Source organism: Endobacter medicaginis (assembly GCF_014192375.1).
GTDB classification, from domain to species: Bacteria; Pseudomonadota; Alphaproteobacteria; order Acetobacterales; family Acetobacteraceae; genus Endobacter; species Endobacter medicaginis.
Genome location: NZ_JACHXV010000009.1, coordinates 54,336 through 111,447 on the forward strand (window position 1 = coordinate 54,336; position 57,112 = coordinate 111,447).

At 69.3% G+C, this 57,112-nt stretch carries 49 protein-coding genes (2 of these 49 only partly in view); 23 read left to right on the plus strand and 26 right to left on the minus strand.

What is annotated here, in order from left to right:
- Window positions 1-122, minus strand: the 5' portion of a protein-coding gene (locus FHR90_RS12100; RefSeq protein ID WP_176625424.1) for an SDR family NAD(P)-dependent oxidoreductase. Its footprint begins 739 nt before the window's first position; only the first 122 of its 861 coding nucleotides appear in the window; it begins with the start codon at window positions 120-122; its stop codon lies beyond the left edge, outside the window.
- 153 nt (window positions 123-275) lie between these two features.
- Here FHR90_RS12100 and FHR90_RS12105 point away from each other — a divergent pair, with 153 nt between their 5' ends.
- Entirely contained in the window at window positions 276-677 is a 402-nt protein-coding gene (locus FHR90_RS12105; protein ID WP_176625425.1) for an MAPEG family protein, read from the plus strand.
- 146 nt (window positions 678-823) lie between these two features.
- On the opposite strand, the gene cynS is transcribed toward FHR90_RS12105, so the two are convergent.
- Window positions 824-1,279, minus strand: a complete 456-nt coding sequence (gene cynS, locus FHR90_RS12110; protein WP_218062122.1) for a cyanase — start codon at window positions 1,277-1,279, stop codon at window positions 824-826.
- A gap of 64 nt (window positions 1,280-1,343) precedes the next feature.
- Complete coding sequence (locus FHR90_RS12115) at window positions 1,344-3,593, minus strand: primosomal protein N' (RefSeq protein WP_183275328.1); 2,250 nt, start codon at window positions 3,591-3,593, stop codon at window positions 1,344-1,346.
- On the opposite strand from FHR90_RS12115, the gene FHR90_RS12120 reads away from it, so the two are divergent.
- Genes FHR90_RS12120 through FHR90_RS12135 form a run of 4 tightly spaced genes read left to right on the plus strand, consistent with a single transcriptional unit; the run spans window position 3,592 to window position 7,074 of the window.
- Complete coding sequence (locus tag FHR90_RS12120) at window positions 3,592-4,245, plus strand: hypothetical protein (RefSeq protein ID WP_183275316.1); 654 nt, start codon at window positions 3,592-3,594, stop codon at window positions 4,243-4,245. The genes FHR90_RS12115 and FHR90_RS12120 overlap by 2 nt on opposite strands.
- Complete coding sequence (locus FHR90_RS12125) at window positions 4,242-5,210, plus strand: tyrosine recombinase XerC (protein WP_183275317.1); 969 nt, start codon at window positions 4,242-4,244, stop codon at window positions 5,208-5,210. Before FHR90_RS12120 ends, FHR90_RS12125 begins: the two co-directional genes overlap by 4 nt.
- On the plus strand, window positions 5,207-6,163 hold the full coding sequence (gene pip, locus FHR90_RS12130; protein ID WP_176626559.1) for a prolyl aminopeptidase: 957 nt from the start codon (window positions 5,207-5,209) through the stop codon (window positions 6,161-6,163). The genes FHR90_RS12125 and pip overlap by 4 nt, the downstream gene beginning before the upstream one ends.
- Window positions 6,164-6,174: 11 nt before the next feature.
- Window positions 6,175-7,074, plus strand: a complete 900-nt coding sequence (locus tag FHR90_RS12135) for a retroviral-like aspartic protease family protein (RefSeq protein ID WP_183275318.1) — start codon at window positions 6,175-6,177, stop codon at window positions 7,072-7,074.
- Window positions 7,075-7,084: 10 nt separating this feature from the next.
- Here FHR90_RS12135 and FHR90_RS12140 read toward each other — a convergent pair whose 3' ends face one another.
- Window positions 7,085-7,546, minus strand: a complete 462-nt coding sequence (locus FHR90_RS12140) for a Fur family transcriptional regulator (RefSeq protein WP_176626760.1) — start codon at window positions 7,544-7,546, stop codon at window positions 7,085-7,087.
- A gap of 115 nt (window positions 7,547-7,661) precedes the next feature.
- On the opposite strand from FHR90_RS12140, the gene FHR90_RS12145 reads away from it, so the two are divergent.
- The gene (locus FHR90_RS12145; RefSeq protein WP_183275319.1) at window positions 7,662-9,026 is read left to right on the plus strand and encodes a hypothetical protein; all 1,365 of its coding nucleotides are present in this window, start codon (window positions 7,662-7,664) and stop codon (window positions 9,024-9,026) included.
- Here FHR90_RS12145 and FHR90_RS12150 read toward each other — a convergent pair.
- Genes FHR90_RS12150 through FHR90_RS12180 form a run of 7 tightly spaced genes read right to left on the minus strand, consistent with a single transcriptional unit; the run spans window position 9,008 to window position 17,323 of the window.
- Window positions 9,008-9,559 (minus strand): hypothetical protein, encoded by a 552-nt coding sequence (locus FHR90_RS12150; protein WP_183275320.1) that lies wholly within the window; start codon window positions 9,557-9,559, stop codon window positions 9,008-9,010. The two genes, FHR90_RS12145 and FHR90_RS12150, sit on opposite strands and share 19 nt — an antisense overlap.
- A 7-nt stretch (window positions 9,560-9,566) precedes the next feature.
- Window positions 9,567-11,276, minus strand: a complete 1,710-nt coding sequence (ade, locus tag FHR90_RS12155) for an adenine deaminase (protein WP_176624924.1) — start codon at window positions 11,274-11,276, stop codon at window positions 9,567-9,569.
- Window positions 11,273-13,936, minus strand: a complete 2,664-nt coding sequence (locus tag FHR90_RS12160) for a molybdopterin-dependent oxidoreductase (protein WP_221188268.1) — start codon at window positions 13,934-13,936, stop codon at window positions 11,273-11,275. Before FHR90_RS12160 ends, ade begins: the two co-directional genes overlap by 4 nt.
- Window positions 13,933-14,739: an FAD binding domain-containing protein gene (locus tag FHR90_RS12165; RefSeq protein WP_176624041.1), complete on the minus strand. Its 807-nt coding sequence runs from the start codon at window positions 14,737-14,739 to the stop codon at window positions 13,933-13,935. The genes FHR90_RS12160 and FHR90_RS12165 overlap by 4 nt, the downstream gene beginning before the upstream one ends.
- 3 nt (window positions 14,740-14,742) lie before the next feature.
- On the minus strand, window positions 14,743-15,849 hold the full coding sequence (locus FHR90_RS12170) for an S-(hydroxymethyl)glutathione dehydrogenase/class III alcohol dehydrogenase (protein WP_176624039.1): 1,107 nt from the start codon (window positions 15,847-15,849) through the stop codon (window positions 14,743-14,745).
- Window positions 15,849-16,220 carry an FKBP-type peptidyl-prolyl cis-trans isomerase gene (locus FHR90_RS12175; protein ID WP_176624037.1) on the minus strand — a complete coding sequence of 124 codons (372 nt, stop codon included), beginning with the start codon at window positions 16,218-16,220 and terminating at the stop codon, window positions 15,849-15,851. Before FHR90_RS12175 ends, FHR90_RS12170 begins: the two co-directional genes overlap by 1 nt.
- A gap of 29 nt (window positions 16,221-16,249) precedes the next feature.
- Window positions 16,250-17,323 carry a threonine aldolase family protein gene (locus FHR90_RS12180; protein WP_176624035.1) on the minus strand — a complete coding sequence of 358 codons (1,074 nt, stop codon included), beginning with the start codon at window positions 17,321-17,323 and terminating at the stop codon, window positions 16,250-16,252.
- Between the two features lie 264 nt (window positions 17,324-17,587).
- On the opposite strand from FHR90_RS12180, the gene FHR90_RS12185 reads away from it, so the two are divergent.
- The 4 genes from FHR90_RS12185 to FHR90_RS12200 all read left to right on the plus strand — a co-directional run bounded on the left by FHR90_RS12185 (window position 17,588) and on the right by FHR90_RS12200 (window position 23,464).
- A complete protein-coding gene (locus tag FHR90_RS12185) occupies window positions 17,588-20,224 on the plus strand; it encodes an MMPL family transporter (RefSeq protein ID WP_183275321.1) in 2,637 nt (878 codons plus the stop codon).
- A gap of 37 nt (window positions 20,225-20,261) precedes the next feature.
- On the plus strand, window positions 20,262-21,920 hold the full coding sequence (locus FHR90_RS12190; RefSeq protein ID WP_176624781.1) for a histidine kinase famiy protein: 1,659 nt from the start codon (window positions 20,262-20,264) through the stop codon (window positions 21,918-21,920).
- A 125-nt stretch (window positions 21,921-22,045) separates the two neighbouring features.
- Window positions 22,046-22,351, plus strand: a complete 306-nt coding sequence (locus FHR90_RS12195) for a hypothetical protein (RefSeq protein ID WP_176624783.1) — start codon at window positions 22,046-22,048, stop codon at window positions 22,349-22,351.
- A gap of 81 nt (window positions 22,352-22,432) precedes the next feature.
- Window positions 22,433-23,464, plus strand: coding sequence for a DUF3667 domain-containing protein (locus tag FHR90_RS12200; RefSeq protein WP_176624785.1), 1,032 nt, complete (start codon window positions 22,433-22,435; stop codon window positions 23,462-23,464).
- 4 nt (window positions 23,465-23,468) lie between these two features.
- Here the strand turns inward: FHR90_RS12200 and FHR90_RS12205 are convergent, their stop codons facing one another.
- Genes FHR90_RS12205 through FHR90_RS12220 form a run of 4 tightly spaced genes read right to left on the minus strand, consistent with a single transcriptional unit; the run spans window position 23,469 to window position 28,727 of the window.
- Window positions 23,469-25,247 (minus strand): dipeptide ABC transporter ATP-binding protein, encoded by a 1,779-nt coding sequence (locus tag FHR90_RS12205; RefSeq protein WP_266152688.1) that lies wholly within the window; start codon window positions 25,245-25,247, stop codon window positions 23,469-23,471.
- Entirely contained in the window at window positions 25,244-26,053 is an 810-nt protein-coding gene (locus FHR90_RS12210) for an ABC transporter permease (protein WP_176622711.1), read from the minus strand. Before FHR90_RS12210 ends, FHR90_RS12205 begins: the two co-directional genes overlap by 4 nt.
- Entirely contained in the window at window positions 26,050-27,021 is a 972-nt protein-coding gene (locus FHR90_RS12215; RefSeq protein ID WP_176622714.1) for an ABC transporter permease, read from the minus strand. Before FHR90_RS12215 ends, FHR90_RS12210 begins: the two co-directional genes overlap by 4 nt.
- A gap of 5 nt (window positions 27,022-27,026) precedes the next feature.
- Window positions 27,027-28,727, minus strand: coding sequence for a peptide ABC transporter substrate-binding protein (locus FHR90_RS12220; protein ID WP_176622716.1), 1,701 nt, complete (start codon window positions 28,725-28,727; stop codon window positions 27,027-27,029).
- Window positions 28,728-28,906: 179 nt separating this feature from the next.
- Here FHR90_RS12220 and FHR90_RS12225 point away from each other — a divergent pair, with 179 nt between their 5' ends.
- From FHR90_RS12225 to FHR90_RS12250, 6 genes are all read left to right on the plus strand, one after another.
- Window positions 28,907-31,012 (plus strand): TonB-dependent siderophore receptor, encoded by a 2,106-nt coding sequence (locus FHR90_RS12225; RefSeq protein WP_176622718.1) that lies wholly within the window; start codon window positions 28,907-28,909, stop codon window positions 31,010-31,012.
- 155 nt (window positions 31,013-31,167) lie between these two features.
- A complete protein-coding gene (purU, locus tag FHR90_RS12230) occupies window positions 31,168-32,046 on the plus strand; it encodes a formyltetrahydrofolate deformylase (protein WP_176622720.1) in 879 nt (292 codons plus the stop codon).
- A 279-nt stretch (window positions 32,047-32,325) separates the two neighbouring features.
- Window positions 32,326-33,501 (plus strand): glycosyltransferase, encoded by a 1,176-nt coding sequence (locus FHR90_RS12235; protein WP_176622722.1) that lies wholly within the window; start codon window positions 32,326-32,328, stop codon window positions 33,499-33,501.
- A gap of 11 nt (window positions 33,502-33,512) precedes the next feature.
- The gene (locus FHR90_RS12240) at window positions 33,513-34,637 is read left to right on the plus strand and encodes an acyltransferase family protein (protein WP_183275322.1); all 1,125 of its coding nucleotides are present in this window, start codon (window positions 33,513-33,515) and stop codon (window positions 34,635-34,637) included.
- Window positions 34,634-36,274 carry an FAD-dependent oxidoreductase gene (locus tag FHR90_RS12245; protein WP_183275323.1) on the plus strand — a complete coding sequence of 547 codons (1,641 nt, stop codon included), beginning with the start codon at window positions 34,634-34,636 and terminating at the stop codon, window positions 36,272-36,274. Before FHR90_RS12240 ends, FHR90_RS12245 begins: the two co-directional genes overlap by 4 nt.
- Window positions 36,275-36,459: 185 nt before the next feature.
- Complete coding sequence (locus FHR90_RS12250) at window positions 36,460-37,176, plus strand: hypothetical protein (RefSeq protein WP_176623789.1); 717 nt, start codon at window positions 36,460-36,462, stop codon at window positions 37,174-37,176.
- Between the two features lie 14 nt (window positions 37,177-37,190).
- Here the strand turns inward: FHR90_RS12250 and FHR90_RS12255 are convergent, their stop codons facing one another.
- Window positions 37,191-38,072 carry a glycosyltransferase family 2 protein gene (locus FHR90_RS12255; protein ID WP_218062027.1) on the minus strand — a complete coding sequence of 294 codons (882 nt, stop codon included), beginning with the start codon at window positions 38,070-38,072 and terminating at the stop codon, window positions 37,191-37,193.
- A gap of 146 nt (window positions 38,073-38,218) precedes the next feature.
- Window positions 38,219-39,052 (minus strand): glycoside hydrolase family 16 protein, encoded by an 834-nt coding sequence (locus FHR90_RS12260; RefSeq protein WP_176623791.1) that lies wholly within the window; start codon window positions 39,050-39,052, stop codon window positions 38,219-38,221.
- Between the two features lie 169 nt (window positions 39,053-39,221).
- Between FHR90_RS12260 and FHR90_RS12265 the strand changes: the two genes are divergently transcribed.
- Complete coding sequence (locus FHR90_RS12265; RefSeq protein ID WP_176623793.1) at window positions 39,222-40,700, plus strand: hypothetical protein; 1,479 nt, start codon at window positions 39,222-39,224, stop codon at window positions 40,698-40,700.
- On the opposite strand, the gene FHR90_RS12270 is transcribed toward FHR90_RS12265, so the two are convergent.
- The 4 genes from FHR90_RS12270 to FHR90_RS12285 form a co-directional block, all read right to left on the minus strand.
- Entirely contained in the window at window positions 40,592-41,800 is a 1,209-nt protein-coding gene (locus FHR90_RS12270; RefSeq protein ID WP_176623795.1) for a UDP-galactopyranose mutase, read from the minus strand. The two genes, FHR90_RS12265 and FHR90_RS12270, sit on opposite strands and share 109 nt — an antisense overlap.
- A 56-nt stretch (window positions 41,801-41,856) precedes the next feature.
- On the minus strand, window positions 41,857-42,810 hold the full coding sequence (locus FHR90_RS12275; RefSeq protein ID WP_183275324.1) for a glycosyltransferase family 8 protein: 954 nt from the start codon (window positions 42,808-42,810) through the stop codon (window positions 41,857-41,859).
- 47 nt (window positions 42,811-42,857) lie between these two features.
- Window positions 42,858-43,739 (minus strand): DUF707 domain-containing protein, encoded by an 882-nt coding sequence (locus FHR90_RS12280; RefSeq protein ID WP_183275325.1) that lies wholly within the window; start codon window positions 43,737-43,739, stop codon window positions 42,858-42,860.
- A 281-nt stretch (window positions 43,740-44,020) separates the two neighbouring features.
- On the minus strand, window positions 44,021-45,523 hold the full coding sequence (locus FHR90_RS12285) for a lipopolysaccharide biosynthesis protein (RefSeq protein WP_183275326.1): 1,503 nt from the start codon (window positions 45,521-45,523) through the stop codon (window positions 44,021-44,023).
- Window positions 45,524-45,716: 193 nt separating this feature from the next.
- Here FHR90_RS12285 and FHR90_RS12290 point away from each other — a divergent pair, with 193 nt between their 5' ends.
- On the plus strand, window positions 45,717-46,286 hold the full coding sequence (locus FHR90_RS12290; protein WP_176625868.1) for an acyltransferase: 570 nt from the start codon (window positions 45,717-45,719) through the stop codon (window positions 46,284-46,286).
- Window positions 46,287-46,292: 6 nt separating this feature from the next.
- Here FHR90_RS12290 and FHR90_RS12295 read toward each other — a convergent pair whose 3' ends face one another.
- The 4 genes from FHR90_RS12295 to FHR90_RS12310 are packed head-to-tail and all read right to left on the minus strand — an operon-like array spanning window position 46,293 to window position 51,529.
- A complete protein-coding gene (locus FHR90_RS12295; protein ID WP_176625866.1) occupies window positions 46,293-46,715 on the minus strand; it encodes a hypothetical protein in 423 nt (140 codons plus the stop codon).
- The gene (locus FHR90_RS12300; protein WP_183275327.1) at window positions 46,705-47,817 is read right to left on the minus strand and encodes a glycosyltransferase family 4 protein; all 1,113 of its coding nucleotides are present in this window, start codon (window positions 47,815-47,817) and stop codon (window positions 46,705-46,707) included. Before FHR90_RS12300 ends, FHR90_RS12295 begins: the two co-directional genes overlap by 11 nt.
- Complete coding sequence (locus tag FHR90_RS12305) at window positions 47,814-50,042, minus strand: GumC family protein (protein WP_221188269.1); 2,229 nt, start codon at window positions 50,040-50,042, stop codon at window positions 47,814-47,816. Before FHR90_RS12305 ends, FHR90_RS12300 begins: the two co-directional genes overlap by 4 nt.
- Entirely contained in the window at window positions 50,039-51,529 is a 1,491-nt protein-coding gene (locus tag FHR90_RS12310) for an exopolysaccharide biosynthesis polyprenyl glycosylphosphotransferase (protein ID WP_176623415.1), read from the minus strand. Before FHR90_RS12310 ends, FHR90_RS12305 begins: the two co-directional genes overlap by 4 nt.
- 331 nt (window positions 51,530-51,860) lie before the next feature.
- On the opposite strand from FHR90_RS12310, the gene FHR90_RS12315 reads away from it, so the two are divergent.
- Together FHR90_RS12315 and FHR90_RS12320 are read left to right on the plus strand one after the other, a co-directional pair.
- Window positions 51,861-53,228 carry an outer membrane beta-barrel protein gene (locus tag FHR90_RS12315; RefSeq protein ID WP_176623413.1) on the plus strand — a complete coding sequence of 456 codons (1,368 nt, stop codon included), beginning with the start codon at window positions 51,861-51,863 and terminating at the stop codon, window positions 53,226-53,228.
- Between the two features lie 43 nt (window positions 53,229-53,271).
- Window positions 53,272-53,889 (plus strand): polysaccharide biosynthesis/export family protein, encoded by a 618-nt coding sequence (locus FHR90_RS12320; RefSeq protein WP_246330237.1) that lies wholly within the window; start codon window positions 53,272-53,274, stop codon window positions 53,887-53,889.
- 13 nt (window positions 53,890-53,902) lie between these two features.
- Here FHR90_RS12320 and FHR90_RS12325 read toward each other — a convergent pair whose 3' ends face one another.
- On the minus strand, window positions 53,903-54,052 hold the full coding sequence (locus FHR90_RS12325; RefSeq protein ID WP_183275332.1) for a hypothetical protein: 150 nt from the start codon (window positions 54,050-54,052) through the stop codon (window positions 53,903-53,905).
- A gap of 171 nt (window positions 54,053-54,223) precedes the next feature.
- On the opposite strand from FHR90_RS12325, the gene FHR90_RS12330 reads away from it, so the two are divergent.
- The 3 genes from FHR90_RS12330 to FHR90_RS12340 all read left to right on the plus strand — a co-directional run.
- Window positions 54,224-55,450 (plus strand): glycosyltransferase, encoded by a 1,227-nt coding sequence (locus tag FHR90_RS12330; RefSeq protein ID WP_176623411.1) that lies wholly within the window; start codon window positions 54,224-54,226, stop codon window positions 55,448-55,450.
- Window positions 55,450-56,472, plus strand: coding sequence for a UDP-glucose 4-epimerase GalE (gene galE, locus FHR90_RS12335; RefSeq protein ID WP_176623409.1), 1,023 nt, complete (start codon window positions 55,450-55,452; stop codon window positions 56,470-56,472). Before FHR90_RS12330 ends, galE begins: the two co-directional genes overlap by 1 nt.
- A 536-nt stretch (window positions 56,473-57,008) precedes the next feature.
- Window positions 57,009-57,112, plus strand: partial view of a GNAT family N-acetyltransferase gene (locus FHR90_RS12340; protein ID WP_176626817.1) — the start only. Its footprint extends 406 nt past the window's final position; 104 of the gene's 510 nt are visible here — the first part of the coding sequence; it begins with the start codon at window positions 57,009-57,011; its stop codon lies off the right edge, out of view.

Sequence of the window (57,112 nt, forward strand, 5' to 3'; positions counted from 1 at the left end):
CCGGCGAGCAGAAGGTCGAAGTTTGCCTGCGCCAGTCCACGCGCGATGAACCGGCCGATGCCGCTACCTGCGCCGGTGATGAGGGCGAGGCGCGAGGGGTGGGCTGCGGGTTCGGCGGTCATGTGGGGCACTCCGGTCGTTCTCCACGGCAGATGGCGCCGACCCGGCGGCCCCTGCAACCACCGCCCGGTCGAACCCGGGCTGCGCCCTGTGGTTTACGCTTCTGCAACGATACGCGGCGCCTGCTGGTCGCGTGAGCCCTGGAGGTCCAAGAAATGCCGGTGATTTCGCCCCTGCTGTCGATCGTGAGCTGGTCGGTCGTGCTCTTCTTCATCCACCTGATCGTCCAGGACCTGACGATGACGCGCGAGCGGGGGCTGGAGTGGAATGTCGGCGCGCGTGACGGCACCGCCCGCGCGCTGAGCGATGTCGCAGCACGCGCCGACCGCGCGTTCGCCAATTTCCGCGAGACCTATGTGGTGTTCATCGGTCTCGCCGTGCTGTGCCTGATCACCGCGCCGCTGAGCGACGTGGCGATCATCGGCGGCTGGGTGTGGTTCGTCGCCCGCATCGCCTACCTGCCGCTGTACCTGAGCGGGGTGAAGCGCATTCGCACGTTGGCCTGGCTGGTCTCGATCGGCGGTCTGGTGGCGATGCTGATCGCCGGTTTCGTATAGGCTCGGAGCGTGTCTGGAAAATCCGGCACCGGCCCACACCCCCACCCGGCCACCCATTTCAGCATACTGTCGTGGGTGGCCGGGTGGGGGTGTGGGCCGGTGCCGGACCCGGGAATGCGCCGTACGGCGCATTCCCGGACAAGCGCTCAGAACACCTTGTAGGGCAGGAACTTCCCCGACAGCAGGATCCTCACCCGGTCGCCCTTGGGATCAGGCTCGCGCTGCAGGTCCATCGAGAAGTCGATCGCACTCATGATGCCGTCACCGAACTCCTCGGCGATCAGCTCCTTGATCGCCGGACCATAGACACTGAGCATTTCGTAGAACCGGTACAGCAGCGGATCGTCGGGCGGCCGTCCGTTGAAGGTCCCCTTCATCGGCGGACGGGTCAGGAAGGGCTTTGCCGCCGGGTCGAGCTGGAGGATGCCGCACAGCGCATCCGCCTGTTCCGCGCTGAACGTCATCTGCCCCAGACAGGCGGCGGTGACCCATTCCTTGCTCAGGCCCAGACGACTGGCGACCTCCGCCCAGCTCAGCCCGGCATGGATCCGGGCGAGCACGATCGCCTCGGTGACCTCGTCGCGATTTCGAAACATCCCCATTTCTCCGTCCCGGGTGGTGTGATCGAACTCTGCTTTGTTTGGCTGCGATGTTGAAGCCCGTCCCTCACAGGAAGGACACGGGATCCACATCGATATCCACCCGTGCCGCTCCCCTGATCGCGGCCTCGGCAAGCCAGGCACGCAGGATCGGCTGCACCGCGATGTCGCGCCGCGTGCGCAGCAGCAGGCGGCGTCGGTGACGGCCACGCAGCAGGGCGAGCGGTGCGGGTGCGGGGCCGAGCACCTCGATGCCGTCACCCTTCGGCGCGGTCTGGCCGAGGCGACGCGCTGCGGCATCGGCATCCGTGGCCGCGTCCGCGCTGACGATGAGAGCGGCCAGCCGGCCGTAAGGAGGCCAGTGGCCAGGGCGACGCTGTGCGGCCTCCCGGGCCATGAATCCGTCGAGATCGCCGGCCACCAGGGCCACAGTGGCGGGATGTTCGGGCATCCAGCTCTGCAGCAGCACGCGGCCCGGCGCCTCTGCGCGGCCGGCGCGGCCGGCGACCTGATGCAGGAGCTGCACGGTGCGTTCGGCAGCCCGCAGGTCGCCGCCCGACAGACCGAGATCAGCATCCACCACACCGACCAGGGTGAGATGCGGGAAATGCCAGCCCTTGGCGACGATCTGGGTGCCGATCACCAGATCGACCTCGCGCGCGGCGATCGCGCCGGCAGCGCGTGCGGCGGCGTCCGGCCCGACCAGCGTGTCCGACGCCATCACCAGCCGGCGCGCCTGGGGAAACAGCGCCGCCGCCTCGTCGGTGATGCGCTCGACGCCAGGGCCGATCGGGGTCAGCGAATGGGCGGCGCCACAGGACGGGCACAGTTCGGGGATCGGCGCGCTGTAGCCGCAATGATGGCAGGCGAGACGCGCCCGCGCCCGGTGCTCGACCAGCCAGGCGGTGCAGTTGGGGCATTCGATGCGGTGCCCGCAGGTGCGGCACAGCGTCAGCGGCGCATAACCACGTCGGTTGAGGAACAGCAGCGCCTGTTCGCCGCGGCCGAGATGCTCGCGCACGGCGTCCACCAGCACCGGCGAGAGGAACGCGCCGCGCTCCGGCGGATGGGCGCGCATGTCGATCGCGGCGACCTCGGGCAGGGTGGCGCCACCATGGCGACGGGCGAGGCGGAGATGGCGGTAGCGCCCGGCCTCGACATTGGCGCGGGTCTCAAGGCTCGGTGTGGCGGAGGCGAGGACGATGGGGATATCGGCGAGGCGGGCGCGCACCACCGCCATGTCGCGGGCATGGTAGGTCACGCCCTCCTCCTGCTTGAAGGCCGTCTCGTGCTCCTCGTCGACCACGATCAGCCCGAGTTCGCCGAACGGCAGGAACAGCGCAGAGCGCGCACCGACCACCACGCGCGCGCTGCCGTCGGCGACCGCGCGCCAGGCGATGCGCCGCCGACGCGAGCCGAGATCGGAGTGCCACACCGTCGGCGCCACCCCGAAACGCTGGCGGAAGCGCTCGAGCCATTGCGCCGAGAGCGCGATCTCCGGCAGCAGCACCAGCGCCTGCCGACCCTGCCGCAGGGCCTCGGCGATGGCTTCGAAATAGACCTCGGTCTTGCCGGAGCCGGTGACACCTTCGAGCAGGGTGACGCCAAAGCCGCGCACGGCACGCAGTTCGTCGGCGGCGGCGCGCTGTTCGGACGACAGGACGGGGCCGGGATGGTCGGGATCGGGCGCGGTGAAGGCCGGGGTGGAGAGATCCACCGCACGCAGCAGCCCGGCCTGCCCCATGCCGCGGATGACGCCGTCGCCCACCCCGGCCGCCTCGGCCAGCCCGCGTGTGGTCAGCGGCCCGGCGGCGAGGGCTTCGCGCACGCGGGCACGCTGCGCGGTCAGCCGCGTCGTCTCAGGCCAGGGCTCGGCCAGAGCCCAGCCGGCGAGCGGGGGTGGCGGCGTGATGGCATTGGTGCGCATCGCCATCGCCATCACCAGCCCCGGCGGGGTGAGCGTGTAGGCCGCCAGCCAGTCGACGAAGCGACGCAGATCGTCGGGCATCGGCGGTGCATCGATCACGGCGCTGATCGGGCGGAGACGGTTGTGCGAGACCGGGCGCGCGCCGGCTGTGGTAAGCTCCGCCGGCCATGGCCCACTGTCCTGACCTCGCGACCAGACGATGCCGAGCACCTCGCGCCTGCCGAGCGGCACCTGCACCAGCGTGCCGGGCGGCGGGGCGACCGCGCCGAGCGGCACCGCATAGTCGAACGGCCCCTCGAACGGGTAGGGCAGCAGGACGGGGATGCGGTCGCTCATCACCGCCGACTGTGGCGACTGCGCCGCGCGGCAGCAAATCGGGGCGGCCGGCATGAGCGCCACGATCGACTCGGCGGCGGTGGTGCGGTTCCTGCGCGACAACCCCGATTTCCTCACGCGCCACCCGGAGCTCTACCGCCATCTCGCACCGCCCGCGCGGCCGCATGGCGAGGTGCTGGCCGACCACATGGCCTCGATGCTGCACCGCGCGCGGCTGGATGCGGCCGATGCGCGGGCCAAGGCGGAGACGCGACTCGGCACCGAGCGCGCGGGCGCCGACCTCGCCGTGCGCGTGCGCGTCTGCGTGCTCGCGCTGCTCGGCGAGGACGATGTCGGCGAATGGGTCGAGCATTCGCTGCCCGGCCTGCTCGGCATCGATGCCGCCGGTCTGCGGCGCGAGGGGGACGGACTCGCGGCGGGCAGCATCAACGCGCTGCTGGGCGCCGCGGGGGTACGACTCGATGCCGCGCCCTCGCCCGAACTGCGCCGCATGCTGCACGGATCGGCGGCCCCGCTGGCGCAGCATGCCGCCTATGTCAGGGTACCGGCGGGGACGGCGGCCTGCGTGCTCGCCCTCGCCTGCCGGGACCGCGAGGTGGCGAGCGGTGCCGCGGGGGCAGAGGCGCTGGGCTTCCTCGGCGAGGCGATCGGCGCCTGCCTGTCGCGGCTCGCACGGGCCCGCATGCGCGTGGTCGCACGGCAATGACGGCTGCCGAGGCGCTGGAGGCGTTCCTCGCCTTCCAGCGCGACGAGCGCCGGGCCTCGGTCCATACGCTGGTCGCCTATCGGAGCGATCTGGACCGGCTGCTGGGGTTTTTGTCGCGGCATCTCGGCGGCGAGGTCGGGCTGGCGGAGTTGCAGACCCTGCGTGTGGCCGACCTGCGCGCCTGGCTGGCGGACGAGGCGATGCGCGCCCGGCGCCTCGCCGCACGGCCGAACGCGAAGCCGAGCACCCCCGACCAGGCGGCGCGGACCCGGGCACGGCGGGTATCGGCGCTGCGGTCGTTCTTCCGCTACCTGGCGCGTCGGCACGGGGTCGACAATCCCGCACCCAGCCTGCTGGCCGGACCGCGCCAGCGCACCACCGTGCCGAGGCCGCTGACGCGGGAGGCGGCCCTGGCCCTGCCCGACGGGGTGGCGGAGGTGAGCCGGCAGCCGACCGACCCGCTGCGCGACCGTGCGCTGTTCGTTCTGCTCTACGGGGCCGGATTGCGGATCTCCGAGGCGCTGGGGCTTGATCGCGGCGCGTGGGCGCAGGCCCGGGCGAGCGGGGCGTTGCGCATTCACGGCAAGGGGGGGCGCGAGCGGCTGGTGCCGCTGCTCGATGCGGTGGCGCGCGCGCTCGACGACTGGCTGGCGGTGCATCCGGACGGATCGGCGACGGCGCCGCTGTTCGTCGGTGCGCGCGGCGGCCGGCTCAATCCGGGCATCGCCCAGCGCACGCTGCGCGACTACCGCCGGCTAGCCGGGCTGCCGGAGCACCTCACCCCGCACGCGCTGCGGCACTCCTTCGCCACACATCTGATGGAGGGCGGTGCCGACCTGCGCGCGGTGCAGGAGCTGCTGGGCCATGCCAGCCTGACCACCACCCAGCGCTACACGCTCGCCGACAGCGCCCAGCTCATGCGGGTCTGGCAGTCGGCGCATCCGCGTGCGACATCGGGTGGATGAGCGAGCGCCGTCCCCCTTACCCGCCGATCGAACCCTACCGGAGCGGTCATCTCGAGACAGGGGACGGCCACACGCTCTACTGGGAGCTGTGCGGCAATCCCGAAGGCACGCCGGCGGTGGTGCTGCATGGCGGACCGGGCGGCGGCTGCACGCCGTTCCAGCGCCGCTATTTCGATCCCCGACGCTACAACGTGCTGCTGTTCGACCAGCGCGGCTGCGGGCGCTCCACCCCACATGCCTCGCTCGACAACAACACCACCTGGCACCTGGTCGCCGATATCGAGCGGCTGCGGACCATGCTCGGCATCGAGGCCTGGGTGGTGTTCGGCGGCTCCTGGGGCTCGACCCTCGCCCTGGCCTATGCCGAGACGCACCCGCAGGCGGTGCGCGCGCTGGTGCTGCGCGGCATCTTCACCCTCCGTCGCGCGGAGCTGCTCTGGTACTACCAGGAAGGCGCGAGCTGGCTGTTTCCCGACCGCTGGGAGCGTTTCCTCGCCCCGATTCCCGAAGCCGAGCGCGGCGACCTGATGGCGGCGTATCGCAGGCGTCTCACCGGCGACGACGCCGCCGAACGCGACCGCGCGGCCCGCGCCTGGAGCCTGTGGGAAGGCACCACACTGACCCTGCTGCCCGATCCGGCGATGGAGAAGCAGCATGGCGACGCCGCCTTCGCCCTCGCCTTCGCCCGCATCGAGAACCATTATTTCGTCCATGAAGGCTGGCTCGATGAGGGCCAGCTCATCCGCGACGCGCGTCGGCTGACCCATATCCCGGCGGTGATCGTGCAGGGCCGCTACGACATGGCCACCCCGGCGAAGACAGCCTGGGACCTGCATCGGGCCTGGCCGGAGGCGGAGTTCGTGCTGGTCGAGGATGCTGGCCATGCGGCCTCCGAGCCGGGCATTCTCAGCGCGCTGGTGACGGCGACGGACCGTTTCGCCGGCGCGGCCTGACCGTCATCCGCATGTGGTTCCGGCTGGTCCTGACGCTGCTCGGCACATGGTTGGGCCACGCCGCCGCGCAGGCGCAGGGTTGCGCCGTCGCGCCGGTCGCGGTGCTGGCCGTGCGCGATACCGCGGGCGTACTGACGGTGACGGCCCGCCTGGGTGGCCGCGACGTGGCGATGGTGCTCGACACCGGCTCCGAGGGCGGGCTGGTCACGCCCGAGGCGGCCCACACGCTGCCGGTCGATGCCGCCACCGCAGCGCCCCCCGTCGCACTGCAGATGTACGGCGCCAATGGGGGTCAGCGCATCGCACGGATGGTGTCGGTGCCCGATCTCCAGCTGGGCGGGCTGCATGTCGCGCTGGCCGCGGTCGCGGTGAGCCGGCTGCCGTTCCAGCCGATGTTGCGCCCGCCGATCGCCGGGCTGATCGGGGCGGACCTGCTGTCGCATTTCGACCTCGAGCTCGACGTCGCCGGTGGCACCGCGCGGCTGTATGCGCCGGGCTGCGCCGACCCTCCCCGACCACCCGGCTGGCACGGGGCCCGCGCCGTCGGCCTGCTGCGGGTCGGCGATCGGCTGGTCGGGCAGGCCGTGCTGGACGGCCATGCGGTGAGCGCGCTGGTCGATACCGGCGCGCGCGGCCGGGTGGTGGGGCTGGCCACCGCGCTCGCGCTGGGGATCGACGAGGCGGAACTCGGCGCGGATTCGGGCGGCACCGCCAGCGGGCTCGGTGCGCAGCCCGGCTTCTATCGCTGGCACCGCTTCCGCAGCTTCAGCTTCGCCGGCCACGGCGAACGCGACGTGACCCTCACCGTCTCGCGGCTCGACGATGTGGCCGACATGCTGCTGGGGGCGGACTGGTTCGCCGCCCATACGGTCTGGATCTCGTGGGCGAGAGCCACGATGTGGGTCCGGTGACCCCGGCGGATCAGGCCGACACACTCTCCGCCGCGCACCTGGCGCACAGGCCCGGCACCTCGAGCGCGCCATCGCCGACGACGAAGCCATGCAACCCCGCGGCCCGCGCGAGAGCCGACTGGATACCGGAATCCTCCAGCTCGACGACGCTGCCGCAGCTCCGGCAGACCAGCAACTGGGCAGGATGGGCGTGATGTCCGCCGCCCGCACAGCTGACGAAGGCGTTCTGCAGGGCCAGCTTGTGCACCAGCCCGTGCGCAAGCAGGAAATCCAGCGCGCGATACACGGTCGGCGGCGCCGCCCCGGCATGGCGTAGCCGCAGCTGGTCGAGCAGCTCATAGGCGCCGACCGGCCGGTCCGCCTCCAGCACCAGTTCGAGCACCAGCCGCCGCAGCTCGGTCAGTCTGCCGCCCTGCCGCGCACAGTTTTCCGCAGCGGCATCCAGGCGTTCGGCTGTGGAAGCGTCATTCATCGCCGTCTCATCGGATCAGCAGCCCGCTTCGTCAAGGCGTTTACCATTTGTCCACCATCAGCGGCGCAGAATGAGGACGACGACGGATAACCCGGCCTGAGGAGGGTCGAACATCATGCGCAATGGTTTGCTTGGCCAGATTGCCACACCGCCAGCCGGAACCTTGCTCCACGAGGCCTTGCTGCGCATGGGCGAGGCGGACTGGAACGGCGCTCATCTGCTGCTCAGCGAAGCGCTCGAACAACCCACGATGCAGCGCGATGCCCGGCTGCTGCTGTCGGAGGTGTGCCAGGCGCTCGGCGAACACGAGGCGGCGCTGCAGCACCTGTCGGAGGCCCTCGCGCAGAATCCGCTGACCTCGCGCGGTCTGCCCGGCGCCGCCGGCGTGCCGGCCCGCCGGCGCGTGCTGATGCTGGCCGTGCCCGGTGATTTCCAGGCCAACCTGCCGCTGGCGATGCTGCTCGACGATCCGCAGACCGAGCTGCACACGCTCTGGATCACCGATCCGGCGCTGATCCTGTCGGACCCGTGGCGTGCCCGTGCGCTGGTGCCGCGCGGCCTCGATGTCGTCTTCACCGTGATCGCCCAGGACGAACGCCACACCGATGCGCTGCGCGCGGCGGACATGCTGATCGCCACCCTCGGCCTGCCGTCGCTCAACAATCCGCGCCTGATCTCCGGCCTATCGCGGATCGAAGCGGCCTGGATGCTGTCGGGCTGCGCCGATCTGGTGGTCCCGCAGCCCCGCCTGCTGAGCCGCAAGATGCTCGCCTGCGAGACGATCGGACGCGACGGCACGGCGGTGCTGATCCGCCCGGAGCACTCCCATGCCGGGCTGGGCCTGGCACGCATCGTCGACGCCCCCGGGCGCGACAGCTATCTCGCCGCCCATGCCGACGAGACCGGCTTCATCCTCACCCCTTTCGTCGACACCCGATCACCGGACGGTCTGTTCCGCAAATACCGGGTGGTGTTCGTCGACGGCAGATGGCTGCCAGTCCACATGGCGATCCACTCGGACTGGGCAGTGTGGTACTACAACGCCAACATGCAGGCGCATCCCGGGCGCCGCCGCGAGGAGGAAGCGTTCCTCGCCGACCCCCGCGCGGTGCTGGGGGAGGCGACGCAGCGTGGCCTCGACCATATCGGACAGCGGATCCGCCTGGATTATTTCGGCGTCGATTTCGGCGTCGCCCCCGATGGCCGCGCGGTGCTGTTCGAGGTCGAGACCGGCATGGTCGTGCATCATGCCGACGACCCGGCGATGTTCGGCTACCGACTCGAGGCGGCGCGGCGGATCCGATGCGAGGTCGAGCTGATGATCGACCGTCGGATCGAACGACGCGGTGCGGCCGAGCGCCGCAGCTCCGTCCGCGCGATCCAGAACCCGAACGTCTACACCGTCACCCGACGCCGCCCACCGCCGCGTCTCAGCGCCTCCGGCGACCCGCTGGCCGGCGCCTACCTGCCGGAGGGCTGATCGGGGAGGTCGGTTGCTGTGCTGTCGCTGGCCGCGGCGGCCTGCCAGGCAAACACGCACAGCCCTGGCAGCAGACACAAGGTCACCAGCCCACCGCCCAGTCGCATCGCAACCCCTCCGGCCGCCAGTGCGGCGATGCGCAGCAGCAGCGTCGCCGTCCGCGACCAGCCTGGGCGCTGCAGGATCGTCGCTGCCGCCGGCGCCAGCGCACAGGCGGCGACAGCCAGGGGCGGCACCAGCCGGGCCGCCAGTCCGGCATCGAAGCCGCGCAGCATCGCCTGCACGGCGACCGCACGCGCGCCCCAGTCCGGCGCGAGCCATGACAGCACCGAGGCAACCAGCCCGAACGGCAGCGCCGTGGGCCCCAGCACGTCACGCAACAGCAACACGAACCCGATCAGCAGTGCCGGCAGAAGTGCGAGGGATGCCGCCAGCAGACAGCTCATGAGGATGACCCCGGCCGCCAGCAGGCTCGACAGGGTATGACCCGCTCCCCGTGCCGGATCGGGACCGGGGGCCGGCGTCTGGTTCATCGCGGCGTCACCCCGGATCGAGCAGCGCCATCCGGTCCACGTCCACCAGACCGCGATCGGTGATCTTGAGATGCGGGATCACCGGCAGGGTGAGGAACGCGAGTTGCAGAAAGGGTTCGGCCAGGGTGCCACCCAGGCCGGCGGCGGCCGCACGCAGGGTTTCGAGGTCGCGGGCGACGACCTCGAACGGACGGTCGCTCATCAGCCCGCCGATCGGCAGTGCGAGCTCGGCGAGCACCGCACCGTCGGCAACGACGACAAATCCACCGCCGATCTCACCGAGGCGGTTCAGCGCGATGACCATGTCGGCATCGTCCATGCCGACCGCGCAGGCATTGTGGCTGTCATGGCCGACCGAGGAGGCGATCGCCCCGCGACCCAGGCCGAAGCCACGCACGAAGCCGCAGGCGCGGTTGTCGTTATGACCATGTCGCGCCACCACGCAGACCTTGGCGATATCGGCAGCGGCGTCCGGCAGCACCGTATCACCCGCGATGGGCAGGGTGGCGGTGAGGTGTTCGGTGATGATGCGGCCCGGGACGATGCCGATCACCGGGCGGGTGGCAGGGCCACGCACGCGCAGGACCGACGCGTCGACAGGAGCGGCCCGCATGCTGTCGAGCCCGACCGGGGCGATCGTCCGACGGGCCTCGAACAGCGCCGGCGTCACCTCGCGCCCGGCGCTGAACACCGAGGCCACGCGGCAGGTATGGAGATCGTCGAGCAGCACGATATCGGCGCGCCTGCCGGGTGCGACGAGGCCACGGTCGCGCAGGCCGAACGCCTGTGCCGCACTCCAGCTCGCGGCACGGTAGGCGGCGAGCGGCGGTGCGCCGGCGGCGATGGCCCGCGCGATCAGGTAGTCGATATGGCCTTCATGCAGGATCTCGAGCGGGTTGCGGTCGTCGGTGCAGAACGACATGAACGGGGATGAGGCGACGCTCAACAGCGGGGCGAGGGCGGCGAGGTCCTTGCAGACGGAGCCCTCGCGGATCAGCACATGCATGCCCTTGCGCAGCTTTTCGGCCGCCTCCCCGGCGGTGGTGGCCTCATGATCGGTCGTGATGCCTGCGGCGAGATAGGCGTCGAGCCCCCTGCCCTGCAGCAGCGGGGCGTGGCCGTCGATATGCCGCCCGGCGAAGGCGGCGAGCTTGGCCAGGCAGTCCGGATCGCGGCCGATCACGCCCGGAAAATTCATGAATTCCGCCAGGCCGATCACCTTGGGATGGTCTCGATAGGCCAGCAGGGCGGCAGCATCGAGCCGCGCGCCGGACGTCTCGAGCGCGGTGGCCGGCACGCAGGACGAGAGATTGACGCGCAGGTCCATCACCGTTTGATCGGCACAGGCCAGCATGTAGTCGAAGGCGGCTGTGCCAAGCACGTTGGCGAGTTCGTGCGGATCACAGATCGCGGTGGTCACACCGTGCGGCAGCACGCAGCGGTCGAATTCCAGCGGCGAGATCAGCGAGGATTCGACATGCAGATGGGTGTCGATGAAACCCGGCACGGCGACGCGGCCTGCGCCCTCGAAGCGGCGTGTCCCCTCGAAACGGCCATAGGTGCCGACGATCACGTCGCCGCAGATGGCGATGTCGGTCTCGACGAGATCGCCGCTCGCCATGTCGAACAGGCGCACGTCGCCGATCACCAGATCGGCCGGCATCTCGCCCGCGCCCTGCGCGATGCGTCGTGCCAGCAGAGCGGCGGTATCGGTCATCTCGACATCTCTCCTGACTGCTCGCGAATCGCCGCCCAGATGCGGTCGGCGCGCATCGGCAAGCTCCGCGGCCGCACACCGGCGGCCCGGGCGATGGCGTTGGCCAGCGCGGGGGCAACCGGGTTGAACGGGCTTTCGCTCATCGACTTCGCGCCCAGCGGGCCGGTGGTGTCGTAGGTGTCGGCGAACAGCACCTCGGTGCGCGGCAGGTCGGCCATGCGCGGCACGTGATAGGAGCGGAAGGACGGGTTGGCGATGCGCCCGGCCCCGTCGATGCGGACCTCCTCCATCAGCGCACCGCCGATCGCCTGCGCCACCCCGCCCTCGATCTGCCCGCGGCACTGCATCGGGTTGAGCACCACCCCGGCATCCGCGGCCTGGATGGAGGCGACAATGCGCCACTCGCCGCTGTCGCGGTTCACGGCCACGCGAAAGGCCTGCACGTTGAAGGCGACCGAGCGCGGCGAGCCGTCGCTGTATCCAGATCCCGACAATGTGCGTCCACGCGACGCGGCGCGGGCGGCGATCGCGCCCGGATCGGTGCCGAGCTGGTGATCGGCGGCGAAGGCCTCCATCTCGGCCTTCAGCGCAAGGGCGGCACGGTGACAGGCGAGGCCGGCGATGACGATGCCCGCACTGCCATAGGCGCCGGTATCGTGCGCGACCGCTTCGGTGTCGCCATGGCGCACGCGGATGCGGGTCGGCTCGATGCCCAGCGTGGTGGCGACGAGTTGGACATGGGTGGTCACACTGCCGTTGCCGAATTCGGCGGTACCGACATCGAGATCGACGCCGCCATCCTCGCGCAGCGTGACGGCGGCATGCGCGTAATGGCCGCGCGGCGGGGCGGTGTCGATCAGCGCGATCGCCATGCCGTCGCCGAGATGCCAGTCGCCATCGCCGAGTTCGGGCGTCTGTGCGCGATCGAGCGCGTCTCTGGCGAGGACGAGGCACTGATCCAGTCCGTAACTGCCGAAGGTCACGTCATGCGGGGTGTCGTGATGCGAGATCATCGGATCACCGGGGCGGATCATGTTGATCTCGCGCAGGCGCCACGGATCGATTCCGGAGGCGATGGCGAGCTCGTCCATCGCGGATTCGACGGCGAAGATCGTCTGGCTGAGCCCGTAGCCGCGAAACGCGCCCGAAGGCGGCGTGTTGGCATAGACCGAGACTCCATCGACGAACTTCGACGGGCAGTTGTAGACGATCATCGACTCGTTGCAGCCGTGATGCAGCACGCCGGGTGCGTGGTTGCCATAGGCACCGGTCTCGGCGAGCACGTCCATCGCCAGACCCAGCAGACGGCCCTGCGCATCGGCGCCCATGCGCACACGGATCTGCATCGGATGGCGGGTGGACGCCCCGGTGAAGGCCTCCTCGCGGGTGTATTCCAGCGCCACTGGCCGGCCGAGGCGCAACGTCGCCAGCGCGATGATGTCCTCGACGATGAGCTCCTGCTTGCCGCCGAATCCGCCGCCGACGCGGTCGCAGAACACGCGGATACGCTCGCGCGGCATCTGCAGCATCCTCGCCAGCGTGTCGCGGGTCAGGAACGGCACCTGGGTGGAACTGCGGATGACGAGACTGTCCTCGCCGGCGGCATCGCGTTCCAGCCAGGCGATCCCGGCATGCGTCTCCAGCGAGGCGTGGTGCAGGCGCTGGGTGGTGTAGGTGCGATCGACGACATGTGCCGCACCGGCGAGGACCTCGTCGATCGTCGCATGCGGGCCGACCTGCCCCTGCACGCGGGCAGCGACGTTGCGCGGGGCATGGGCATGCAGTTGCGGCGCGCCCTCGTCCTGCACCGCGGTCGGATCGAGCAGGGCGGGAAGGACCTCGTAGGTGATGTCGAGCGCGGCGCAGGCGGCCTCGGCGATGGCGGCCGTGTCGGCGATGACCGCGGCGACGCGCTGGCCGGCGAAGCGGATCAGCGGATCGAAGATCAGCGTGTCTTCCGGGTCGTCGCGGAAGTTCTCGTGCCTGCCGGTGGAATACGGGAAATGCGGCACGTCCTCATGGGTGAGGATCAGGCGCACGCCGTCGATGGCCAGTGCCGCGGCGCGGTCGATGTGCAGGATGCGCGCGCTGGCGTGCGGACTGCGCCGCAGACGGGCGTGCAGCAGGCCATCAGGCGGGGCGTCCATCGCGTAGCGCACGGTGCCGCTCACCACGCCGCAGGCGGCGGGCGGCGGGGTGGAGGCGCCGATGCCGACACGGTCGTCACACCGCGCGATCCCGTCGAGCGCGTCGGCGATCGGCGCATAGCCGGTGCAGCGACAGATATTGCTCTTGAGCGCGCGCGCCGGATCGGCGGCCTGCACCGCGTCGAAGCCGGCAATGGTGAGGATCATGCCCGGTGTGCAGTAGCCGCACTGAAAGGCTCCGGAATCGATGAACTGCTGTTGCAGGGGGCAAAGTTCGCCACCTTCGGCGAGGCCCTCGATGGTGGTGACGGCGTGGCCTTCGGCGCGGAAGGCGGGCATCACGCAGGACTGCACCGCCGCACCATCGACCAGCACCGTGCAGGCGCCGCAATCGCCGGCATCGCAGCCGCGCTTCACACCGTTGCAGCCCTGCGCGCGCAGGAACGTGCGCAGACACTGGCCGGGGGTCGCGGGCGCCGTGACGGCGCGCCCGTTGAGAACGATGGAGATCATGTCCGCAAGGCTTCGGCGATCTCGCCCGCCAGCGCGATGGCGCGGTCACGCTTCCAGGCAGGCGCGCCGTGGATGTCGTCGTGCAGGATGTCGGGGGACAGCGCATCGGCGGCGGCGTGGCGCACCTGTTCGGCGGAGGGCAAAGTGCCGAAATCGAGGCGCAGAGGGCGCTTCGACGCGGCGGTGATGGTGAGACTGAAACCGCCGTCGCCGATCGTGCCGATCAGCAGGGCGGCGGAGCGGCCGTAACGCGTTAGAGAGGCCTGCCGAAGGACGCCTTGGCGGGCCAGGGCGGCGTTCGGGACCAGGATCGATTCCAGCATCTCGCCGGGGTGCAGGCGGGTGGTGAGAAAGTCAACGATGAAGTCTCGGGCGGGAAGGTCGCGCAGCGCACCACCGGGCCCGCGCAGGCAGAGCAGGCCATCGAGCGCCACCATCAGCGCCGACATGGGGCCGGCGGGAAGGGCGAGACAGAGATTGCCGCCGACGGTGGCGACGTTGTGCACCTTGAACGAGCCCCAAAGACAGTGCACGGCCGGGGCGAACAGCGACATGGCCGGCGAGGCGACCTCGAGCGAGGCGAGTTCGGCGAGACGACAGGTCGCGGCAATGCGCAAACCGGCCGGTTCGCGTCGGGCAGGCGACAGACCGAGGGCGGCGAGGTCGATCAGCCTGCGGGCGGCGGGTTGCGGCTCGGAGAACAGATAGGTGCCGCCGCCGAGCATCACGTCGCCCGGCTGCCAGGCGGGCAGCGCCTCGACGCTGCGCGGCCGGACGATCTCGCGCACGCCGTGCAGGTCCATCGTCTAGTAGACCACCACCGAGCGGATGCTCTCGCCCCGGCTCATCAGGTCGAAGCCCTCGTTGATGCGCTCGAGCGGCAGGCGATGGGTGATCAGCGGGTCGATGCTGATGCGGTTGTCCATGTACCAGTCGACGATCTTCGGCACGTCGGTGCGCCCCCGCGCGCCGCCGAAGGCGGAGCCGATCCAGCGGCGGCCGGTGACGAGCTGGAACGGGCGGGTGGAGATCTCCTGACCCGCACCGGCGACGCCGATGATGGTCGAGACCCCCCAGCCTCGATGCGCGCATTCCAGCGCCTGGCGCATCAGCGTGGTGTTGCCCACGCATTCGAACGAGTAGTCCGCCCCACCCCCGGTCAGCTCGACCAGATGGCCGACGAGGTCGGGATGGTCCTTGGGATTGACGAAATGGGTCAGGCCGAAGCGGCGCGCCATGGCCTCGCGCTCGGGGTTGAGATCGACGCCGACGATCATGCCCGCGCCGACCATCTTCGCGCCCTGGATGACGTTCAGCCCGATGCCGCCGAGGCCGAACACCACCACCGAGGCCCCGGCCTCGACCTTCGCGGTGAACAGCACCGCGCCGATGCCGGTGGTGACCCCGCAGCCGATGTAGCAGGCGGTGTCGAACGGGGCGTCGGGCCGGATCCTGGCCAGCGCGATCTCCGGCAGGACGGTGTAGTTGGCGAAGGTGGAGCAGCCCATGTAGTGCAGCACGGGCTTGCCTTTGTAGGAGAAGCGCGAGGTGCCGTCGGGCATCAGGCCGCGCCCTTGCGTGGCGCGGATCGAGGTGCAGAGATTGGTCTTGCGGCTCAGGCAGCTTTTGCACTGCCGGCATTCGGGCGTGTAGAGCGGGATGACGTGGTCGCCAGGCTTGAGCGAGGTCACGCCCTCGCCGACCTCCACCACCACGCCGGCGCCCTCATGGCCGAGGATGGCAGGAAACAGCCCCTCCGGATCGGCACCCGAGAGGGTGTATTTGTCGGTGTGGCAGAGCCCGGTGGCCTTGATCTCGACCATCACCTCGCCGGCACGCGGGCCTTCGAGCTGCACGGTATCGACGACGAGGGGCTGGCCTGCCTCAAGCGCGATGGCGGCGCGGACGTCCATCAGGCGAAGCTCAGCAGTTCGACGTCGAAGGCCAGCGTCGAATTGGGCGGGATCACCGCGCCGGCACCACGCGCGCCGTAGCCGAGCTCGGGCGGCAGCACCAGCAGCCGACGCGAACCGGTCTTCATTTCGGCCACGCCCAGGTCCCAGCCGGGGATCACCTGCCCCACGCCGAGGCGGAAGCTGAACGGCTGGCCGCGATCGCGCGAGGAATCGAACTTGCGGCCGATGGTGTCGCCCTCGACGAGCCAGCCGGTGTAATGCACCTGCACGGTCTGGCCGCGCTGCGGGCTGTCACCCTCGCCGGCGCTCTGCTCGTGGTAGCGCAGGCCGGACGGGGTATCGATCAGGGCCGGCAGGGTCTCGGGCATCGAAGCGACTTCCTTTTCTTGTCTCGCATCTATCTCGCGGTCGCGAGCAGGGCATCCACATCCGCCGCCTCGGTATCCCAGCCGCAGACCAGACGAATGATGCCTGGCTGGTGCGGCTGGCCGGCGTCCGCGTCGTCCCATCTATAGAAACCATAACCCGCCTGCGCGAGGCTGGCGACGGTTCGGCCGGGCAGGCGGATGAACACCTCGTTGGCCTGCACGGGATGCACCAGCGCTGCACCCGGCAGTGCCGACAGCCCCTGCGCAAGACGGGTGGCCATCGCATTGGCCCGCGCGGCGTGACGCAGCCACAGATCGTCGTCGAGCAGGGCGAGGAGCTGGGCGGCAAGGAAGCGCTGCTTCGACCAGGTCTGACCGGCCCGCTTGCGGCGGCGGGTGAAATGGTCGGCGAGACGCTCGTTGAAGAACACCACCGCCTCGGCGGCGATCGCACCGTTCTTGGTGCCGCCGAACACCAGCACGTCGACACCGGCGACCAATTCGGCCGGAGCGCAGCCCGTTGCGGCGACGGCATTGGCAAAGCGCGCGCCATCCATGTGCACGGCAAGGCCGTGGGCACGGGCGAGCCCGGTCAGGGCGACGATCTCGTCCGGCGTGTACACGGTGCCGGCCTCGGTGGCCTGGGTGAGGCTGAGCACGGCGGGCAGGCAGGCGTGCTGGCCCATGCGGGCGGCTGTGGCGATCGGGGCGGCCAGCGCGTCGGGGTCGAGCCTGCCATGGGCACCGGGCAGTCCGACGATCTTGGCTCCCCCGGTGTAGAATTCGGGTGCTGCGCATTCATCGCCGACAATATGGGCGTCCTCGTGGCAGAAGATACTGCCGAACGGGGGCGTGAGCGCGCTCAGTGCCAGCGCGTTCCCAGCAGTGCCGGTGGCGACGGGAAACACCCGCGCAGGGCGCTCGAACAGGGCGCAGAGCCGGCGTTCGAGCTCGGCCGAGAGGGTATCGGCGCCGTAGGAGGCGACGGCGCCACCATTGGCGCGCTCGATCGCTGCCAGCACCTCGGGGGCTGCCGGGGAGACGTTGTCGCTGCTGAAATTGCGTCGGGTGGCCGGAACGGCAACCTCGATCCCTGCGTGCATGCGCCAGACTCCCGCTTCGGCATGGTGATGTCGGGACCATGCTCATGCCGCGTCGGAGACGGTGTTTCAAGGCCGCCGGCCGGCACCCCTCCCACCGCGGCAGGTGATGCAAGCATGTCGCAGGTCCGCGGCAATCAGGTCACGTGGGTTACGAAATACGACGATTTCGCGTTAAGCCGCCGCATGTCTTCTCCTGCGCCTGTCCCCAGCCCGGAACTTCCGCCGCAGCCCGCCCCGCTGAGCGCGTCGGCCCAGGCACATCCGATGGCCACCGCCCTGGCGCGGATGGCGCGGTTCTGTGCGCATAACGCGTTCTGGGTGATCGCGGTCTGTGCGCTGCTGATGGCCGGAGGAGTGGCGGCGATCGGCACCGATCTCGGCGTGAGCACCGATACCGGCAAGCTGTTCAGCAAGCACCTTCCCTGGCGGGTGCGGCAGCTGCAGATGGAGAAGGCCTTCCCGCGCAACCAGGATACGCTGATCGCGGTGGTCTCGGGCACCGTGCCGGAGGCGGCGGAGGCCGCGGCGGACGGGCTCGAGCACGCGCTGGTCGGCCAGAAGACACTCTTCAAATACGCGCTGCGACCGGATTCGAACGCCTATCTGCGGCGCAATGCGCTGATGTTCCTCTCCCCCGACAAGCTGGAGCCGCTGCTCGACAACACCATCGCCGCCCAGCCGTTCCTGGGCCAGCTCGCAGCCGATCCGTCGGCGCGGGGGCTGTTTGGCGCCCTGGGGCTGATCGCGGACGGGATCTCGGCGGGCCAGGGGCCCGGGGCCGGGTTCGACAAGCCGCTCGAAGGGTTCGCGGGCGCGCTGCACGCGGCGGCCGACGGCCATCCCGCCCCGCTGTCCTGGCAGCGTCTGTTGACCGGGGATCTGGCCGACATGGCCGGCAAATACCGCTTCGTGATCACCCAGCCGAAGCTCGATTATGGCTCGTTCGCGCCCGGCGGCAAGGCGACGGACGCGATGAAGGCCGCCATCGCCGCGCTGCCGGAGGTGAAATCCGGGCTGGCGGAGGTGCATATCACCGGGCAGGTGGCGCTGGACGACCAGGAATTCGCGACCGTCGCGCAGGGCGCGGTCAAGGAGCTGATCGGCTCGCTGCTGGTGGTGCTGGTGTGGCTGTTCCTGGCGGTCAGGAGCTGGCGTTTCGCGGTGCCGATCCTGATCGTGCTGCTGTTCGGGCTGCTGATGACCACCGCCTTCGCCGCCCTCGCGGTGGGCACGCTGAACCTGATCTCGGTGGCGTTCGCCATCCTGTTCGTCGGCATCGCGGTGGATTTCGGCATCCAGTTCTCGGTGCGGTTCCGCGAATATCTCCAGCCCAGCCTGGTGACCACGGGCCGGCGGCCGAAATTGCGGGCGACCAACACCGACCGCGAGCGCGCACTGGGTGTGACCGCGCGGCGGGCGGGCACCGAGATCCTGATCGCGGCACTCGCCACCGCCGCCGGCTTCCTCGGCTTCACCCCCACCGCCTTCATCGGCGTCGCCCAGCTCGGGCTGATCGCCGGGGTGGGGATGATGATCGCGTTCCTCTCCACCCTGACGCTGCTGCCGGCGCTGCTGCGGGTATTTCACCCGCGTGCCGCACGCGCGGAGACCGGGTTCAGGCTTACGCGGCACGTCGACGGCCCGATCGCGCGGGCGCACCGCTTCATTCTCGCCGGCGCGGGGATCGTCGCCTTCGCCGGGCTGGTTCTGCTGCCGAAGCTGAGTTTCGACGGCGATCCGCTGCACACGCAAAGCCCCGATGCGCCGGCGGTCAAGACGCTGAACCTGCTGCTGACCGACCCGCTGACCACGCCCTACAGCGCCGATATCCTGCGTCCCGACCTGCGCTCGGCCGACGCGCTGGCCGCACGGCTGCGCACGCTGCCGGAGGCGGGCGAGGTGCTCACGCTGTCGAGCTTCGTTCCGCAGGATCAGGACAAGACCCTGCCGATGATCGCCGATGCGGCGTCGCTGCTGTTGCCGACCCTGTCGCCGCCCGAGGTGAAGCCCGCGCCCGATGCGGCCGCGCTGCGCGCCAGTGCGCAGGCCGCCGCCGACAAGCTGGCCGCCGTGCGCGGCAGGCTGCCGCCGGGCTCGCCGCTGGCGGGCATCGCCGACGACCTCGCGCGGCTGGCGAAGGCGCCCGATTCGCTGCTGATGGCGACGAACGACGATCTGGTGCGCTACCTGCCGGCTCAGCTCGCCACGCTGCGCGACGCGCTGGCCGCGAAGCCGGTGGGGCTGGCCGACGTGCCGGGGGACATGAAGCGCGACTGGCAGCTTCCCGACGGGCGCTCGCGGGTCAACGTGACGGTGCATGCGGGCGAGGACGACAATGCCGGGCTGCACGCCTTCACCGCCGCGGTGAGGCAAATCGCGCCGGATGCGACCGGCACGGCGTTCAACATCGTCGAGAGCGCGGCGACCGTGGTGCATGCATTCGAGGTGGCGGCACTGAGCGCGCTGGTGGCGATCGCGGTACTGCTGCTCATCACGCTGCGCCGGGTCAGCGACGCGGCACGGGTGATGGCGCCGCTGCTGCTGTCCGCACTGGCCACCGTGATCTGCTCGGTGCTGCTGCCGCTGCCGCTTAATTTCGCCAACATCATCGCCCTGCCGCTGCTGCTCGGCGTGGGCGTGTCGTTCAACATCTATTTCGTGATGAATTGGCGGCATGGCGAGACGAAGCCCCTCGCCTCGCCGACGATGCGGGCGATCTTCTTCTCGGCGCTGACCACCGCCACCGCCTTCGGCTCGCTGGCGCTGTCGAAGCATCCCGGCACGGCCAGCATGGGCGAGCTGCTGCTGCTGAGCCTGGCGGCGACACTGGCCTCGACACTGCTGTTCGTGCCGGCGATGCTGGCGGCGAGCGGGAAGCAGCCGGTGGATCCCACGCTATAGGCAACCCCGCGTTGCACGAGGACGTTCGACACCACCGATGACCGAACGGCCACCCCCGGAGAAGACAGCCCACGACCGCCATGGCACCGCCGTGCTGCCGGCCTCGGGAGGATTTGTCTCGGGAGCGACGCTGCCCGACATCGACGACACCCACAACGGCATCTTCGTCGCCGCGGTGGCGACGACGCGAATGCCGATGATCGTCACCGATCCGAACCTGCCCGACAATCCGATCGTGTTTGCCAACCCCGCCTTCCTGGCGATGACCGGCTATGGGCGCGAGGAGTTGCTGGGCCGCAACTGCCGCTTCCTGCAGGGGGCCGAGACCGACCCCGATGCCGTGGCGGAGGTGCGCTCGGCGGTCGCCGAGCGACGCGAGACGGCAGTCGAGATCCTGAACTACAAGAAGAGCGGGGCGGCATTCTGGAACGCGCTGTTCGTCTCGCCGGTGTTCGATCTGGACGGCCGGCTGCTGTATTTCTTCGGCTCGCAGCTCGACATCACCCGCAGACACGATGCGGAGGAGGCGCTGCGTCAGGCCCAGAAGATGGAAGCGGTCGGCCAGCTCACCGGCGGCATCGCACATGATTTCAACAATCTGCTGACGGTGATCCTCGGTTTCGGAGAAATGGTCATCAATCAGCTCGACCGGCCGGAGACGTTCGATCCGGCGCGGGCGCGGCGGGCGATGTCTGCGGTAATGGCGGCGACGGAGCGCGGTGCCACGCTGACACAGCAGATGCTGGCGTTCGCGCGCCGGCAGAAGCTGGACGGGCGGGTGGTCGATCTGATCGAGCTGGTCAGGCGGATGCGGCCGGTGATGGAGCGCACGCTCGGCCCAGGCATCACGCTGGAGCTGTGCGACGAGGACGGGGCTGCCGGCTGCACCGCGCGGCTCGACCCCACGCAGGCCGAGCTCGCGGTGGTCAACATCCTGGTCAATGCGCGCGACGCGATGCCTGACGGTGGTCGCCTGCGCATCGAGACCGCCAGTTGCGTGGTGTCGGCCGAGGACCAGGGCTATGGTCGGCTGCCACCGGGCGCGTATGCGATGCTGACGATCACCGACAGCGGCACCGGCATGTCGCCTGAGGTACTGAGCCGGGTGACGGAGCCGTTCTTCACCACCAAGGATCAGGGCCAGGGCACCGGGCTTGGCCTGTCAATGGTCTACGGGTTCATGAAGCAGTCGGGCGGGGCGCTGCGGATCACCTCCGAGCCGGGCCACGGGACCACCCTGCGGCTGCTGTTCCCGCGCGCGCATGCGGCCGCGGAGGCCATCACGACCCCGCGCGCCGAAGCGGCCGAAGGTGGCGACGAGACCATCCTGCTGGTCGAGGACCAGCCCGATGTGGGCGATTATGCCGAGGAGGTCCTGGCCGGTCTCGGCTACACGGTACTGCGCGCCGGCAATGCTCAGCAGGCGCTGGAGCGGCTGGAGGCGGTGCCGGGGATCGAGCTGCTGTTCACCGACCTGATCATGCCCGGGGGCATGAACGGGGTGATGCTGGCCCGCGAGGCCCGCCGGCGGCGCCCGGGGCTGCGTGTGCTGCTGACCACCGGCTATGCGGAATCGTCGATCGAGCGCGTCGACGCGGGCGGCCAGGCCTTTGACCTGATCGAGAAGCCCTACAAGGGGCGCGATCTCGCCCGCCGCGTTCGACGGGCGCTGACAGGGGCGAATGGCATCGGATGAAGCTGACCCATCGATCAAAATCGCGTCAGCATGTCGCCGCCGGCTTGTCCGGGGTGTGTAATGAGGCCACGTCCCTGTCAGGACAAAGGAACAACGAAAGGCGGTCCAGCGCGGCCGGCACGGGGATGGTCTACAGTTACCTTGCGACGGGCGAGCGTCGCGGCTTCGCCGCACATCCCAGCCGTGACAGCGCGATCCGCTTCCTGATCGGCGAGGCGGATGCGGAGGTGGCGCCACACCTGCATCTGTCGCGCGACGGACAGTATCTCATCGACGGCGCGCAGGCGGCCGAGGGCGTGTTCTGCATCTTCGATACCGAGGCGCGCGCCCGCGAATTCCTCGCCACTCATCCCGGTGCGGGGGCCGAGCTGGAGCGATCGCTGCGCGCAGCCTTGCGGGGCGAGCATGCGGCGATGGCCGTGTCGGCCTGACACCCCCCGCAACGGGGCCTTGGCCAGATCGGGCGGTTCGTGGTCTGCTGGACCGATACGACCCCATAACGGCGAGGCCAGGTGTCCGGACACGCCGCACTCCACGATCCCCATGACGATGCCCGTTGTCTGAACTGCGGCACCACGCGCGTCGGTGCGTATTGCCATGCGTGCGGACAGTCCGGACATATCCATCGCACGCTCGGCGCCTGGTGGCATGATTTCAGCCATGGCGTGCTGCATGTCGAAGGCGCGGTGTGGCGCACACTGGTGCTGCTGCTGCGTGCACCGGGGCAACTGACGCGGCGCTATATCGACGGCGAGCGCCGGCGCTTCCTCGCCCCGCTGCCGCTGTATCTGTTCTGCGTCTTCGTCCTCTATATCGTCTATGCCCTGCTGGGGGCACCATCGATCAGGATCGATCCCGAGCTTGCCGAACGCACCGGCGCCCCGGTCGAGGCGCAGCTCGCGCGGGTGGACGCGGCGATCGCGCAGGGCGAAGCGCTCCCGGGGCCCGAGGAACAGCGGCGCGTCAGCATCAGCGCGCCGGGAGAGCCGGCGAGCACCAGGTCGCTGGCCGAGCTGCGCGCCGAACGGCAGGAGCTGCTGCGGGTCAGGACCGTGCTCGACGGGCTGCATGGCGACCCGAAGGAGGAGATCGTGGCGTTCCTGCGCCTCCACCCGACCGGCTGGGGAATGCTGGACCGGGGCCTGCTGCGCGCGGCCGAGGATCCAGACTTCCTGCTCTTCAAGCTCGAAGCCAATGGCTACAAGTTCTCATGGGCCCTGATCCCGGTCTCGGTGCCACTGATGGGCGTCCTGTTCGCCCGGAGGCGCGGCACCACCCTGTTCGACCATGCGGTGTTCGTCACCTATTCGCTGAGCTTTCTGACGCTGCTGCTGACGGCGCTGCTGCTGCTCGCGCGGCTGCATGTGCCGCACCGGCATCTGCTCGCCTGGGCGTTCCCGGCACATCTGTATGCGCAGACACGCGGCGCCTACGGGCTGTCCTGGTTCGCAGCCGCCTGGCGCAGCATGGCGATCATGGTGATCGCGGCGGTGGCGCTGCTGGTGTGGGTGCTGCTGCTGCTGGCGCTGGGGTTCGCCGAGTAGCCGCTCAGCCGGTGGCGGCCGCGACGAGGGCGGCGGTGTAGGGATCGTGCGGCTGCGCGACCAGGGTGGCGGGCGGCGCGAGTTCGACGATGCGCCCCGCACGGAGCACGGCGATGCGATCGGCCATATAGGCGATGGCGGCGAGGTCGTGGCTGATGAGCAGCCACGCCAGGCCCTCGGCGCGGCCGATGGATCTGAGCAGGTTCAGCAGAGTCGCCTGGGTGGAGACGTCGAGCGCGGAGGTGGGTTCGTCGAGCACCACCAGCGCCGGTTTCGCCGCCAGCGCGCGGGCGATGGCGACGCGCTGCGCCTGGCCGCCGGAGATCGCCTCCGGCAGGCGGTCGTACAACGCGGCGCCGAGACGGACGCGCTCGAGCAGGGTACGGGCCGCGGCCAGCGAGGCATCGCGCGGCAGCCCCTGGGCGAGACGGGCGGCCTCGGCCACGGAGTGCAGCACGCTCAGGCGCGGGTTGAGCGATTCCTTCGGGTCTTGGAACACGACCTGGATGCGGCGGCGCTGGTCGCGGAAGGCACGGCCGCGCAGGGTGGCGAAATCGTGGCCCTGCAGCGCGATGCGGCCCTGATAGGCGACCATCTGCAGCACCGCCCGGCCGAGGGTGGATTTTCCCGAGCCGCTTTCGCCGACGATGCCGAGACATTCCCCGGCGGCGAGATCGAAGGAAAGCCCGTCGAGGATGGTACGGCTGCGGTCGTAGCGCACGACCAGGTCGCGCACCTCCAGCAACGACGGCCGCGAGGAGTGCGTGGAGGCGGACATCGGAGCCTCCGGCGCAGGGACACGCGGACCGGCCGGGGTGGCGACCGGATGCAGGCACGCGACCTCGCTGCGCTCGAGGCGGCGCAGGGGCGGGACGGCGACCTCGCAATCGGGCGCGACGGCGGGGCAGCGCGGGGCGAAGGCGCAGCCTGGCGGACGCGCGAGCGGGTCGGGCGGCTGGCCCGGCAGGGCGGGCAACGCATAGCCGGGCGGTGCGGCGACCACGGTGGCGAGATCGGGGGCGGCATCGAGCAGGGCGCGGCCATAGGGGTGCCGCGGATGGGCGAAGAACACATCCGCGCGGGCGCGCTCGGCGGTGCGGCCGCCATACATCACCTGCACGCAGTCGGTATGGGCGCGGACCACGGCGAGGTTGTGGCTGATGAACAGCACCGCCATGTCGTGCCGGCGGCGCAGACCGCCGATCAGCTCGAGGATCTGGGCGGCGACGATCGGGTCCAGCGCGGTGGTCGGCTCGTCGGCGATCAGCAGCTTCGGGTGGCAGACCAGCGCCATGGCAATGGCGACGCGCTGGCGCATGCCGCCGGAGAACTGATGCGGGTAGTCGTCGATGCGCGCCTTCGGGTCGGGAATGCCGACCTCGGCGAGCATCTGCAGCGCCATCTCGCGCGCCTGCCGCGCATCGGCGCCGACATGCAGCCGGGCCGGGTCGGCGATCTGGCGGCCGATGGTGCGGGTGGGGTTGAGTGCCGAGAGCGGGTTCTGGAACACCATGCCGATACGCCCGCCGCGCATCGCGCGCATCGACGCCTCGTCGAGGGCGAGCAGGTCGGCCCCCTCGAAGGCGATGCGGCCGGTGGCAACGAGGCCGCGCGGCAGCAGGCGCAGGATCGCGGCGGCGGTGAGCGACTTGCCCGAGCCGCTCTCGCCGACCAGAGACAGCATCTCGCCGCGGGCGAGATCGAGCTGCACGTCATCGACCAGCAGGCCGCCATCGCGGGTGCGCACGCAGAGATTGTCGATGCGCAGCAGCGGCGGGCTCACAGCCGGTCTCCCGCGCGGGCGAGCAGGCCACGCCCGGTCAGCGACGCGGCGAGCATGGCGAGGAAGATCATCCCGCCCGGCGGCACGATCAGCCACCACGCGCCCAGCGGGGCGACGGTAAGCCCGGATTCGAGCAGGCCGCCCCAGGAGGTGTGGGGCGGCTGCACGCCGAGACCGAGGAAGCTGAGCGCGGACAGCGCGAGGATGGTGTCGCCGACCAGGAAGGTGGCGTTGACGACCAGGATCGGCGCCATCACCCGCAGCAGGTGCACGCGCGCGATGTAGAACGGCGACGCACCGAGCTGGCGCGCGGCGAGGATGAAGTCGCGCTCGCGCTGGGCGAGTGCTTCGTTGCGGATCAGCCGGGCCAGCGACGGCGCGCTGACCAGGCCGAGCAGGGCCGCAAGGTGGGCGGCGTCGAGCCGGGTCAGGGCGGCGAAGAAGATCAGCACCACCAGCGAGGGCAGCGCGAGGATCGCATCGAGCAGGCGCATCAGCAGCCGGTCGAGCCAGGCCGGACCGAGGGCGGCGGCAAAGCCGTAGAAGCAGGCGGCGAGGAAGGCGATGATCGCCGAGGGAATGGCGACGGTGAGCGTGGTCGCACCGCCCGAGATCAGGCGCGCCAGCGAATCGCGGCCAAGATCGTCGGTGCCGGCCGGATGGGCGAGCGAGGGCCGCGACAGCACGCTGTGCGGGCCCAGCGCGAACGGGTCGACCGGCCACAGCAGCGGACCGATGAAGCTGAGCAACAGCACGAAGGTGGCCAGGCCGATACCGGCGACGAGCATCGGATCGGGGCGCCTCATGCGAGCGTCCGGCTGCGCAGGCGTGGGTCGAGCGCGGCGTTGGCGAGCTCGGCGGCGAGATTGCCGACGATGGTGAGCGCGCCGATCAGCAGCACCACGCCGATCAGGGTCGGGTAGTCCTGCTGCAGGGCGGCGTGCCAGAGCAGCCAGCCGAGGCCGGGGAAGTCGAAGATCGTCTCCACCACCACGGAGCCGGCGAACAGGGCGGGCAGATACAGGCCGAGCAGGGTAATGAACGGCCGCAGCGCGTTGCGCGCCACCTCGCCGCGCAGGATGTCGCGCAAGCCCAGCCCCTTGGCGCGCGCGGTGCGGACATAATCGCGTTCGAGTTCCTCGGCGACGGACTGGCCGAAATAGCGCGACAGCGAGGCGGCGACGATCAGCGACACGGTGGCGACCGGCAGCACCAGGTGGCGCGCGTAGGAGAGCGGGCCGGGTTCGGTCATGTGCGCGTCGGTGATGCCGCCGGCCGGCAGCCAGCCGAGGGTGGATGCGAACACCAGCACCAGCATGCCGGCGATGAAGAAGGAGGGGGTGGCGTAGGTGGCGAGCTGCCACGCCCCGATCAGCCGGCCCGGCCAGCGGTTCCAGCTCGCGCCCTGCACCATGCCGATGGCGAGCGCGGCGAGCGTGCCGACCACGATCGAGAGCGAGGTGAACAGCAGCGTGTTGGCCGCATACATCACGATCAGATGCGCGACCGGCTGGTTGAGCAGGAACGAGTAGCCGAGCCGCAGCGTGCACAGATGGCCGAGATAGGTGAGGTACTGCATCCACAGCGGCACATCGAGGCCGAGGCGCATGTTGACCTGGTTCACCCCCACCGGCGTCGCGCGCATGCCCAGGATCGCATAGGCCGGCCCGCCGGGGGTGAGATGGGCGAGAAAGAAGGTCAGCGTGACCAGGATCCACAGCGACAGCGCGGCGGTGGCGATCCGCGACAGTGCGGTGCGGGCCCAGGGCGGCATCGGTCTCACAGCGGGCGGTCCGGAGCGTTGGCGGTGCAGCGGCGCGGGTCGGTGATGCGCAGCGCCTCGGGATGCAGGCCGCCGAGCGGGGTGACGTAATGCGACCAGCCGGTCACGCCCGAGCGGGCGAGGATCGCGTAGCCGTAATGCGGCAGCACGATGATCGGCTGTTGCTCGACGGCGCGGTCCTGGAAGGCGAACAGGCTGTCGAGGGTCGGGTCGGTCCGTTCGGCGGCCGTCAGCCGGTCCATCTCGGCGTCGTGGTAGTGGCCGAGATTGTTGAAGCCGGTGGAGCTGTAGGTCTCCGCCCCATCGGGGAAGCCGGTGAGGTTCCAGATCAGGTTGTAAGCCTCCCAGCCGGTGGACGGTCCGTTGATGGTGGCCAGCAACTGGTTGAACTGCACCTGGCGGATGTGCAGCTCGATGCCGACGGCGCGCAGGTTCTGCTCGATGATCTCGAGCTGCGGCGCGCCGACGCCGCCACCGGCCGACAGCAGCGTGGTGAAGGACAGCCGCGCGCCGTCCTTCACGCGGATGCCGTCCGGGCCCGGATGCCAGCCGGCAGCGTCGAGCAGGGCGCGGGCATGGGTAGGGTCATAGCCGACCGGCAGACGGCCGGATTTCGCCTCCGGCGAGAGGAAGGTGTCGGGCTCGCTCGGCACCGGACCGTAGGCGGGGGTGGCGTTGCCGTGAAAGATCAGGTCGATGATCTCGCGCTGGTCGATCGCGTCGGCGATCGCCTGGCGGACTCGCGGGTCGCGGAAGAAGGCGGTGCTCGGGTTGGCGAAATTCAGCCCGATATAGGAATAGGCATAAGGCTTGCCGCCGCGCTCGATGCGGGTGTCTGGCAGGTGGCGCACGGCGTCGTAGAGCAGATAGGGCATGTTGATCGCATCCACCGCGCCGGAGCGGTAGGCGGCGAGCATCTGGTCGTTGTCGAGGAACGACATCACGAAGCGGTCGATCTGCGGGCGGTCGGGGCCGGCGTAGCGGTCGTTGGGCACCAGCACCAGCTCGCGGCCCAGAGTCCAGCGCTCGAGCCGCCAGGCACCGTCGACGACGTCATAGAAATGCGGATCGCTCTGCCGGGCCCACAGCGCGTCGATGCTGTCGGTCTTCCAGGCGTGACGCGGCAGCGCATGCAGCAGCGGCAGGGCGACGGTGGTGAACAGGGCCGGGCTGAGCGGCTCCGTCAGCGTGATGCGCAGGGTATGGGCGTCGGTGGCCACCACGGCGTCGAACGCGTCCGGCAGGCCGCCGGCGCCATAGCTGTTGTAGGTCTGGCCGAGCCTGCGGATCAGCTCGAAGCAGTAGACCACGTCATCGGCGGTGACCGGCACGCCGTCGGACCAGTCGGTCTCGCGCAGCGTGATCGTCCACGCGAGGCCGGAGGGATCGCGCTCGATGCGGCTGGCCATCGATCGGGCGAGATCGACGCGGAGCTGCGCATCCAGCGTGACCAGCGGCCGGAACAGCAGGTTCCAAGCGCCGGCATTGTAGGCCGACAGGATCAGCAGCGGGTTGAGCGAGGTGATGTCCGAACCACCCCCCTGCCCCAGCCCGACCGGCACCACCACGGTGCCGCAGCGCGCCTGCGCCGGCAGCGGGGCCGTGATCGGCGGCAGGGCGATGGTGGCGAGGAGAGCGGCGAATCGCGCCAGATCGGTGATGCGTCGGATCGCGGCCTCCAGGCGGACGGTTCGCATTGCTGATACGCGGGGCACGCATGGGTCGGCAAGTCGGCGCCCCCAGGGTCTCCGACATGTTTGAAACCGTCATTCCAGGTATTTAACATTGTAATATAGTGATATAGTGATTACATGCCTGTTCGCATGTAGAACTCCGCAGCCCGTCCGGTCGGGCGTGTTGCGGGAGCCTCATCGACATGTCTGCCATCTCCATGCTGCGGCGCGGCCTGCTCGCGACGCCCGCGCTCGGTCTCGCCGCCGCCGCCGCGCAGACGCCGACCGCCACAGCGACCGAGACCATCACCGTGCAGGGCTCGACCAACCGCCCGCATCTGGCGCGTCATGTCAGTCTGGGCGCGCTGGGTGCGCGCTCCGCCTTCGACACGCCGTTCTCGCTCAGCGTGGTGTCGGCGCAGACGGTGCAGAAACGGCAGGCCGCCGACATCAATGACATCTTCCGTGCCGAGCCCGGCGTGCAGGAGAATTCCAATGGCGGATCGACCGCGTCGGGAGCGAGCTTCCGCGTGCGCGGTCTCAATCTCGACTGGACCAACGGCTACCGCATCGACGGCTTCGCGATTCCGTACTGGTTCATCGACCTGCCGACCGCAAATTTCGGCCAGTTCCAGCTCGTGCGCGGAGCGTCTGCGTTTCTGTACGGCTTCGGCGCGCCCGGCGCGGTGCTGGATTTCCAGCTCAAGAAGCCGGTGGATGCGCCGCTGCTGGCGCTGGAGGCGGGCTACAGGTCGGATGCGGTGTTTCGCCAGAGCATCGACGCCGGCGGCCCGCTCGGCGGCGGTCGTGTCGACACGCGCTTCGTCGCCTTCAACGAAGTCGGCAATCAGGTCAATGGCAGCTATCTGCATACGGTGTCGCTGAACGGTGGCTTCGACGCACGGCTGACCGATACGCTGCACTGGCACGCGGACGCGTTCTGGCTGTCGACGCTGCAGGCCGGCATGGTGAACGGGGTGACGGTCGTGCCCACACTCACGCGCCTCACACCGATCAGCGGGCGCGCCGAACTCGGTGCCGCGGATTCGTGGAAGCGCAACGATCTCAAGCACATCAATACCGGCTTCGACCTCGAACTGGGCGGTGGCTGGCATGCGGAACTCGCCTATGCCTACACGCATCTCGACGAGCGCTTCCCGTCGAACGCGATCACCTTTCTCGACGACCGCGGCGACTATCTCAACCGGCCGTTCCAGATGACGCGGGTGTTCACCTATCATCAGGTGCGACAGACGGTATCGGGACACGTCATGACCGGAGCGTTGCACCACGACATCGTCGGCGGTGCGACGTGGCTGTACCAGCTCTTCGATGCGGATGCCAACGCGACCTACTACCGGCCCTATGACTATGGAAACATCCATGTCGCGCGGCCGGTCAACACCAACGCCCATGCCTACAACCCGCGCCTCTACCACTACATCGACTACACCCAGATCTCCCCGTTCCTCAGCGACAGCATCTCGTGGCGGCGGTTCTCGCTGCTGGCCGGCGCGCGCTATACGGATTACCGTGAGAACGACTACGCGACCGACGGCAGCGGGCGCCGGACCGCGGCGCGGCGCAATCATCCCCTCACCCCGGTCGTGTCGCTGTCGTGGCGGCCCGAGCAGACGGTCAACGTCTATTTCAGTTTCGTGCAGGCGATGCAGTCCGGCACGCAGGCGGCGGCGACCGCGCGCAACGCCTACGAGGTGTTCGCACCGATGCGCAGCGCGCAGTACGAGCTGGGGCTGAAGGTGCAGAAACCACGCTGGACCGCCACGGTCGCAGCCTACCGGCTCGACACCATCGCCGCCTATGTCGATGCAACCAACACGCAGCGTCAGGGTGGCAGCGTCCGCTACCAAGGGATCGAGGCCGCCGGCACCGTTCAGGCGACCCGGGCGCTGTCGGTATCCGCGAGCCTGACCTGGCTCGATGCGCGCTATGGCGCGGGCACCCCCTATGACGGACGCCGCGCCGAATCGACCTCGCCGTTCGAGGCCAATCTGTCGATGGAGTATGCGCTGCCCGCCATCGCCGGCCTCGGCGGGCTGAGCGTGGACGGTGGCTTCGGCACCGTGGCCGGGGGCTGGCTCGATCCGGGCAACCGCTTCCGCCTGCAACCCTATCTGATCGGCCGGATCGGGGTGCAGCATGTCTCGCGGCTGGGGCGACGCCGGCTGATCCTGAGGGCAGCGATCGAGAATCTCGGCAACGAGCGCTATTGGGTGAGCCGCGGCGCGCTGCAGCTCTTCCCAGGCGCGCCGCGGACCGCGACCCTGGCCGCAAGGGTCGAGTTCTGATCGACCGTCTCCGGGTCCGTTACCGGCCCTCATGAACGGCCGCTCGGGCGTTTGCCGACCAGGGCCCACCTGCCCTAGAGACTGTGGCCAACCCGCGCTCGCTGTCCGCCCGACCGCACCCGACCGCGCGGAACCGCAACCACTGTGCCTGGCCGATGACCCGCGACACCCCTGCCCGCTCGACCTTCATCCTCACGCTCGACTGCCCGAACCGTCCCGGCATCGTCGCCGGCATCAGCACACGGCTGTTCGAGCTCGGCGCCAACATCGCCGATGCACAGCAATACGACGATACCGGGCAGGACCGCTTCTTCATGCGGGTGGTGTTCGACATCGCAGCCGCCGACGGGCTCGCCGGGCGACTGGAGGCTGAGATCGGCGCGCTGGCGGCGCAGTTCGCGATGCGATGGACGTTGAGCGATACCGCACGGCCGGCAAGGGTGCTGCTGCTGGTGTCGAAGTTCGACCACTGTCTGGTGGACCTGCTGTATCGCTGGCGGATCGGCGAGCTGGCCATCGCGCCGGTGGGCATCGTGTCGAACCATCCGCGCACGCTGCATGCCGATGTCGATTTCCACGGCATCCCGTTCCATCACCTGCCGGTGACCCCGCAGACCAGGGCGGCGCAGGAAGAGGAGATCTGGCAGCTCGTGCAGTCCACCGGCACGGAGCTGGTGGTGCTGGCGCGCTACATGCAGATCCTGTCGGACGGCCTCGCGCGGAAGCTGGCGGGGCGCTGCATCAACATCCACCACTCGTTCCTGCCGGGATTCAAAGGCGCGCGCCCCTATCACCAGGCCTTCGAGCGCGGGGTGAAGCTGATCGGCGCGACCGCCCACTACGTGACCGGCGATCTCGATGAAGGGCCGATCATCGAGCAGGACGTCGAGCGCATCAGCCACGCCGACACGCCCGAGGACCTGATCCGCAAGGGACGCGACATCGAGCGGCGGGTGCTGGCGCGGGCGGTGCGGATCCATGTCGAGCGGCGCGCCCTGCCGAACGGGCGCAAGACGGTGGTTTTCGGCCACTGAGCGGCTGGCCGCGGCGCGCGCCGGGACGAAATATCATCGAGTGTCGAAAAAACTGTTCATAAGCACCTATTTTGTGTCAATAATGAACCGTGTGCATAAAACCGCACGGATGGTCGCAAAACTCCACGAAAGAGACATTGCAGCGGAATGATCGCCCCGCCCAAGGCGGGTCCGGTCCGCAGGATATTCATTCGACAGGGCGCCCCACACGCGCCCGGTCTGCACGATTTGAGATTGTTCCGGTTTCGACTGAACGCATTGTGACGAGGGTCTGATTGGATGCTGGATGAAATCGGTGTCGGCGAGGCTTGGCCCAATGCGCGACTGGGCGGGGAGCGGGTCCGCACGCCGGACACGCGGCCGAGGCGGCGCATCATGCACCTGTCGAAGCACTGCCATCATGCCAACGGCAGCGTCAACGTGGCGGTCGATCTGGCCTGCGAGCAGGCCGCGGCCGGGCATGAGGTCTGGTTTCTCAGCGGCGGTGGCAGCTTCGTCGGCCTGCTGGAGCGCTCCGGCGTGCGTCATGTCGAGCTGCCGCAGGACCAGAAACATCCGCGCACGCTGGCCCGTTCCGCGCTGCGTCTGACGCGGCTGGTCAAGAAGCTGCGGCCCGATGTGGTCCATGCCCACATGATGGGCGGGGCCGCGATCGGCTGGCTGGCGACGCGGCTGACCTCGGTGCCGATGGTCACCACGGTGCACAACTCGTTCGACTGGCACTCGACGCTGATGCGGCTGGGCGACCGGGTGGTGGCGGTCAGCGCGGCCGAGCGCGACCAGCTCCTGCGCCGTCGCTTCTCGCCGCAGCGCACCGAGACGATCTGGAACGCGCCGGAGAACTCGCCCCGCCATGCCGGACTGTCCCAGGCGGGGTCGGTGGTGCTCCGGCGCCCCTGCGTGCTGGCGATCTGCGGGCTGCATCGCCGCAAGGGCGTGTTCGACCTGCTCGACGCCTGCAGCCAGGTGTTTCCGGACCATCCGGAGTGGCGGCTCTACATTGCCGGCGAAGGCCCGGACCGCGAGCGGCTCGAACAGCAGGCCGCCAGCCTCGGCCTCGCCGACCGGGTCAGCTTTCTCGGCTTCGTCGAGCTGCCGCGCACGCTGTATACGCAGAGCGACATCTTCGTGCTGGCCTCCTATGCCGATCCCGGCAGCCTGACCATCGGCGAAGCGCGCGCCGCCGGCTGCACGATCGTCGCCACCGCCGTCGGCGGCACCACGGAAATGCTGGAGTACGGCCGCGCCGGACATCTGTTCCGGCCAGGTGCCGTCGATCAGCTCGCCGAGCGACTGCGCGCGCTGATCGGCGATCCGCAGGCCCGCGCCGCCCTGGCCGCCCAGGCCCGCGAGGGCGCGGAGGTGTTCGATGTCGCCCGCCTGGTCGAGGACTACCAGGCTGTCTACGAGCGCGCGATCGCCGAGCGGCGGCGCAGCTCGAAACCGGCACGTTAGGGAGGTCCGCCATGAGCTTCATGAGAGCTCCGGCGCCACCAGCCGCGATGCCCGGTCCGGCATCGCACCGCCTGCCGGCGATGCCGCCGACGCGGGTGCATTTCGGGGATCTGGACTTCCTGCGCGGTATCGCGGCGATCATGGTGATGCTGTTCCATTTCGGCGAGCGCACCGGCCTGCCCGGACTGGTGGCGCACGGCTATCTCGCCGTGGACCTGTTCTTCGTGATGAGCGCCTTCGTGCTCAGCCATGCCTACGGTCCCGCGCTGTGCGAGGGGCGCATCGGCGTCATGCGCTTCACGGTGCTCCGGGTGGCGCGGTTCTGGCCGATGCTGGTGCTGGGCACCGTACTGGCCGCGGTGATCGAGCTCGGCCGGCCCGGCGGGCTGTCATCGCTGCATCTGCGCGAGACGCTGGTGTCGCTGCTGGCCGGCTGCGCGTTCGTGCCAATCTTTCACACCGTGACCGTCGAACACGTGCTGTTTCCGCTCAACGGGCCGGTCTGGAGCCTGTTCTTCGAGCTGATCGGTAACATCGCCTTCGCGGTGCTGGTGGCCGTGCGCGTGCCGCGCGGGGCCGGGCTGCTGCTGGCGCTGGTGAGCGCCATGTGGCTCGGCAGCTTCCTCGGCGCGAATGGCAGTGTCGAATATGCCGGAACGGTGGCGCAGGATTTCCTCGCCGGGTTTCCGCGCGTGGCGCTGGCGATGTGCATCGGCGTCGCCCTGCACCGGCTGGACGTACCGCATCTGCGCCTCGACCGTTGGGTGCTGGCGCTGGTCGTGATCGGTTTCACCTGCATGCCGTCGCTGCCGGGCCTGGCGGAGCCGCTCTACAACGCCGCCTGCCTGCTGCTGGTCTGTCCGGCGATCGTCCTGCTGGCGACGTCGCACGCGCCGACGCAACGCGCACCCGCGCTGGTGCGCTGGTCGGGGATGATCTCCTATCCGCTCTATGCGATCCACTATCCGATCGCGCGCGCCATCGGCTTTCTGCTGATGCATCACACGCTGTCGCCCGCCCTCCGCCTTGCGGCGGTGCTGGCCAGCGCGGCGGCGATCGTGGCGCTGGCCGCCGGCTGCGAGGTCGCCTACGACGCGCCGTTGCGCCGGCGCCTGCGCCGACTGGTGCTGGCATGAAGGCGGCTGCGACGACCCCGGACCCGTCCACCCTGCCGGGTCTGCTGGACCTGCGTCGTCTGGAGGATGACGCTTCGGTGTTCGAGGCGGATGTCTGCATTGTCGGCAGCGGCCCGGCCGGGCTGGCGGTGGCGCGCGGACTGGCGGGGCTGCATCTGCGCATCCTGGTCGTCGAGAGCGGCGGCCTCGAGGAGAGCGAGGCGACCGACCGGCTCAGCGAGATCGAGTCCGTCGGCTTCGCACGCGAGATGGCGCCGCGCCGGGTGCGCAACCGCGTCTTCGGCGGCACCTCAGAGAGCTGGACCGGGCGCTGCGCGCCGTTCGACCCGATCGATTTCGAACGACGCGACTGGGTGGCGCGATCGGGCTGGCCGATCAGCCGCGCCGAGGTGATGCCCTGGCTGGAGCGGGCCGCCCCGCAGCTGGGCATCAGCACGCAGTTCGACCCGGTGCCCGACCGGCTGGCGGGCGACGAGGCGCTGCGCGAATGCGTGTGGCAGTTCAGCCGCGGTCGAGACGGGTACGCATTCACCCAGTCCGGCCGCGAGTTTCTCGCCGAACGCGCCTTGGATGCCGGGTTGGCCGACATCCGCGTGCTGCTGCACGCCACCGTGCGCGAGGTGCTGGTCACCGCCAGCGGTCGGGCCGTCGAGGGGGTCGAGGTCGTGGCGCTGAACGGGCGGCAGGCACGCATCCGCGCGCCGCTGGTCGTGCTGGCCGGAGGCGGCATCGAGAATGCCCGCATGCTGCTGCTGTCGCGGCGGGTGATGGGCTGCGGCATCGGCAATGGGCGTGACCAGGTCGGGCGCCATCTGATGGACCATCCGCGCGGGGTGATCGCCGCGTTCGACCGCACCGCCTTCGACGCGGTGCGGGCGCGCTACGGGCTGTTCCGCCTGCCGCAGCCGGGCGGGATGCAGACCTATGTGCGCGGACTGACCCTGTCGCCCGAGACCCAGGCGCGCGAGGGCCTGCTCAACTGCGCCGCCTGGATCACCGAGGAACGCGCCGAGGACGACCCCTGGGAAGCGGCCAAGCGCCTGCGCGGCGGCCGTTCGGCGCACCCGCTCGCCGATACGCTGGCCATCGCGCGCGCGCCGCGTCTGGTGGCTGCCGGACTCGCGGCACGGGCGTTCGGCCAGGGCGGGGTGCCGCACAAGCTGCGCGGGCTCGTGCTGGACTGCATCGTCGAGCAGGTGCCTGATCCCGACAGCCGCATCCTGCTGGGCGAGCGCCGAGATCCGCTCGGCCTGCCGGTCGCGGTGATCGACTGGCGCATCGACCTGCAGGCCAGGCGCAGCGCGGCGCGGCTGGCCCGTTACGCGGCGGCGGCGTTCGCCCGGCTCGGCGTCGCGCCGCCGCGCCTGAGCGACTGGATCGCCGAGGACGCGCTGTCGCGGGCGCAACTGCGCGACGTCGCCCATCCGATGGGCACCACCCGGATGTCGGCCACCGCCCAGGATGGCGTGGTCGACACCAACGGGCAGGTGCATGGCGTGCACGGGCTGTTTATCGCCGGCAGCTCGGTGTTCCCGACCTCCGGTCACGCCAATCCGACGCTGATGATCGTCGGTCTCGCCACACGGCTGGCCTTCCACCTGCGTGGCCTCGCCCTGACCGATTCGCAGGCCGCTTAGGGCGCAACCATTGCGTGTTTTTGAGAGTTCGTCTCAATTTTATATTGACGTCTTGTAAAAGATGTTTCACTATCGACAGTAATCATCGGCCATCGCACAGGACCTGCCGCCGGTGCCTGAGCCGGAAGCGTCCCCGCGCAACCGCCCGGACGCCGTCGAGGGATATCCGAAGAGGAAATGACACGATGAACATGGCCCTGCGCGGTGACGAATTCGAACTGGCCAGGGCCTTCGAGGACCTGCGCCGGGACGGGATCGCCTCGATCCCGAACTTCCTCACCGACGAGGAATTCGCGCGGATGGGGAAATTCGTCGACGACGCGGTGGCCCGCAGGCCCGGCGCCTATGTCGGCTTCAACGGACCCGCCGAAATGGCAGGCTCCGGGCTCGACGAGCTCGGCGCCTCCGACCGGCTGCACAGCCTCGCCGAGCGGATCTACGAGCACATGACCGGCCGGCCGGCGCAGCGGTCGGATTTCTACCAGGTGCTGCGCTGCCTGAGCGGGCCGGACGTCAATACCCACTCGCATTTCTACCACTATGATTCATATGTCGTGACCTTGCTGGTGCCGATCCGCATCCCGACCAAGGGCAAGACGGGCGATTTCCTGCTGATCCCCAATGCGAGGCGCTACCGGCGCTCCTACTGGCGCAATGCGGTCGACAAGGTGCTGCTGGACAACCGCATCAGCCAGCGCGTGCTGCGCTTTCTCGCCGAACGCAGGCTGCCGCCGGTCCGCCGCGTGAAGCTCGAGCCGGGGCGGATGTATTTCTTCTGCGGCTATCGCACGATCCATACCAACGAGCCCTGCGACGAGGACCAGCTCCGCGCGACCGCATTGTTTCATTTCGCCAACCCGCACGCCGGACACTCCCGCGGACCGCGCGCTAAAATGGCCTGAGCGGGGCGCCGCTCCTACAGGTCAAGGACCTGCTGCGGCGTCATCCGGCCGCGCAGCAGGTCGCGCAGGGCGAGGACATTGCCGCGCAGCCGGCCACGACGGTCGACCCACGGTTCGGGGCGGAGCGATCGGGCGATGTTCGCCGCCATGTTGCGCGTGGCATGCTCGAGGGCGCGGCCGAGCGGATAGCCCTGTTTCTTTCGCGCCAGATAGAGCGGATTGGCGATCTGCGAATAGCCCAGCCGCACACCGGAATTGCGTCCCGACTTCGTGCCGAGATGCACACCCTGTGCTGCATCGACCTGCACGATGCGGCCATGCGGCGAGAGCTGCCGGCACAGATCGACATCCTCCTGCCAGCCATAGAGCGGCAGCACCTCGTCGAACGCCAGGCGGTGAGCGCGCATCGGCGCGAGACGCAGCGCCATGTTGCAGCCGTAGCCGCTGAACACCGGCTCGATCGCCGTGCGGTCGCGCCGCGGATGAGACAGCACCGACAGCCCCTCGGCAAAGCCAAGGCCCGGCCCGTTGATGCCGTCGGCAAGCACCAGCCCGGTGGCGACCACGATCGACGGGTCGGCGGTCATCGCCTGCTCGATCGCCGCGACATAGCCGGGATCGAGCAGGAAATCGTCGTCGAGGAACAGCATCACATCCGCCTCGGGACTGGCATCGATGATGCGGTTGCGCTGCCGGGTCAGGCCGCGCGCGCCGAGCAGGAAGCGCGCCGGGGCGCCCGGATCGATCTCACGCGCGGCGCCGAAATCGGCCTCCGACGGCGCGCAGACCACCACGGCATCGGGAATACGGCTCTGACGGCGCAGGTCGGCCAGGGTCTGGGAGAGAATCTCCGGCCGGCCCGCTGTGGCGATGCCGACGACGATGTTGAGCGACACAGGCGATCCCGGATTCTGATGCAGGGGCAAAATAACCCGGGCGGCGCGGTTGCGGAAGCGCTCAGTGACCGTCTGGACGCGCGCCACAGGCCGCGTTCCCGTGTCCGGCCCCGGCCTGCACCCGGCCGCACGGTCCAGACCGTCACTCAGCGCGGCGCGTAGACGCGGACGTAATCGACCTCCATCACCGCCGGATTCGGGGCATGCTCGATGGGCCAGCCGCCGCCGAGGCCGAGATCGACGAGGATGTCAAAGCCGTGATGGTGCTCCGGCGGGGTGGGCGTGTGCCAGATCGGCTGGCGGTCGAAATAGATGGTGATGTCCTTCGGCGTGATGTCGGCGCCCCAGAGGTGGAAGCCGGACGACATGATGCCTGCCGGCACGCGGTTGATGCGCTGCACCGAGCGGTCGAGCTTCGGCTGCCCCTTGTGCCACACGGTGACGGTGGAATTGAACGCACCGGGGAATTTCCCGTACTGCTCGACGATATCGACCTCGATCGAGGGGTCGGTCGAGCCCGGTGGCGGCTGGCTGTCGAGCCAGAAGGCGGGCCAGACGCCGGGGCCGGAGGGAAACTTCGCCCGCATCTCGAAATAGCCGTATGGCGTCGAGAAGCCCTGCCCGTCGGGGCCGGTGCTGGACAGCAGGCCGGACTGCCATCTGCCCTCGCCGTTGCGGCGCATGGTGATGTGCAGCACGCCGTCCGAGATGGTGAATGGGAAGCCTGGCTGCGGATCGACGAAGGTCGCGTCGCCGAAATCGCCGTGCCAGGGCGTGTGCGCGGTCCAGGTGGTGCCGGGCCCGCGGGCGGAGACATCGAGCCGGTCGAACTCGTCGGCGAACAGCAGCTTGCGGTGGGCGAGATCCAGCGGATCGGCAGGTGCGGCCGCCGCCGGGTGGTGACTGGACAGCCACAGCCCGCCCGCGATCGCAAGGACGCGCAGGCAACGGGCCAGCAAGGTCGGCATACGGTCGTTCAAGGGGCTTCCCCCGCCATGTGGAGGTAAAGTATGCCGCGCAGCAGTTCCGCATCGCAAATGCCGGCCATCATGGGCGCGGGATCGCGAGGATGCGGTGGCAGGCATTGCGCGAACGGATCGACCCGCGCGACCGTAGCTGTCCGGAAACGGACATGAGGCAGGCGTTCGAATGGGTATCACAGCGTTCTCCTTCATCGTGCTGCCGCTGTGCCTGCTCTGGGCGTTCAACCCGCTGCGGCTGTTCCAGCTGCTGTTCGTGGCCGGGGTGTTCGAGGCGGCGGCGGCGATCACGCTGGGCGGACTCGGCGTGCAGCCCGGGCTGGTGCCTGCGCTGGCGCTGATCGGTTATGTGATGCTCCAGCTCGCGCTGGGTGCGCAGTATCCGGGCCAGCGCCGTGCGCTGCGCCTGTGCGGGCCGCTGCTGCTGGTGGGCGCCTGGGCGATCGCCGCCTCGATGCTGCTGCCACATCTGTTCCGCGACCAGGTCTATGTGTGGCCGCAGAAATCCACCCCACCCTTCCGAATCGCGCTGCTGGAGCCAAGCGCGTCGAACATCAACCAGGACCTCTATCTGGTGGTGAACCTCCTGCTGCTGACGCTGGGCGCGATGATCCTGACCAAGTCGGACGCGATCCGGGTGGGAGCGTTCAAGGCCTATCTGATCAGCGGCTTCGTCGCCTTCGCGGTCGCATTCTGGCAGCTGCTCTCGAAGGTCGCACACCTGCCGTATCCGGATGCGCTGTTCTACTCCAACCCGGGCTGGTCGATCCTGACCGGACAGTCGATGGGCGCGATCCCGCGCATCAACGGCTCGTTCGCCGAGCCGTCCTCGCTGGGCAGCTACATGGCCGCCTGCACCTGCTGCGCCGGCTGGCTGATCCTGTGCGGGCATCGTCAGGCGCTGCTCAAGCCGCTGTTCGTCACCGGCATCGCCGGTGTGCTGATGTCGACCTCGACCACCGGCATCGCCTCGCTGGCGATCGCCGCCGGCGGACTGGCCCTCGGCGGGCTGATGAGTGGCTCGACCCGCATGTTGCGCAAGCTGCTGCGTTTCGGCCTGCCGCTGCTGGTGGGGGTGGGGGTGCTCGGGGCGGTGGCGCTGGTGCTTGCCCCCGGCGCCTATGACGTGCTCGGACAGATCTTCTCGGCGACGCTCAACAAGCAGTCGAGCGCATCGTACGACGAGCGCACCTCGACCGATCTCGACAATCTCCAGGCAGCCCTCGATACCTGGGGGCTCGGCGTCGGCTGGGGCAGCTCGCGCTCGTCGAGCCTGATCCCCGGCCTGCTCGCCGGGATCGGCGTGCCCGGGATGGTGGGGCTGCTGATCTTCGGGGTAAGGCTGGGGCGGCAGGTCGGGGCGGCGAAGCGTCGCGGCTGCACCCCTGGCCAGCATTTCGTGATGGACGGCAGTGCCGCGGCCCTGGTCGGCTACCTGATCCCGGCCTGCCTGTCGGCGCCGACCATCAGTTCGGTCAGCTTCTTCGCGCTGCTCGCCCTGCTGGTCGGCGCCTGTGCCGCGGCGGGGAGTGCTGTCGCTCAGCCCGGCTGGGTCTGGTACGAAGGCTCGGACGAGGCGGAGGCGCTGCTGCCCGACGGCGCATCCGAAGCGGCGGCCAGAAACGAGGCGACGCCCATCAGCGACTGATTGATGACCTGGTGCATGTCCAGATACTGATAGGTGCCGCAGCGACCGATGAAGGTCAGACCCTCTTCACGGTCGGCCAACGCCTTGTACTGGCGGTAGATCGCGTCATAGCGCCCGTCGGACGTCTTGACCGGGTAATAGCGCTCGAACCCGTTGTCGCGGTAGTCGCAGGGCTCCTCGCGCGTCAGCGTGCGCCGACCGGTGGGGAGCACACGATGGTGCGGCAGCGCGCTCCAGTCGGTCTCGCGGGTGAAGGGTCCGGCATCGGTGAAATTCACCGTCGCCGCACGCCCGGCGGGCGCGGTCTCGCCCTGTTCGGTGGCGTGGTGGAAGCGGATCGAGCGATAGGGCAGCGGACCGAAGCGGTCGCCGTAATAGGTGTCGATCGGCATGCTGTTGAAGCAGTGCGCCATGCCGCGGCGCATCGCGGGCGCGAAGGACGTCGAGAGGCTGACGCGGATGCGCGGGTGGTCGAAGATGCGCTCGAACATCGCCGTGTAACCATCGGCCGGCAGGAACTGGAAGCGGTCGTTGGGGAAGTAGCGGTCCTCGTCATCGGTACGCAGCGGGATGCGCTGCACCACCGCGGCCGACATCTCCTCCAGATCCATCGCCCACATCTTGCGCGTGTAGGGACGGAAGAACAGGTCGGTGAGCCTGCGTCCGATGCGCGAATACAGGTATTCGGCGGCGTTGGCGGGGGCGTCGATCGGCTCGGCGAGGGTGTCGAGAAAGGCGCGGGCCGCCGCCTCGTCGGGCAGGGGCGTTCCGAACACCTCGGCGATGGTGCGGCGGTTGACCGGCAGCGGCACCAGCAGTTGCGGCGTCACCTCGGCGAGCACCTTGTGCTCGTAGGGGACCAGCGTGGTGAAGCGGGCCATCCAGTCGACGACGCGCTCGTTGTTGGTGTGGAACAGATGCGGGCCGTAGCGGTGCACGCGCACGCCGTTGTCGTCGACGCTGTCGAAGGCGTTGCCCGCGATGTGCGGACGCTGGTCGATCACGTCGACCTCGTAGCCGGCCTCGGCGAGCGCGCGGGCATGCACCGCGCCGGCGAAGCCGGCCCCCACCACAAGAATACGCCTGTCCCAGCTGGTCATCGATATCGCCGTCCTGAAATGAAAACGCGTGAGATCCGGAAAGGGGAGCGCGGTGTTCAGGCCGCCTGGCTGAGCACGGCGCGGCGGCGCTCGTAGTCGAGGATGCGGCAGCGCTTCTTGCTCAGCCCCCAGGTGATGCTCTCGAGCATCCGCTTGTAGCGCTGCTGCGCGTGATAGCGCAGGCGGCGGCGCACGGGCATCGGCCGGTGCCAGGCGGCGATCTCGGGAAACTGCCTGGCGGTGTCGAGATAGATGCGATGGATCGCCGAGGTCCAGGGCGGGAAGGCTCCATCCCAGGGCTTCGGCTTCGACATGTAATGCACGACGCGCGGCCGGATGGTGTCCTCAACGCGGGCGTTGCGCATGTAGATCGGAAAGTTCCAGGCCAGCGACAGCGGGATGTGGCGCGCGATGGCGTTGAGATTGAGCACGTCCTGGTCGGAGAACTGCCAGTGCTGCCGCGTCTGCCAGGTGGCCCAGGCGGCGGAGCCGATCTCCATCCAGGTCACGCGATCGGCCATGATGGTGCCACTGTTGAAATAGTTCGAGGCCTGGTCGTGCGTCATGCCGATGGTCTCGAAATGTCGGCGGATGTTCTCGCCATGGCGGTCGCGGTCCTCGAGCGCGAAGGTCATCGGATCGTTGGCGGCCAGCAGGCTCCCGGGCGGCAGATTGTAGTCGAACAGCGGCATCAGCGAGCCATGGATGGTGATGTCGCCATCCATGTAGAAGATCTGCCGGTAATTGGCCGGCAGCAGCTCGGCGAGAAACAGCCGCGCCAGCATCGCCGGCGCGCCGCCGATCTGCGCGCGGGTGGCGGTGGCGAGCCGGATGCCGGCACGCGCGCAGGCGGCCCCAAACGCCGCCGCGCAGGCCGGGTCGAGATCGATGCCCAGCACCACCACATCGACGCGATCGCGGTCGACATGTGCCAGCGCCTGACGGGCGGCAGCGAAGGTCGGATAGATGTAGCCGGTGTCACTGGTGAAACAAACGCATGATCTCGTCATCGACGGGTCGGCTCCGATGGGCTGCAACGGCATGGGCGAGCGATGGGTCAGGTGGCGCGGGCGCGGAAGCCGCTCGGCCGCAGCCCGGCGCGCAGCGGCGTCTCCGAGACCTGGTCGGGGATCTTCATCATGCTCTTGTAGAGCATCCCGGCCATCCGCCTGAGCATGCGGCGGCGCTCCGGCGAGTGCAGGACGGCGCCGGCCAGGCCGATCACGGACATCAGGGCGAAGCGTCGCTCACGCCCCTGCACGGCGAGCATCCTGCCGCTGCGCATCACCGCGCGATGGGTGAGGATGCGCGGCGCGGACTCGATGCCGTTTGCGGCGCAGAAGCGGCGCAGCTCGTCCCAGGGCGAGATGCCGCCCTCACGCAGCAGCTTGTAGTTCGGCCCGCCGACCGGCCGCGTATGGGTGACAGTGATGTCGTCGATGATCGCGATCGACCCGTCGGGTCGCGACACATGGCGCGGCCAGATGAAATCCAGGCCCCAGCCACTGAGATTGGCGTTGAAGAGCGGCAGGGTCGCGCGCAGCACCGCGGCGGTCATGCAGGGCGCCATCACCTCGACATAGTTGGTCATCCGCATCCGAAAGAGCGGATTGCGCAGGGTGGTGAGGTGGCCGAAATAGCTGTCCCAGGTCAGCGCGGGCTGGGCGACCTCGAGACGATGCCGCGCACAGGTCTCGAACAGCCGGTTGATCGACGCGGTATCGGTGGCGAGGTCGTCATCGGGCAGCCAGATATGGTCGTAGCGCTCGACGAGGTCGGGATGCGCCATGAACAGCGCCTGCAACGCAGGCCATTTCGGCCCCTTGCCGTCGATGCGCACGACATCGGGCGCGCGGAAGAGGTGCGGGTCGTCGCCGAAGTAATTGATCACGATGTCCCAGTTGCGTGGCTCCGGGCCGGCCAGCCAGGCCGGGTGCAACGATTTGTCGCCCGCCCGGACCACGACAAGATTTCTGCGCGATACCGCCGTCATGACCCACCACACATCCCATGATCGCCACCCCGGGGGCGGGGCGGACGGTTGCTGCGATTACCTGCCGGAGCCGCCCGGCACCGCTGAAAGATCGGCTCAAAAAACGAATCAAATTCCAAGCTCTCGGAAGTGTATCCGAAACTCGTCCATAAGTTGAGACAAATATGAAAAATATATCTCTTTTCAGAGGTGCGTTCTCGAGACAGCCGGCTGCGGGACCGGCCGCGTCACGCCGAGCGCGGCCGCAGTCTCAGCGCCAGCGAGCGTCCGAGTCGCCAGACCGTCGCCTCGAGCCCCTCGGGCATGCCGGCGGCCCCCCAGGAGGCGAGCAGCAGTGCCGCATAGACCGCGGCGCCGAAACCGCCGCAGGCGGCAAGGTCCAGTGCGGCGGCCATCGCATCGTCCGGCGGCACGACCCGCGCGGCGAGCACCAGCACCGCCACCGCCATGCCGGTGGTGGCGAAGACCGGCCTCAGCCAGCCCTTCGCCTGGGCGGCCAGCGACAGGCCGGTGATCGAGCGCACCGCGACCATGCCGTAGAAGTCGGCTGCGAGTTCGGCGACGAAGCGCGCCACCACGATGCCCATGAAGCCGTGGCTGAAGGCCCCCGCCACCGCGATCGGCAGCTTGACGCAGAACTCGAGCAGGTTGCGACGAAGCACCACCTGGGTGCGGCCGGTTGCCATCAGCAGCGACATCGCCGGCAGGGTGAACAGCGCAGGCGTCAGGCTCAGCGCCAGCCAGCGCACCAGCGGCACAGCGCCCGACCATTTCTCGCCCAGCACCAGCCGCACCATCGGCTCCGCGAGCAGGCTCTCGCCGACCAGCAGCGGCAGCCCGATCGCCACCATCGCCGACGATGCCTTCTGATAGCTCGCGGCGAGCCGGTGAGGATCGTCGAGCACCCGGGCGAAGGCGGCGAGCAGCGGTCGCGCCATCGGACCGAACAGGGCGAGGAACGGGATCGAGGCGATGTCGCTGGCGGTCGAGAACAGCCCGACCTGCGCCATCGGCCGGATCTTGCCCAGCAGCAGGCGCTCGAACTGCCAGTTGATGGCGCTGACGATCTGCGCGAGCGTGATCCAGCCGGCGAATTCGTAGAAATGCGCGCCCTCCGAGAGGCTCAGCCGCGGACGATAGGGCGCGAAGCGATACGATTGCAGTGCCATGCCGACCGAATAGAACACGCTGCCGATCGCCAGCGCCCAGTAGCTGTGGGTGAGCAGCGCGATCGCGGTGCAGCTGACGAAGCTGATGACCTTGCCGCTCACCTCGATGGCGAAATCCCGCCAGAAACTCAGCACTTTCTGGAATTCGGCCATGCGCGGGCTGTAGAGCCCGCGCGCCGCCGGCCCGAGGGCGAGCACGCAGATCAGCGCGATCAGACGCGGGTCGTGATACCAGTGCGCGAACGGGATCGCGCAGGCGGCGAGGAACCCGCCCAGCACCACACCGCGGATCAGCCCGATGGTGAAGGCGGTGTCGTAATGCGCCTGCTCGATCACCGGCAGCCGCAACAACGCCTGGTTGACCGGCAACTCCAGCACCGCCTCGGTCAGCGCGACCAGGCTGACGGCGATCGCCACCAGACCGAAATCAGCCGGGGTGAGAATGCGGGTCAGCACCAGCATCGTGGCGAGATCGATCAGCCGGGTGAACAACCGCGCAGAGACCATCATGGCCGCGCCAGAGGCGGTCCGGCTGCCGATCGCCTGATCAGGGAGCGTCATATAATTACGGTATCCGAAATCGCGTGTCGGTTGAATTGTATCGAATATGGATATCGTCTAGAAAAATAGCAAGTTTTCCCGTATCGTCTCGTGCTCTGACATGAACCGGGCTCAGCGGCCGGCTGGCGGGCAGTCCACCCGGCGCCCTCACGCCGATGCCCCGAGACGCCGCACTCTCTAGGACCAGCCGACGATGGATACGATCTTCCGGGCAGAGACCTTGGCACGCCCCTGCCAGGAGGCGACGCGCCAGCCCTGCGAGGAGAGCAGGCTGAAGGCGCATCTGCGTCGCAACCTCTATGCGGCGATCGGCAGCGAACTGATCCCCGCCTTCGCACGGACACGGATCCTGCGCCGGCTGGGCGCGCGCGTCGCCGACAGCGCCTGCGTCTGGTCCGGCTGTCATTTCCAGTCGATGCGGTTCAGCCTTGGCGAGCACGTCTTCATCAATGTCGGATTCTTCTTCGACGGCGCCGCGACACTGCGCATCGAGCGCGACGTGCGGATCGGCCAGTTCGTCCGCGTCATCACGGCCACGCATGGCGTCGGCCCGTCCACGCAGCGCTGCACGATCGAAGCGATTACCGCACCGGTGACGATCGAGCGCGGCTGCTGGATCGGCGCCGGCGTCACCCTGATGCCCGGCGTGACCGTGCGGCGCGGCTGCGTGATCGGTGCGGGTGCCACAGTGCTCGACAGCACCGAGCCCGACGGGCTCTACGTCGGCACGCCCGCCCGGCGGGTCAGGACCCTGCCGGGCTGAACCGCGTCAGAATACGCCGAGCCTGACGATCGACCATTGCGCGGCGGCGTGGCTGTCGATCGCCTGCGCGCGCTGCGTCGTCGCCGCGGCGAGATTCTTCGCCATCTGGCAGGCGCCGCTACGATCCAGACCGCCGACGGCGCGGGCGAAACGATCTTCGTAGTCCCACAACCGGAAATTCGATCTCGACGGCAGCCGCACCAGGCCGGAGACATAGAACTGGCGTGTCTGCGGGTCGCTCGCCGAGCACCAGAGCGCTGCGCGGGCGCCGGTCGCCTCCGGGCCAGCGGCCAGCGGATCGGCGCCGGGCAGGTCGCCCAGCAGCACGTCGATGCCCTCCGGTCCGGCGGCTCGCGACGGGGCGGGGCAGATGGCTGCCAGACCGGTCAGAACCAGCCCGGCGAGACCGGTCGTCCATTTACGCGGCATGGCGCGTGGCTCCCTCGGCTGCGGCCTCACGCGCGACCAGGGCGAGCAAGGCGGCCGCGGAGTCGCGCCAGCGATGGCGACGGGCCTCGATCAGCCCGGCACGGCGGAGGCCCTCCGCCAGGGCAGGATCGTCGATCACCCGCAGCACCTGCCGCGCGATCTCGGCCGGTCGGTGCGGATCGGCATACAGCGCAGCACCGCCGCACACCTCGTGCAGCGGCGCGATGTCGGCCGCCACCACCGGACAGCCACAGGCCATCGCCTCGCCGGCGGGCAGGCCGAACCCCTCGTAGAAGGAGGGAAACACGAAACAGGCGGCGGCACTGTACAGCGCGCGCAGCTCGGCATCGGAAACACGCCCGATATAGCGGGCCGGCTGCGGCAGCTGCCTGTCGCCGCCACGTCGGAACACCGCCGCGTTGAGACCGCCGCTGATCACCAGCGGAATGCCACGCGCCTCGAGCGCCCGCGCCAGCTCGCCGAGACCGTGCAGGTTCTTGTGCTGCGAGAGATTGCCCACGGCCAGCACGAAGCGTCCGGGGGTGAGGCCGTTGCGGGCGATCACGGCGTCATCGGCGCCGACGGTCAGGATATGGTCCGCCCCCTCGCCGATCACATCGATCTGCGACGGCGGGATACGCAGATGGCGCGCCAGCTCGTCGCGCGAGAACGCCGATACCGTGACCAGGCGCGTGGCTCCGCGCAGCAGCAGCATCTGCAGGCCGCGATACCAGAGCCGGAACGCCGGCGAGTAGGCCTCCGGTCGCACGTAGATGCCGGCATCGTGCAGCACCACGAACTGCCGCCGCCCGCGCAGCGGCGCGGTGTTGCCGAGATTGAGCAGCCAGCCGTCCTGCGCGGCCTGCGGCAGCTCGAGCTGCTCCCAGGCCTGCCCCTCGCGGCGACCGACCTGACGCAAGTCGAGACCCAGCGCATCGATCGGGCCGTCGTGGCGCGGCGTCAGCACGCAGGGGCGTCGGGGGGCGTCGGCGGCAAGTTCGCCGATGCCGCGGGTGATCTCGGTCGCGAAGCGCTGCACGCCGCTGAGCGACTGGGTCAGAAAGCGGCCGTTCACGAACAGCGGCGTCGGGAAACCGCTCATGCCGCGAGCGACTTGCGGTTGTAGTGCGCATGATAGCGGACCATGTCGCCCTCGGCGGCCCCAAGCTGGTTGAGGTCGACCTGGGTGAGCACACCGCCGAGCATACGCACGTCATAGGCCCGCAGCCGACGCATCGCCGCATTGACCACCGCCTGACGCGTCTCGTTCCAGCGCACCACCAGCACCGCACCATCGGCCTGCTGGGCCAGTACCGCGGCGTCGGGGTAGGCCAGCACCGGCGGTGTGTCGATGACGATCGTCTCGTAGATCGGCCGCATCTGGTCGAGCATCTGGCGCAGCTCGTCGACGCGCACCATCGCACCGCGCTCGCGCGCCTCGGAGGCGAAGGTGAACACATCCACACCCGGAAGCACGTCATGCACGATGCCGTGCTTCGCCTCGGCCGCCGCGCCCCCCGCGACGCGCAGCGCGGACGGCTGGCGGGTGTCGCAGTCGACCACCAGCGTACGCTGGCCGTCACGCCCGCCATTGGCGGCCAGCGAGACGGCAAACGTGGTCTTGCCCTCGCCGGGCTCGGCGGAGGTGACGAGGATGACCTGGGCCCGGAAGCGATCCTGGCCGAACGCCATCAGGTTGCGGGCATTCTCGACCGCGTCGACATAGATGCTGCCGGTCGAGCCGCTGCGGTAGTGGCGCATCGGGCCACCTTGGCTGCTCGGCACCAGCCCGAGGCCAAACAGCCCGGTCAGCGCCTCGAGCTGGGCCAGCGAACGCACACCCTGGGTGACGCGGCTGCGCAGCAATGCGGCACCGATGCCGGCCAGCAGGCCGACGAGCACCGCGAGCGCGCTGTACTGGGTGCGCTTCGGGCCGGAGGGGCCGATCGGCGCCTGGGCGGCGGCGATCTGGTCGGCCTCGGATTCCTGCAGGCCCGCCTGGCTCGAGGTCTGCTCGAGACGGCCGACGAAATCCTGGTAGATGTTGCGCGCGGCGTTCGCCTCGCTCTGGAGCTGCTTGAGCTGCACGCTGGCATGGCTCTCGCTTGCCACCTGCTTTTGCAGCTCGGTGATCTGGTGCTGGAGCGAGTCCACCCGCGCCTGCGCCGACACCATCTCCTTGCGCGAGCTGGTGACCACGTCCGATGTCGCGGCGCCGAGCTGGCGACGCACCTGCGCCAGGGCGGCGCGGGCCGCCTGCAGGGTCGGGTTGTTGTCGGCGAAGCTCTCGCTGAGGCTGGCGACGCGGCTGCCGAGCTGCGCCTCCTCGCTGCGCAGTTGCTGGACCATCGGCGAGGCGACCACCTCGGGCGCGCTCGCGGTGCCACCGGCATGGCCGGCGCCGTAGCGCGCGGTGGCCATCGCGAGATCGGCCTGCGCGGTCACGAGCTGGCTGTTGAGCTGGGTGAGCTGCTGGTCAGCGACCGTACCCCCCTGCCCGTCCGGCCCGATCTGTGCGGCGACCAGCCCGTTCTGCTCGCGATACTGCTCGACGGCGTCCTCCGCCTTGCGCAGGCGTTCGCGCACCGGCGCGATCTGGGTGTCCAGCAGGCCGTTGGCCCGGCGGATGGCCTGGATCTTGAGGTCGCGCTTGAAGTCGAGATAGGTGCTCACATAGGCGTTGGCGATCGCGGCGCTGAGTTGCGGATCACCGGTATGGGCGGTCACGGTGATGATGTAGGAGCGCCCGTCATTGAGGATCGAGACCCGGTTCATCAGCACCCCGGTGGTGGCCTGCTGGCGCTCGTAGGGGGTGAGCGGCTTCGGCGGCGCGACCGGGCTGAACAGCCCCTTCACCTCCGCCACGAGCCGTCCGACCAGGGGGCGTGCGTCGACAGCACGGCGGAACTCCGGGTTGTCGGTCAGATGAAGCTGCTGCACGACGCTGTCGGCGAGCCCGTGGCTGCGCAGGATCTCGACCTGGGTGTTGATTCCCACCGCATCGACATCGGCCTGCGCGACCGTCGCCTGCAGGTCACGGAACGACGCCTTGCGGGTGTCGATCATCACCAGGCTGGTGGCCTCGTAGGTGGCGGGGATGCGCGAGATGGCGAACACCGCCGGCGCGCTTACCGCGAGCGTGATGCCGAGAATCATCCACTTGTATTCGCGCAGCACCGCCAGCAGCCTAAACGGCGAGACGTGCTCCGCGCCCGGGGGCTCGACCTGTGCCGCGGCCTGTGGCCAGGACATGTGTGCGGGCAGCGACGAGGTGCGCACCAGCGCCGGATAGCTGCCCGGCGGGGGCGGTGGGAGATGTCGGCTCATCGGGCACCTCGCTGCAGCAGCACCGCCGGCAGGGTCTTCATCAGAATGGCGACATCGTGCCACACACTCCAGTTGCGCACATACCAGCTATCGAGCTGCACACGGCGCGGGTAGGAGGTGTCGGAGCGACCGCTGACCTGCCAAAGCCCGGTGATACCCGGTCGGGCGCTCCGATAATAGGCAATTTCGTCGCCGTAATGGATTTCCTCCGCCGGCACGATCGGCCGCGGGCCGACCAGGCTCATCTCCAGACGCAACACGTTGATGAGCTGCGGCAGTTCGTCGAGACTGGTCTTGCGCAGGAACTGCCCGACCCGGGTCACGCGCGGATCGCGGCCGAGCTTCTGCGTGCGCTTCCATTCCTCTGCGGCCTGCGGGTCGCGTTCGAGCAGCTCACGCAGCACCTCGGCCGCGTTCGGCACCATCGAGCGGAACTTGAGGCAGCGGAACGTGCGCCCGTTCAGACCGATCCGCTCATGACCGAACATCGCCGGCCCTCCATCGAGCCGCACCAGCAGCGCGAGGACGGCGAACACCGGCAGCAGCACCAGCATCATCGCCGAGGCGAGACCGAGATCGAGCGCGATCTTGATGCCGCGCAGCAGCGGGCGCTCGAGATTGTTGCGATAGTTCAGGACCAGCGTGTCGTGGCTGAAGAACGCCATCTGGCTGCAGCCGAGCACCGGCAGATCCGAATCCTGCGGAATGACCGTGAACGGCACGCCCGTGCGGGTGACGCACCGCAACAGGTCCCGGCTCGCCGGAGCACCGAACGCGACGCCGATCACCACGCGCTGCACCCCATAGCTGCGCAGCACGTCGCGTCCCGCGCGCCCCTGCGACTGCTCGAGCCAGACATCGGGGCTGATCCGGCCCACGACACGAAACCCGGCCGTGCCCTCGCCACTGAACACCTCGAGCAGATGGTCGGCCACCGTCGGCTCGGCGATCATCAGCACGGGGATCTGCCAGATGCCAAGGCGGTGGGCGACATGCTTGACGCCGGCGCGCAGCACGGTCGAGGTGAGCGGAAACAGCAGCCACGGCAGCAACAGGAACAGGTGCATGTTGGTGGTGCGCGTCGAGAACCCGACCAGTGCTGCGACCAGCAGCGCGCAGGTCGCGGCTCGCACCACCTGCTGCAACGCCGACCAGAAGGGCGGCCGGTCGCGATAATGGCCGCAACTGCCGAGATAGACCATCACCCCCGCGAGAATCATCATCTGATAAAGGATGGCCATCGCCATCTGCTGGTCATCGCCGCGATCCGTGCCGAGCACATGGTGCAGCACCTCGGTCACCCCTCGGGCGATCGCCAGCCCGGCCACGAGGGCACCGAGATCGGCCACCGCCAGCCCGGCCCCGGCCAGCACCGTCCCGCTCAGCGCCATGCCACCGAGGTGGGTGCGGGACGGCTGCGCCGGCCGCGACCACGATCCGGCGCCAGCCTTCCCGGAATGCAGGAAATCAGCCCCTGTAATACGCATCACCCAATCCCTCGGTTCGCGGTCGTCGCGGAACATCTGGCCGGTTGCATTTCTCGCCTGGACGCAGCCTCGGCTCCCGCCGCTCCCGCTGTCGCCCCAGAATATGTTGTCATCTAGCAAGATTGTCGATTATTTGAGACATATATCGTGTATTGACCATACGTGTCAATTTCATTTATGAGATGCAACTAACGAATTCAGGCGCTATGGATACACGCAGGACGGGAATCGGATGCGAAATGCTTCCGCTTCCGATAACGAAATTTCAATCATGGGCTGATTTTATCCGTCCGACAGCGCCTGGAGCGGGAGCCTGATGCGGGAGACAGCAGTGAAGAGACGGTCAGCGCGTCCGCATTTCCTGCGCCTGTCGACGCCCTTGTTCGTCTGCGGGGCCGCGGTCGGGCTGCTGGCACCGCACCCCGCTCGCGCGCAGGTCATCAACCAGTATTTTCCCGCCCTGGGCTCCGGCGTCGGCGGCTGGGACAAGGATCTCACCCGGCAGCAGGCACTCGCCGCCTACCAGCCGCCCGGCCTCAGCCTCGGCGGGTTCCAGCTCGACGGCGAGGCGGGTGAGGCAGTGGGATTCGACAGTAATGTCGACGGGCTGCCCGGCGGCGCGCGCAGCGCGATGATCGACACCAGCGGCAGCCTCGACCTGCATTCGCGCTGGAGCCGCCATCAACTCAACGCCGCGTTCACCGTCGACGACACCCGCTTTCCCTCGCGCTCCGCCCAGGACCGCACGACCTGGACCGCACAGGCCGGCGGCATCGTGGATTTCGGCCATGACCGGCTCGGCCTGTCCTACAGCCATCTGAGTCTGGTGCAGATGCCGACCGATCTCGGCGCCGCCGCCAGCCGCGAACGCATCCCCTACCAGGTCGACCAGGGTGCGCTGAGCTACACGCTGACCACCCATACGCGCTGGACGCTGATCCCGGGCGTCGACCTCCGACACTATAGCTTCTCCGATACCGACCTGCCGGTGAACCCGGTGACGCGCGGCGGTGGCGCCCTGCTCAATGACCAGAGCTATCGCGACCGGCTTGTGGGCCAGGAAAGCCTTGCCGCGCGCTATGACCTCACCGACACGAACGCGCTGGTCGTCGTCGCCCGCGGCACCCAGATCCGCTACGACCACGATCTACCCGGCATCCCGGGGCGGGACTCCAACGGCTTCGCGGTGCTGGCCGGCATCGACCTGCACGGCCGCGGCGCATTCGAGGGCCGCGCGCTGGTCGGCTACCAGGAACGCGACTTCACCCAGTCCGCCTATGCGACAATCCGTGCGCCGATCGCCCAGGTCGAGCTGGCATGGCTGCCGACCCGGCTGACGACCGTCTCGGCCAACATCACCAACGGCATCGAGGACGGCGCCTTCGAGAGCGTGGTCGGTTTCACCGCCACCACCGCCACCTTGCGGGTCCAGCATGAATATGCCCGCAACATCACCCTCGGCGCCCATGTCGACGTCCAGAAGGGCAGCTACCCGGCCACCCCGGCGGTGCTGGCCGGCACCGTGCTGACCCAGCCGCGCACCGACCAGAAATCGTACGGCGGCGGCATCGACATGACATGGCTCATCAACCGCCATCTGCGCCTCGATGCCGCCTATACGGCCGCCAACCAGAACGCCATCGACACGACCCGTTTCACCACCCACACGGTGCTGATCCGGCTGCGCTGCCTGCTCTGACCCCCTGCTTTTCCGCCCCGATCCAGCGATGTGGAGTTTGACGATGATCCGAGTGATGCCCCGCCACGGCCAGCGACGCCGCCACCCGATCGCGGCCCGCCCCGCGCTTGCCAGCCTCGGGCTGGCCGCCACGCTGTGCGTGAGCCTTGGCGCCTGCACGCCCGGCACCGACCTGCACGAGGTCCCGTCCTATGATCCACACAGCTACGTGCTGGGCGTGGACGACCAGATCCGCGTCATCACCTATGATCAGGACCAGCTCAGCACCGATTTCCGCGTCGACGCCGGCGGCAAGGTGGCGGTGCCGACCCTGGGCAACCTTCAGGCCGCCGGCCTGACCACGGCCGAATTCGCCGCCGAGATGACGCAGGCGCTGGAGAAGCAGAAGCTGCTGCGTCATCCGAGCGTGGTGGTCGAGATCGTCGCCTACCGCCCCGTCTCGATCCTGGGCGAGGTCGCGCGGCCCGGCGAATATCCCTACCGTCCCGGCATGACGCTGCTGACCGCGATCGCGGCCTCCGGCGGCTACACGTACCGCGCCTTCGAGGGCTACGCCTACGTCGTGCGCCAGGAGGGTGACCATACCGTCACCGGCCGGCTGTCACCCGGCGATTTCGTCAAGCCCGGAGACGCGATCCAGGTCTACGAGCGCCATTTCTGAGCCGCGCGCACCGTCAGCGCCACAACAGCAGAAGCACCACGAGCATGATCGCGATCCAGGACGCCGCGCCGATCAGCAGGCCGACCACCAGCCCGCGCGCCGGCCGTAGCGGATCGCGGTCATCGAGCTTGTCCGCCATCACGCAGGGGCCGGCGGCAGACACGCGCCGTCCGGGTGCAACGCGCCCATCCCCCGGCTGCCGGTCTGCACGGAAACCGCGAACATTTCCCCGTCCACTCGCAATCATTGGCCCTCCGGTTGCGCGGGCAATCGCAAGACTATCACGGTCGCGTGATTCTGTGCCAGACATGGGTCATCACGCGAGTGTCACACCATGAAGGTTGTATCGGACAGGTTCGTTCCCGGCCGGCGCCTGCGCGTCGCGATCGTGCACGAGTGGCTGGACACCTATGCCGGATCGGAGCGGGTCCTCGAACAGCTGCTGCGATCGTATCCGGAAGCGGATGTGTTCGCCGTGGTCGATTTCCTCACCGGGCCGGACCGGGAGATGCTGCGTGGCCGCAAGGTCACCACCAGTTTCATCCAGCGCCTTCCGGGCGCGCGCAAGCGCTTCCGCAACTACCTGCAGTTGATGCCGATCGCCGTCGAGCAGTTCGACCTGGCCGGCTATGACCTGATCCTGAGCAGCCATCACGCCGTCGCCAAGGGTGTCATCACCGGCCCCGACCAGGTTCATGTCTGCTACGTGCACTCGCCGATGCGTTATGCGTGGGACATGCAGGCCGAATATCTCCACCAGAGCGGCATGGAGCGCGGGCTCAGGAGCCTCTACGCGCGTTGGCTGCTGCACCGCCTGCGCGGGTTCGACGTCCGCTCGGCGAATGGCGTGGACCTATTCATCGCCAATTCCCGCTACATCGCGCGCCGGATCCGCAAGGCCTACCGGCGCGACGCCGAGGTGGTCGCGCCGCCCGTCGATGTCCAGCGCTTCCAGCCCGGCCACGACACGCGGCGGGATTACGTGGTGGTCTCGCGCATGGTGCCCTACAAGCGCGTCGATCTGGTGGTGGAGGCGTTTCGCGGTCTGCCCGATCGTCGCCTGCTGGTGATCGGCGACGGCACCGAGCGTGAGAAGATCGCCGCCCTGGCCAGCGGGGCGCCGAATATCGAGCTGCTCGGCCGCCTGCCGCAGGACGCGCTGCTGCGCACGCTTCAGCAGGCCCGCGCCTTCGTTTTCGCCGCCGAGGAGGATTTCGGCATCGCCATGGTCGAGGCACAGGCCTGCGGCACGCCGCTGATCGTCTATGGCCGCGGGGGCGCGGCCGACATCATCGATCCGGATGCGGGGCCGCCGACCGGCGTCCTGTTCGACGAGCAGACGCCCGAGGCGATCCGCAATGCCGTGTGGCGCTTCGAGCGCGACGAGGCCCTGATGACGCCCGAACGCTGCCGCGCCAATGCGCTGCGTTTCTCGCCGGACGCCTTCGCACGCGGCATCGCCGAGGCGGTCGCGCGGGCGCTCGACGAGGCCCGCAGAAACGGCGCGCCGATCCCGGCGACCGACTCACAGCCCATCTTCCACCGACACGGAGCTCTCTGATGCGTTACCTCGTGACCGGCGGTGCCGGTTTCGTCGGCAGCCACACCGTGCTCGCACTGCTCGATGGCGGCCATGAGGTGGAGGTGCTCGACAATCTGAGCACCGGACATCGGGCCGCGGTACCAGGCGGGACGAAACTCCATGTCGTCGACCTGCTCGACCGCGATGCAACCGACGCCGTGGTGGGGAGCCGGGCCTGGGACGGCGTGCTGCATTTCGCAGCCCTCTCGCTGGTCGGCGATTCGATGCGCGACCCGTTCCACTATCTGCGCCAGAATTACCTGACCGCGCTGAACCTGATCCAGTCCTGCGTCGGACACGGTGTACGCAAGCTGGTGTTCTCCTCGACGGCCGCCCTGTTCGGTGGCCCCGATCGGCTCGAGCCGATCCCGGAAACCGCGCCATTGCTGCCCGGATCGCCTTACGGCGAGAGCAAGATGCTGATCGAGCGTGTCCTGCACTGGGCAGATGCGATCGGCGGCCTGCGCAGCGCCTGTCTGCGCTATTTCAACGCCGCCGGCGCCGACCCGCAGGGCCGCGCCGGCGAGGACCATCGCCCCGAGACCCATCTGGTGCCGCTGACCATCGACGCGATGCTCGGCCGCCGACCGCCGCTGCGCCTGTTCGGCGACGATTATCCGACGCGGGACGGCTCCTGCATCCGTGACTACATCCATGTCACCGATCTTGCCGATGCGCATCTGCGCGCCCTCGCCCAGATCGACGGACGCAGCCTCGCCTACAATGTCGGCAACGGGCTGGGCTACTCGAATCTCGAAGTGATCGCCGCCGTCGAGCGGGTCAGTGGCCGCAAGGTGCCCTGGGAGCCCGCGCCGCGACGCGACGGTGACCCGGCCATGCTGGTCGCCGATGCAACGACTCTGCGACGCGAGACCGGCTGGACGCCGGCCTATGCGGATCTCGAGTCGATCGTCCGCACCGCGCTGGCCTGGCGCGAGGCCCATCCCGAGGGCTACGCCGCCTGCGGTGCGCCTGCGGAGGCCGGGTTTGCGATCGGCTGACCCAGGGGCCGGAGGCCTCTTCCGATGCTGATCGGCGACCGCCCGCAGGGTGCGCAGTCGCAGCACGTGTCGCAACGGCGCAACATGGCGGGCCCCGGCGCGGTCCACGCGCCGACCGGCTGCCCGATCGAGGCGCTGCTGGCGACGGGGACGGTGTTTCACGAAAGCTGGTGGCGCAAAGCCGTGACCGAGGCACCGGCAGGCCTCGCCGTGGTCGAGCGCGGCGGGCGCATCCTGGGGGCCATGCCCTACCAGACCCGTCGCCGGCACGGGCTCGTCTCGATCGGACAACCTGGACTGAGCCATGTCCTTGGCCCGGTCGTGGAGGCCGCCGGCGGCGGCGCGGGCAATGCCATCCGCCGCAACATCGAGATCACCGGCGAGCTGGCCCGCCAACTGCCATCGCACACGCACTGCTTCTTCAGGCTGCATGACGGGATTTCCGAGAGCCTGGGGTTCAATCTCGCCGCTTCGACAACGGCGCCGACTTCACCATCAGGATCGCCCCGGCCGAAGAACGGCTCCTGTGGGGCGCGATGCGCGACAAGACCCGCAATGTGGTGCGTCGTGCCACCGACCTCCACGAGGTGCGCGACATTGGCGCCGATGCCTTCATCGACCTCTACGGCCGCAACCTGGC

Excerpts from the sequence above, each read along its gene's own strand:
- FHR90_RS12105 (WP_176625425.1), top strand. The coding sequence starts at position 276 with ATGCCGGTGATTTCGCCCCTGCTGTCGATCGTGAGCTGGTCGGTCGTG.
- cynS (WP_218062122.1), bottom strand. The coding sequence starts at position 1,279 with ATGGGGATGTTTCGAAATCGCGACGAGGTCACCGAGGCGATCGTGCTC.
- FHR90_RS12120 (WP_183275316.1), top strand. The coding sequence starts at position 3,592 with ATGAGCGCCACGATCGACTCGGCGGCGGTGGTGCGGTTCCTGCGCGAC.
- FHR90_RS12115 (WP_183275328.1), bottom strand. The coding sequence starts at position 3,593 with ATGCCGGCCGCCCCGATTTGCTGCCGCGCGGCGCAGTCGCCACAGTCG.
- FHR90_RS12125 (WP_183275317.1), top strand. The coding sequence starts at position 4,242 with ATGACGGCTGCCGAGGCGCTGGAGGCGTTCCTCGCCTTCCAGCGCGAC.
- pip (WP_176626559.1), top strand. The coding sequence starts at position 5,207 with ATGAGCGAGCGCCGTCCCCCTTACCCGCCGATCGAACCCTACCGGAGC.
- FHR90_RS12135 (WP_183275318.1), top strand. The coding sequence starts at position 6,175 with ATGTGGTTCCGGCTGGTCCTGACGCTGCTCGGCACATGGTTGGGCCAC.
- FHR90_RS12140 (WP_176626760.1), bottom strand. The coding sequence starts at position 7,546 with ATGAATGACGCTTCCACAGCCGAACGCCTGGATGCCGCTGCGGAAAAC.
- FHR90_RS12145 (WP_183275319.1), top strand. The coding sequence starts at position 7,662 with ATGCGCAATGGTTTGCTTGGCCAGATTGCCACACCGCCAGCCGGAACC.
- FHR90_RS12150 (WP_183275320.1), bottom strand. The coding sequence starts at position 9,559 with ATGAACCAGACGCCGGCCCCCGGTCCCGATCCGGCACGGGGAGCGGGT.
- ade (WP_176624924.1), bottom strand. The coding sequence starts at position 11,276 with ATGACCGATACCGCCGCTCTGCTGGCACGACGCATCGCGCAGGGCGCG.
- FHR90_RS12160 (WP_221188268.1), bottom strand. The coding sequence starts at position 13,936 with ATGATCTCCATCGTTCTCAACGGGCGCGCCGTCACGGCGCCCGCGACC.
- FHR90_RS12165 (WP_176624041.1), bottom strand. The coding sequence starts at position 14,739 with ATGGACCTGCACGGCGTGCGCGAGATCGTCCGGCCGCGCAGCGTCGAG.
- FHR90_RS12170 (WP_176624039.1), bottom strand. The coding sequence starts at position 15,849 with ATGGACGTCCGCGCCGCCATCGCGCTTGAGGCAGGCCAGCCCCTCGTC.
- FHR90_RS12175 (WP_176624037.1), bottom strand. The coding sequence starts at position 16,220 with ATGCCCGAGACCCTGCCGGCCCTGATCGATACCCCGTCCGGCCTGCGC.
- FHR90_RS12180 (WP_176624035.1), bottom strand. The coding sequence starts at position 17,323 with ATGCACGCAGGGATCGAGGTTGCCGTTCCGGCCACCCGACGCAATTTC.
- FHR90_RS12185 (WP_183275321.1), top strand. The coding sequence starts at position 17,588 with ATGGCCACCGCCCTGGCGCGGATGGCGCGGTTCTGTGCGCATAACGCG.
- FHR90_RS12190 (WP_176624781.1), top strand. The coding sequence starts at position 20,262 with ATGACCGAACGGCCACCCCCGGAGAAGACAGCCCACGACCGCCATGGC.
- FHR90_RS12195 (WP_176624783.1), top strand. The coding sequence starts at position 22,046 with ATGGTCTACAGTTACCTTGCGACGGGCGAGCGTCGCGGCTTCGCCGCA.
- FHR90_RS12210 (WP_176622711.1), bottom strand. The coding sequence starts at position 26,053 with ATGAGGCGCCCCGATCCGATGCTCGTCGCCGGTATCGGCCTGGCCACC.
- FHR90_RS12215 (WP_176622714.1), bottom strand. The coding sequence starts at position 27,021 with ATGCCGCCCTGGGCCCGCACCGCACTGTCGCGGATCGCCACCGCCGCG.
- FHR90_RS12220 (WP_176622716.1), bottom strand. The coding sequence starts at position 28,727 with ATGCGAACCGTCCGCCTGGAGGCCGCGATCCGACGCATCACCGATCTG.
- FHR90_RS12225 (WP_176622718.1), top strand. The coding sequence starts at position 28,907 with ATGTCTGCCATCTCCATGCTGCGGCGCGGCCTGCTCGCGACGCCCGCG.
- purU (WP_176622720.1), top strand. The coding sequence starts at position 31,168 with ATGACCCGCGACACCCCTGCCCGCTCGACCTTCATCCTCACGCTCGAC.
- FHR90_RS12235 (WP_176622722.1), top strand. The coding sequence starts at position 32,326 with ATGCTGGATGAAATCGGTGTCGGCGAGGCTTGGCCCAATGCGCGACTG.
- FHR90_RS12240 (WP_183275322.1), top strand. The coding sequence starts at position 33,513 with ATGAGCTTCATGAGAGCTCCGGCGCCACCAGCCGCGATGCCCGGTCCG.
- FHR90_RS12245 (WP_183275323.1), top strand. The coding sequence starts at position 34,634 with ATGAAGGCGGCTGCGACGACCCCGGACCCGTCCACCCTGCCGGGTCTG.
- FHR90_RS12250 (WP_176623789.1), top strand. The coding sequence starts at position 36,460 with ATGAACATGGCCCTGCGCGGTGACGAATTCGAACTGGCCAGGGCCTTC.
- FHR90_RS12265 (WP_176623793.1), top strand. The coding sequence starts at position 39,222 with ATGGGTATCACAGCGTTCTCCTTCATCGTGCTGCCGCTGTGCCTGCTC.
- FHR90_RS12270 (WP_176623795.1), bottom strand. The coding sequence starts at position 41,800 with ATGACCAGCTGGGACAGGCGTATTCTTGTGGTGGGGGCCGGCTTCGCC.
- FHR90_RS12275 (WP_183275324.1), bottom strand. The coding sequence starts at position 42,810 with ATGACGAGATCATGCGTTTGTTTCACCAGTGACACCGGCTACATCTAT.
- FHR90_RS12285 (WP_183275326.1), bottom strand. The coding sequence starts at position 45,523 with ATGACGCTCCCTGATCAGGCGATCGGCAGCCGGACCGCCTCTGGCGCG.
- FHR90_RS12290 (WP_176625868.1), top strand. The coding sequence starts at position 45,717 with ATGGATACGATCTTCCGGGCAGAGACCTTGGCACGCCCCTGCCAGGAG.
- FHR90_RS12295 (WP_176625866.1), bottom strand. The coding sequence starts at position 46,715 with ATGCCGCGTAAATGGACGACCGGTCTCGCCGGGCTGGTTCTGACCGGT.
- FHR90_RS12300 (WP_183275327.1), bottom strand. The coding sequence starts at position 47,817 with ATGAGCGGTTTCCCGACGCCGCTGTTCGTGAACGGCCGCTTTCTGACC.
- FHR90_RS12305 (WP_221188269.1), bottom strand. The coding sequence starts at position 50,042 with ATGAGCCGACATCTCCCACCGCCCCCGCCGGGCAGCTATCCGGCGCTG.
- FHR90_RS12310 (WP_176623415.1), bottom strand. The coding sequence starts at position 51,529 with ATGCGTATTACAGGGGCTGATTTCCTGCATTCCGGGAAGGCTGGCGCC.
- FHR90_RS12320 (WP_246330237.1), top strand. The coding sequence starts at position 53,272 with ATGATCCGAGTGATGCCCCGCCACGGCCAGCGACGCCGCCACCCGATC.
- FHR90_RS12330 (WP_176623411.1), top strand. The coding sequence starts at position 54,224 with ATGAAGGTTGTATCGGACAGGTTCGTTCCCGGCCGGCGCCTGCGCGTC.
- galE (WP_176623409.1), top strand. The coding sequence starts at position 55,450 with ATGCGTTACCTCGTGACCGGCGGTGCCGGTTTCGTCGGCAGCCACACC.